Below are 57,671 nucleotides of genomic sequence, written 5' to 3'. Positions count from 1 at the left end.
GCTGATCTGATTGCCATGCACCTGCTCTCCACAGGTCCAATCCGACAGGTCGAAGCCAAGCGCAGCTGCCGTTAATCTCCGATTCTCCACCACATCGACTGGATCGTCGCCAACGTGAAAGGCAGATTTAAACCATGATAAGGTCCCTGGCTGATTCCGCCCTGTCGACCGGTGAATCCGGCAGTAAGCGTTCGGTTATGATGCTGGACTTGCTGCCATGACTCCAACATCAACAAGCTCGGCCCTGGTTGCCGGCGATTAACAAACGGTTCCATGATCGTTCACCTCGCTTACCAGTTTAACAGAAAACCGTCGCTGGAAACATATCAGTCAGAACTACGGACGCAGATCTTCAGTAATTTCGCCGATCCGGACGATCCAAATACGTTGTGGCTTCCTCTTCATCTGGTAGTCTGCGCAGCTCCTCCATCTTAACGAGCACGACATCCGAACCGATCTTCACGATATTTCGCCATGGTATAATTAATTCACTACCTCCGCCGAACAATCCCATAAACTTGCCATAGCTTGGAATGACAATCGCCTCGATTCGGCCTTGACGAAGATCCAGCTCCAGATCACTCACCTGACCAAGCCGCTTGCCGTCGATAATATTAATGACATCCTTAGTTTGAAAATCGGAAATTTTCATCTTTTTCCCCACCATTTGATTATCTGGTATCATTCGCATCACCCTTTGATTCAATATATGATCGGGTGAGGCAAATAAACTCAATTCCATTAAAAAAACGATCCCGTCAGCGGGATCGTTATGTTCGGTTTACTGTCTAAGCAACCTTAAGTCTTGACGTGTTTTTGCATCTGCTTGATCGCCGACTTCTCCAGCCTTGACACTTGCGCTTGAGAAATACCGATTTCATCGGCGACTTCCATCTGCGTCTTGCCCTCATAGAAGCGCATGGACAGAATCATTTTCTCACGTTGCCCAAGCTTGTGCATGGCTTCCCTAAGAGCGATCTCCTCGATCCATGATACATCCTTGTTCTTATCATCGCTGATCTGGTCCATCACATAGATTGGATCTCCACCATCGTGATATATCGGTTCAAACAAAGAAACGGGATCTTGAATAGCATCGAGTGCAAAAACAACGTCTTCCTTGGGCACATTCAGCGCTTCGGAGATTTCAAAAATCGTCGGTTCGCGCGAATTCGCATTCGTTAATTGATCTCTGACCTGCAGTGCTTTATAAGCAATATCGCGCAGTGACCTTGAGACGCGAATCGGGTTATTATCCCTTAAATAACGGCGTATTTCTCCAATAATCATCGGTACGGCATAGGTGGAGAATTTAACATTTTGCGATAGATCAAAATTGTCGATGGCTTTCATCAATCCGATACAACCGACCTGGAACAGATCATCAACAAATTCTCCCCGATTGTTAAACCGTTGAATGACGCTGAGAACGAGCCTCAGGTTTCCATTCACCAATTTTTCACGTGCGGATCGTTCATTGTTCTGCTGCAGATTGTGGAACAATTCCCGCATTTCCACGTTCGTCAGAACCGGTAATTTTGACGTATCCACACCACAAATTTCAACTTTGTTTCGCGTCATGATGACTAACCTCCAAGGAGAAACATTACTGTACATTATCTCCGAGGGGGGTTATTTTATTCCTTGCATTTTCCATTTACACCATCTTGTTGAATTCCTTGCGCAGTCGCTTAATAATTCTTTTTTCCAATCGGGAAATGTAGGATTGCGAAATGCCAAGCAAGTCGGCGACGTCCTTCTGCGTTTTTTCTTCTCCATCCTGAAGTCCGAAGCGAAGCTCCATAATCATCCGCTCCCGATCACTGAGTTTGTCCAACGCTTTTTGCAGCAGCTTGCGGTCTACCTGCTCTTCGATATTGCGGTAAATCGTATCATTCTCCGTGCCAAGCACGTCCGACAACAGCAATTCATTCCCGTCCCAATCGATGTTAAGCGGTTCGTCAAAAGAAACTTCGCTGCGTGTCTTGTTATTACGCCGCAGGTACATCAATATCTCATTCTCGATACAGCGCGAGGCATATGTAGCTAGCTTGATTTTCTTCTCCGGATCAAATGTATTGACAGCCTTAATCAAACCAATCGCACCGATCGATACCAAGTCCTCAATATTAATACCCGTGTTCTCAAATTTGCGGGCAATGTACACAACCAACCGCAGGTTACGTTCAATAAGCATCGCTCGGGTGGCCGCATCACCTGTCGGCAGCTTCTTCAGCAGATACTCTTCTTCCTCTTTCGATAGCGGCGGAGGCAACGCTTCGCTTCCCCCGATATAATAGATTTCCTGACTCTTCAATCCTAGTAAGAAAAGTACGCGATAATACTGCAGCTGCAGCGCTAATTTCCATTTAACGGGCATCTTTTATCCTCCTAAAATGTCATCCCTGTCCTTAAGGTTTCAAAGATTGTTCCTATCTTAATTCCTTCATACTCTCTTAACTAGCTGCGTCCGAACGGTGCAGCGGCATACCTTCACCTTCTGTTAAAGACGGGTGAATAATGGCACGGTACGCCTTGTCACCCGATAACGTCCCTCCGTCCAGGCCGATCAGCACTTTCGTTGATTCATACAGCTTCCCATCAAGCTCAATCTTGACCAGATCAGGCTTCAAGGCAAGCATGAATGCCGCACCGCGGTTCACCCCCCGGTAGGGCACGAGACGCAGCCGGTCCTGCCATAGAAACTCCTCTGGCATCAAATCCATAATCAGTCGATCCGGTTCACCGTCAAGAAGTCGCTGACTCCAGCCTGAGGGCAGATAATCGTCCCATAAAGCCGCTTCCATGACCATCACAGGCGTGCGTGTTAACGGATCGCATAATTGATTGCCGGTATCCAGCAGACCTGTGCAAGTGATGCTGGCATCCCCAATCCATACGGTGACATTACCAAGCAGGGTTTGGCGTTGATCGATTGAACGTTTGCTGGTCTGAACGGCTTTAAAAGCGAATACAACTACAAAAAAGGTAATGCACGCAAACCAAAAACCCACCTTCAACTCAAAAGACAGTCCTCCTGATGTCGTATACCATATCCCGCGAAACACATCTCCCGAGTTTTGGATCAAATAATGCACACCGATAATGCCTCCGGCCGCAGCAAAATTCACCATGTAAAAAGCCGTCAGATTTCGAATGTAGCTCTGCAAGCTCACAAAGCCGAATGCAATCCATAACATGATCAGTGATAATCCAAATTTAATCAGAAAGGTGTACAGAAACGACAACTGCGGGACAAACATCATGACGACATATAGCGCGCCAGTGACCGAAGAGAGTATCAATCGCCACCAAGTTGGCTTGATTCTGCGCATCCAGGCAGTCAATGCCAGTAAAATACCGTCAATCAACAGGTTCGCCAAAAAAATCAGATCAATATAAACAACCAGGCTTCTCACCTGCCTTGTCAAGATCCATTACCGCAACTTTATGTTTATTAGGGCTACGGGAGATGTTACTAGTATAAAAAGAATAGAATTCAAAGTCTGTCTAAACCTGTGGGGTAATCACGGACTTTTTTTGTCGAGGGAGCGAGTTTTTTCGTCGGTTCAGCCAGGAGCGGCTATTTCTCGTCAAGGTCCGATTCTAGCTTGCTAACTAGGAAGGGGTGCCACGCATCAAACCGCAAAAAAAATAAGCCTATCTTCATCATGATGACAAAGACAGGCTTATTTCCATTAATCATTGTTGCGTGAACGGTTTCGTAGGAAGGTAGGAATATCAAGTTGATCATTGCTGTTCTGATTCCCGAACGGTCTCAGATTAACGTCTCTCTTGTCTTCCGACGGCTGCTGCTGTTCGCCTTGCGGCACCGATGGACGACGTCCTGGAGGCGCTGGCGTTGGCATCGGCTTGCTCTCGAAGCCTGTCGCAATCACCGTGACTTTGATCTCATCCTTCATATCCTCTTCGATAATCGCACCGAAGATCATGTTTACTTCCGGATCAGATGCCGAGGTTACGATCTCAGCGGCTTCATTCACCTCGTACAAGGAGAGATTCGTTCCGCCTGTGATATTCATGATAACTCCGCGCGCACCCTCGATGGAAGTTTCGAGCAGCGGCTCATGATCGCCTTGCGAGCAGCCTCGGAGGCACGATTCTCTCCGGTGGCTAGTCCAATCCCCATCAATGCCGAACCGCGCTCGGTCATGATCGTCTTCACGTCCGCAAAGTCAAGGTTGATCAGACCCGGCACTTGGATCAGATCAGAAATGCCCTGAACGGCCTGACGCAATACGTTATCAGCTTCTCGGAACGCTTCCAGCATCGGTGTCTTCTTATCCACGATCTCCAGCAAGCGGTCATTCGGAATGACGATGAGCGTGTCCACTTTCTCTTTCAATGCTTCAATGCCAAGCTCCGCTTGGGAAGCACGCTTGCGGCCTTCGAAGGTAAACGGACGAGTGACAACCCCAACCGTTAACGCCCCGCACTCCTTAGCAATTTCAGCGATGACAGGCGCAGCTCCAGTACCTGTACCGCCACCCATTCCCGCTGTGACGAATACCATATCAGCGCCTTTTAACGTATTCATGATCAAATCGCGGGATTCTTCAGCCGCTTTCTTGCCGACGTCCGGGTTCGCGCCTGCACCTAGACCACGGGTAAGCTTGTCCCCGATTTGCAGTTTATGTTCGGATTTCGCCAGATGAAGCGCCTGGGCGTCCGTATTAACGGTTATAAATTCAACACCTTGCACACCGTTCTCAATCATTCGGTTGACCGCGTTGCTGCCGCCGCCACCTACTCCGATTACTTTAATCTGAGCTAAGCTCTCCATTTCAAAATCAAATTCCAACATCTAACCCATCTCCCCCTCAATGTGCGTGGATGGCACGTCCACAGTCAAATGAACCCGCTATATAAACTCGCTGAACATTTTTTTCAGGCGTTCAATAAATCCCGGCTTCTGGCTGCTTTCCTGAGATGCTGCGACAGGACTTTGTTGTTTCGCGCGGTTCACCGGTTTCTTGCTATTTCCGCTGTTGCTGTTGTTACCTCCTCCTGTATTGCGCACACGTACATTCCGGATTGCATTATGGAGGATGCCGACCCCGCTGCAGTATCCAGGATCACGAACACCGATGAAATCGGGAACCGCAACCCTTACGGAAGTCGCCAGCTCATTCTGTGCCACCTGCAGCACACCAGGCATGGACATAGTGCCCCCAGTAAGTATATAACCACCTGGAAGCTCACTGTAACCCAATCTTTTAATTTCTTGACGTACCAATTGAAAAATCTCTTGTACTCGCGGTTCGATGATCGCCGCCAAATCTTCCTGCGTGAACTCTTTGTCCACATTGCTTCCGATTCGGGTCACTTTGAACGTCACTTCCGGTGCAGCACTCTCAATCAGCGCACAGCCGTATTTGAGCTTCACCTTCTCCGCTTGATCCGTCAGCGTCCGCAATCCATAGGCGATGTCGTTCGTGACAAAGTCCCCGCCGACCGGCAGTGTTGTCGTAGCAGCAATGCTGCCCTCCTCGAACACAGTCAGCGTAGTGGACCCTGCTCCGACATCAACCATTACAGCCCCCATCGTCTTCTCATCCTTGGACAAGGTAAGCTGCCCGGCTCCAAGCGGTATCAATACCAGATCTTTAACTTTCAAACCTGATTTCTCCACACATCTCAATAGATTATGTATCGCTGTTTTGGCGCCGGTAATGATGGTTGCGTCAACTTCCAGTCTTACTCCGATCATCCTCGCGGATCCGATATTTCTTCAAGTCCATCAACTACAAATTGCTTGGCTACTACATCGATAATCTCTCGATCAGGTGGAAGAGCTACGACTTCGGCCGCTTTCAACACACGGTCTATGTCTTCTTCACCAATCTCACGATCCTCGTTCGATACTGCCACAACACCGTGCTGGATTGAAGTCCGATATGATTCCCGGAAATGCCGACATATACTTCGGATATTTGAATACCGACCATACGCTCCGCATGATCAACAGCGCTGCGAATGGATTGCACGGTCTGGTCGATATCTACAATTGCACCTTTGCGAATTCCCTCCGAGTCGGCAGATCCAACTCCAATAATATTAAAGGTTCCATTATTCACTTCACCAATAATAGCACGAACTTTGGATGTACCGATGTCCAAACTAACAATGATGTCATTGTTGCTCAAGCTCTGGCACCTCCTGTTTTTGGCAAATTAATGTCTCTATAAATAATACATCTCTACTTATTCAACATTCACAGTGCTTTCCCTCTTTTTTCAACATTTTTTTTACTGCCAACATTTACTATAACAGGCCGTAAAAGTCATTCAAAAAATGCGAGGGCAAACAAGTTGTCAATACTTTCAATTGTACCATTTATTCCTATTCCTGAGTAGGGGTTTATTCCCCTTCGTTGGCGTCTTCTTCAACTTCTTGTTCAAACGGAACATAAGAGTCGGCTTCCAGCATCGTAATGATGCCTGGACGTTCCATCTCGGTTACCTGATTCAAGTATTCCACCTTATCATGAAGGAGAGAAACCGAAGTAATAACTTCGAATTTCGACCGGGTGTACAACTTGATCCGATCCGGAAAAGAGAGCGTAGGCGATGGCATGATTTCCGAAATATCCGTCGTCATGCTATTCGGTATTTGAGCAAGCACCTCGCTAAGCTTTGCCTTATTCGGATCCTCCGGATCCCACTGGGTAAGAATCGGCTTCTCCACCGCAATTCCACTTGCCGTTACCGGTATGGAAGTGCCGCTAGACAGAATGGCCTGAAGATCACCGTCTGCGGATAATTCATAGGCCACCGTTGGATGCTCGACAACTACGATGCTAACCTCGCCAGGAAAACGCTTGACCACCTCAGCAGATTGAATCGTCCCGAGCTGAGCGAGCTGCTCCTTCACTGCCTCAGGATCTACACCGAAGAACTGATCCCCGATGCGAAGCCCGCTTTGCTCGGTAAGCTGCTTATCAGTATTAAACGTATTGCCTGCGAATTGAATCTCCGTAACTTGGCTGACAGGCGACCGAAAGAAGAGGATCGTCAGCAAAGCCACGAACAACAGCAGCAGAATCCATATGATTTTTTTGGCTGTTCTCGGTTTAGGCTTGTCCTCCTTGAGGACAGGCATAGGTGTCTTTGACATATCCACTCTCTCCAGAAAGACCTGTTATCCCCTCCTGCCGGAGGGGATGCTCAGGGGTTCAATTGGCTAAATCAAGCGGCTTGGGCACGGGCGATTGACGATAGATCCGGGCTCCTAAACCTTGAAACATATTCTCGATTCGGTCATATCCGCGATCAATATGGTGAACCTGTTCCACACGGTTGTTCCTTGTGCAGCCAATCCAGCGATGACCAAGGCCGCGCCAGCCCGCAGATCCGTTGCCTCTACGGTCGCTCCATATATGCGCTGCACACCACGAATAAACGCATAGTTCAGATCCGTAGAGATGTCGGCCCCCATCCGGGACAATTCCTCTACATGTTTGAATCGACCTTCGAACACCGTTTCTTTCATTACACTGAATCCGTCGGCCAGGGACAGCAGAACCATCACCTGCGATTGCAGGTCCGTTGGAAATGAAGGATACGGTGAAGTCACGATTCGTTCCACCGCTTTGGGACGGCTCATACAGCTTATGTTTATTATATCATTGCAGATACTGGTTTGAACACCGGCACGCTTCAGTACATGAATAAGCGAAGTCAAGTGAGATGGGTTCGTTTTGGTAAGGGTTACAGACCCACGTGTCACGGCTGCGGCAATCATGACGGTCCCGGCAACGATCCGATCCGGGATAATCTCATATTCGCAAGGCCGTAGTCGCTCGACGCCTTGAATCGTAATCGTGTCTGTACCTGCACCGATGATGTTGGCTCCCATTTTGTTAAGAAAATGCTGCAGGTCCTGGATTTCCGGCTCTCTGGCGGCATTCGTGATGACGGTCGTGCCGTGTGCCGTTGCCGCCGCCATCATAATGTTCTCCGTTGCGCCGACGCTGGCAAATTCGAGATGAATGTCGCTTCCAATCAGACGGGTTGCCCTGCAATGGATCTTATCGTTGCTCTCTTCGATCTCAGCACCCAATGCCTGCAATCCCTGTAGATGGAGATCGATCTTTCGTTCCCCAATCGCACAGCCCCCTGGCTGATAAATCGTTACTTCACCGAATCGGGCCAGCAGAGGTCCCATCAAAAAGATGGAGGATCGCATCTGCTTCATTAAATCCTCCGGGACATGAAACGAATTGGCAGACGAGGTATCCACGGTGACCGTCTCCAGCTCATGCTTGCATTTGGACCCCAAGCGGCCAAGAATGCTGAGCATCACTTCAATATCCAGCAGATGCGGGACATTGGTTAATCGAACCGTCCCTTCTGCAAGAAGACTTGCTGCCAGAATAGGTAAAGCTGCATTTTTTGCGCCATGGATACGTATGGTTCCTGATAGGGGCCTTCCACCCTCAATCACCAATTTGTCCAATGTATCACCTCCGAGTTTACCGCTCGCCCAGAACGTACACCTCAGGCACCATTTGAATTCCGTTCTTCTCAGATATGGTTTCCTTGATGCGTTCCATCAAAGCGAGCACGTCCTCTGCTGTCGCTTGACCGGTGTTCTCGATGAAATTGGCATGCTGTAACGAAATTTCTGCGCCTCCGATTCGGAACCCCTTAAGACCTGCGGCCTCAATCAACCTCGCGGCATGATCACCGGGCGGGTTGCGGAACACACTGCCTGCGGTTGCGGATTGGAGCGGCTGTGTGCGCCGGCGACGGTCCTTATAGGAAGCCATAACAGCTGAAATTTCTTTGCGGTCTCCATACTGGAGCCCAAATACCGCTTCAGTCACAATCCCTTTTTGTTCGTGCAGAATGGAGTGTCGGTAATCAAACGCCATATCCTTCGCAGCATACGTAACCAATTCCCCTGTTTCCAGTACAATGTCAGCGGACTTAAATATGCGTGACACATCAGACCCATGAGCTCCCGCATTCATGTAGACGGCACCCCCGACCGATCCGGGAATCCCCCCGGCGAACTCAAGCCCGGTTAACCCTTGTTTTCCGGCCAGAACACTAAGTTTGACAAAAGACAAACTGCCGCCTGCAGTGACGGTCTCTCCATCAAACGCTAGTTCCTCGAACCCCTGGCCCAGCTTGATGACCGCTCCCCGGATTCCTTTATCAGCTACCAGCATGTTAGAACCGCGCCCCAGCTGCGTCCAAGAAATGGAGTGGGCATGGAGAAGAGTGACCAGTTCCTGCAACTGTTCCTTATTACCCGGAATAATTAAACAGTCGCTGGTCCGCCTATTTTCCACGTTGTATATTTTGCCAGCGGTTCATTCCATAACACGGCTCCGACATTGGCTTCAGATAGTAGCGATTTCCACTGCTGCATTCAAAAATACCTCCCTTGACTTTCAAAACCAAAAGGCCATTCCCCGGATGAACGAAGAGATGGCCGCTGTCAGTAATGCCGGCCTCATGGGTGTGTCACGATTATAGAGTATCTTATGTCAGGCTCCATAGGTGTGTGACAATCGCCCAGCCGTTTTAGCGTTTGCCGGTTAACCGGCGAATTTCCTCCGTAATCGCGGCAGCAGAATCCGGTTTACCCAACCGACTTGCTGCCGCGGACATCGCCTCTCGCACCGAGGAATCGGTCATGATCTCTTCCAACTTGCTGAATAGAAGCTCTGCCGTCAAATCCTTTTCCAGAATCATTCTCGAAGCGCCCGCATCTTCCAACTGTCTTGCATTAGCCTCCTGATGATTGTTCGTGACGTTCGGAGACGGAATCAGCACCGATGGAATGCCGAGCGATGTGATTTCAGCAAGAAACGATGCGCCCGCACGATTCACGATCAAAGAAGTAGCCGCGAGCACTTCAGGCATGTTGTGAACGTACGGCACGATATGTAGATGATTGTTCATCGCGCCCAGCTTCGCTCGAATTGCTTCCCGCGTCTGCTCAAAGTACGCGTCGCCTGTCACATAAACGAAATGAACACCCGGGAGCTTGCTCGTTAACGGCGCGATGCCGATCATGCATCGTTGATCGCCTTGGCTCCCCGGCTGCCGCCGACGATAAGCACGATCGGAGCTTCCATCGGAATGCCGAGCGAAGCGAATCCGCGTTCGCGATTAGCGGACAGAACCGTTGTCGCACGCGGATTACCGGTATATATTGCTCTTTTTGCCTTGGGAAAAGAACCTTCCGATCCTTCAAAGCTGACGGCTACCGTATCGGCATAACGACTCAGGAATTGATTGGTCAAGCCTGGAATCGCATTCTGTTCATGGATAATCGTAGGGATTCCGAGTTTTGCAGCCGCATAGACAACGGGTCCGCATACATATCCACCCGTTCCGATGACAACATCGGGCTTAAAATCAGCCAGGAGCGTTTTGGATCTCTTCACTCCTCGGAAGAACCGCATGATCGTCTTCACGTTGTCGAGCGATAATTTTCGTCTGAATCCGGTAATATCGATACTTTGAAACGGCAGATTCTCTTGAGGGACAAGTTTGCTCTCAAGACCTCTCTCACCGCCTATATATAAAAATTCCGTTGCAGGATCTTCCACTTCACACTGCCTGGCAATGGCAACGGCGGGATAGATATGCCCCCCCGTACCGCCACCCGTTAATACAACACGCATAATCGCTCACCTCGCATACCGCGAAATATTTAATAGAATTCCAAGAGCAGTCAGCATCAGCGTCAATGAACTGCCGCCGTAACTGATCAATGGCAACGTAATGCCTGTTACAGGCATCATTCCGATTACTACGCCAATGTTAATGACGACTTGAATCGCAACCATGCCAACGATACCGACTGCAAGCAAGCTGCCAAATCCATCGGATATCGTCATAGCTACTCTCATGCCGCGCCATACCAGGGCAGCGAACAAGAGCAGCACGATTAATCCGCCGATAAATCCAAGTTCTTCCGCTAGAATTGAGAAGATAAAGTCCGTCTGCGGTTCAGGCACGTACGCATACTTCTGGCGGCTCATGCCAAGACCAAGTCCGCCAAGACCGCCGGGGCCGATTGCATATAAGGATTGAATGATTTGATAACCGGTACCGAGCGGGTCGGACCATGGATCCAGAAATCCCGTAATTCGTTTCAGGCGGTAAGGTGCTGCGAGGATCAAGCCAACGAAGCCGGCTGCGCCGCCTAATGCAAGGAAACCGAGATGCTTCATCTTCGCACCAGCAGTAAATACGATCATCATCGCCGCCCCGAGCATAACAGCGCCTGTACCAAGATCCGGTTGGAGCATAATTAACCCGAAGGCAAGTCCAATCAGTCCAAGAGGAGGCAGCAGCCCTCTCGTGAACGAAGTAATGTCATAATCCTGCTTGCTCAGCCACCGTGACAGAAACAGAATCATACCCAGCTTCATGAATTCCGATGCTGAATGCCAAAGGAACTAATGCCGAGCCAGCTTCGCGCCCCGCCACGTACGACACCTATGCCAGGAATCAGTACGATTACCAAGAGAAAGAAACAGACCAGAAGCGCAAGCTTGCTGTATTTCTTCCAGACTCTGTAATCAATCTTCGAAGTGAAGTACATGGAGACAAGCCCCAGGCAAGCAAAGAACAGCTGTCGTTTCACGAAATAAAACTTATCGCCATGGTCATGAAACGCCAGCACAGAGCCTGCACTGTATACCATTACGAGACCTAAGGCCAGCAGGGCCATAATACAGATAAGCAGCCACAAATCGGGCGCCTGACGGTTGTTGTTCATGGAAAGGCCACCTCGTACGTCCGTAGTAGGGGCTTTTCCACCCCTCTACTTAAAGGTTATGCACCGCCTCTTTAAAAATGCGTCCTCTCACTTCAAAGGTTGGGAACATGTCCCAGCTGGCACAAGCCGGGGACAAAAGCACAATGTCGCCGGGATTCGCTAGGCGAACTGCTTGTTCAACAGCTGAAGTCAGGGTGGATGCGGCGTCATCTTCATTATCGACGAGGATGATATCCTTTAATCCCGCTTTCGCGGCAGCATTCGCTATTTTCTCCTTCGTTTCGCCAAGCAGTACAGCCGCCTTCACCCGTCCTTGCATCGAGCTGATCAAATCCTCGTAATCAGCACCGCGGTCCAATCCACCTGCGATTAGTACGATCGGTTGCTTGAACGACGTGAGCGCCATAATGGTTGCCTTCGAATTGGTCGCCTTCGAATTGTTGTAATAGGATATGCCGTTATGTTCCTTCACGAATTCCAGTCGGTGCTCCACACCGCGGAAGCTGGCTAGTTCCGCCTCCAGACGTTCTGGGGCAATTCCAGCTGCAATAGCGATAGCGCAAGCAGCCATCGCATTCTGCACATTAAACCGACCTGGGAGACCGATGTTCTCCACACGGATGATCTCATGCGTGAACCCTTGGGCGTCGGTATATATAATGGTGCGATCGTCGTCTTCCCCTTGCTCAGTTGCACCGGATACGTAAGGCGAACTCAAGTAAACTCCTGCACGCAAGCTTTCACTCATCGAGAAGGGCAAGATTTGCGCCTTGATATATGGAACCAGCCTCTGCACACGGGATCATCCCAATTGAGCACAGCGGTATCTTCTGCCGTCTGGTTAGCAAACAACTTGGCTTTGGAGGACACGTAGTCATCCATTCCTCCATGGTAATCAAGATGCGTTTCCGTCAGGTTAAGCAACGCCGCAATGCGGGGACGGAAACGCTGCGTTCCTTTTAATTGAAAGCTGCTCAGTTCTACCACCATCCAATGATCCGCCGTTGCATGCGCTGCCGCCTCCGAAAGAGGCGTGCCGATGTTACCGGCGACGATTGGCGCAAGCCCGGCACTCTCGAACAGCCTGCCGACCCAAGTAGTCGTCGTGGTCTTCCCATTGGAACCTGTTATGCCAATGATAGGTGCTTCGCAAAGATGATAAGCAATCTCGACTTCCGTCACGACAGGAATGCCAAGTTCAAGCGCCTGTTGAATCGGTTGGACTTTATAAGGGATGCCGGGATTCTTGACAAGCAGATTAACCCCTTCATGAATCAAGTCATCCGGATGACCACCGCAAATAACAGAAATACCCAAAGCCTCGAGCTCCGAGGCTTCAGGACATTGCTGGCGTTCCTTCTGATCATTGACGATTACCTTTGCTCCTGCTTGATGCAGCACTTTGGCCACCTGAACTCCACTCCTGGCAAGACCAAGCACAACGATATTTTGATCCCGGTATTCATCTAGCTGCTTCATATGTTACAACCCCTTGTTGATATAAAGTCCAAGTCCGGCAAGAACAAGCCCCACTGCCCAGAAAGTGATGACGACGCGCCACTCCGACCATCCGGATAATTCGTAATGATGATGGATAGGACTCATCTTGAAAATGCGCTTGCCCCTCGTCTTGAAAGAGGCGACTTGCAGCACGACCGACAGCATCTCGATAACAAATACGCCACCAATGATTAAGAACAACAATTCACTCTTCGTGATGATCGCGATAGCACCAATCGCTCCCCCAATCCCTAAGGAGCCTGTATCACCCATAAACACTTTGGCAGGATGCGCATTAAACACCAGAAAGCCGAGCACGGCTCCAATCATCGCGGCTGCGCAGAAAGCAGCGGCAAAGGAAGTCGATTGTATCGCTACGATGGCAAAGGCTCCGAAGGCGATGGCACTGACGCCGGAGAGCAACCCGTCTAATCCGTCCGTGAAATTGACGGCGTTACTGATCGCCAGCATCATGATCACGATGAACGGATAATAGAACCATGGTCCCCAATCGAAAGACCAACTGAAGCCAGGTATGCTTATCGCTGTGCTATGGCCGTTCGCGAGCAGCAGCCAGCACATAATGCCTGAGAAGAGCACTTGCCCGAACAGTTTCTGTCTCGCGGTCAAGCCCAGCGATCTGCGGAATACAATCTTAATATAATCGTCAAGGAATCCGATCAATCCAAAACCGAGCGTTGCCACCATAAGCACGTAAAAGTCCGTATCCACAGGCGAGAATTTAACATAAGTCAAAGTAAAGGCGAGCAGAATGACGACCCCGCCCATCGTAGGTGTCCCCGCTTTTTTCAAGTGGCTCTGGGGACCATCATCCCTTACCTGCTGACCGAATTTCATCCGGCGGAGCAGTGGAATGAGCAGCGGTGCCGCAATCACGGCGAGGATAAATGATACACCGATTGTTAGTAATAGCAATTGATAGTCCATCCGCTCACCCCCTTACTCCGTCGTTGCCGCCTGGCAGTTCTTTCAATGCATCCACTACGTGTTCAAGCTTCATCCCGCGCGAGGCTTTGACCAACACGATATCCTTCTCCGATATATGTTCCAATAGCGCCGCTATCAGCTTGGCCTTGTCTGTGAACGGCTGAACAGCCCCATCGGGAAAAGTGGTCTTGGCTGTCTTGGCTGTATGCAGCGACAACGGTCCATAAGTAAAGACCATGTCCGCATTCTCGGGCGATAGATAGTCGCCAATATGAGCATGAAACTCCTCTTCGCGCTCACCAAGTTCCAGCATGTCCCCGAGGACTGCGATCCGGCGACGATAGCCCTTCATATCGCCAAGAACGTCAATGGCTGCCTTGACCGCTGTGGGACTGGAATTATAGGCATCGTTAAGCACCGTAACCCCATGCTCGGTCTCCACGGCTTCGATCCGCATACTCGTCAGTTTAAGGCTAGCAAAACCTTGAGCAATTGCTTCATCACTAACACCCAGAGATTTCGCTACCGCCATTGCAGCAATCGCATTGACCACATTATGACGCCCAAGCAGAGGCAGGCTGAAGCCTTCGCGGGTGTGCTTGCTCGACGTAAAGATCATGCCTTTGGCATGAAACATAATCCTGTGGGATAATCATCGTTGGTATTGCCCGTACCGAACGTAAACGTGGCCAATCCCTCTGGTTTAACCGTGGTTTCCTCGTCCAGTACCTGTTTAATCAAAGGTTCATCCCCGTGATAAATGAGCAAGCCCCCTGGCTTCATTCCGCTAATAATCTCAAGTTTCGCGCGAGCGATTTCCTCACGCGAACCGAGTTGCAGCAGATGTGCTTCCCCAACGTTCGTAATGACAGCAACATCCGGATGGGCGAGTGAAGAGAGCAGTTCGATTTCATGACGCCGCTCATTCCCATCTCCAGCACGATTACTTCGGTCTCCTCTTTCATTGACAGAACGGTCAGCGGGAGTCCGATATGATTGTTATAATTGCCTTGCGTTTTATGCACTTTATATGTGGTCTCCAGCAGTGCCGACACCATATCCTTGACGGTTGTCTTGCCGTTGCTTCCTGTTATCCCCACAACCTTGGCGCTGTTCTCGGACAAATAAGCCGAGGCTAGCAGTTGCAGCGCTGCCAGGGTATCCTCGACGAGGATAAGCGGCAGGTTCGGTACAGGCTGACGATCGCGCTGCCAGAGCGCAGCACCCGCTCCACTTGCCAGCACTTGCTCGGCGAATTCGTGTCCGTCAAATTTCTCGCCGACAATCGGCACAAATAGATTTCCTGGTTGGATCGTACGGGAGTCTGTCCCGACTCCTTGGATCATTAACGAATGGTCTTGATTACGTAAGAGCTCTCCGCCGCACAAATCGGCTATGCTCTGCAATGATTTATGAATCACAATTGTCTGCCCCTTATCGCGTCTTTGGCTACGATGCGGTCGTCAAAATCAAGCACTTCGCCCGCAATCAGTTGATAGGTCTCATGACCTTTCCCCGCAATCAATACTACATCGCGCGGGCTTGCCATTTCAATAGCCTTTTCAATCGCTTGCTTGCGATCAACAATGAGTTGGTAACTTTCGGGATTCACCTGATGCTCGATCAGCCCCGCTTCGATATCCTTGAGAATCAGATCAGGATCTTCAGTTCGCGGATTATCGGAGGTTACAAGTACGATATCGCTATACTTTGCAGCAATCTGACCCATGATCGGCCGCTTGGTGCGATCACGATCGCCACCGCAACCAAATACCGTCAATACCTTGCCCTTAGCAAATTCGTTGACGGTTCGCAGCACGTTCTCCAAGCCATCCGGCGTATGCGCGTAATCTACGATGACGGCATAAGGCTGACCCTCATTTACAACTTCAACGCGCCCGTCTACACCAGGAACCGATTCCAGACTCTGCTTGATCGACGCGAGTGGTACGCCTTCGAGCAATGCTGCGGCTATAGCGGCCATCGCATTGTATACATTGAATTTGCCCACCATCTTGATTGAGATATCAGCGCTTCCGCGAAAGGTGTCTACATGGAACGATGTACCTTGAGTGTAATCGCTATGCCGCTGGCCCGCACATCCGCGCCTAATTCTACCCCGTAAGTAATAACTTCAGCAGCCGTCAGCTTGGCAAAATAGGCGGAAGCCTCATCATCCGCATTCAACACCGCGTATTTGCGCGAAGCATCGTCCTTGGCAAAAGCGTTGCCTAGTCGGGAGAAAAATAACCCTTTGGCTGCGCGGTAATCTTCCATCGTGTGATGATAGTCCAGGTGATCCTGCGTCAGATTCGTGAAGATCGCTGTCCGAAAATCGGTTCCTTTCACCCGGCCCTGCTCCAGTGCATGTGAGGATACTTCCATAACACAGCACTCGGTGCCCGTTTCCGCCATGTCATTCAAATAACGCTGCAGTTCCAGCGCTTCCGGCGTCGTCCGCGGCATCGGAAAAGATTGATTGTCATATTTCATCTGAATCGTTCCAATCAATCCGGTCTTTTTGCCGTGATCATTCATGATCTTCTCGATCAGATAAGTCGTTGTTGTCTTACCGTTCGTTCCGGTCACACCGATTATGTTCATGCGGGAGCTCGGATAGTTGTAGAAGGCGTTCGCCAGGCCTGCCATGGCAAACCGGCTGTTTTTCACAACGATTTGCGGCAGCTCAATATCAAGCTTACGCTCCACAACGAGTGCCACGGCTCCGTTATTAGCAGCTTGGGCCGCGAATTGATGACCATCGCTCGTATGGCCTGGCAGACAGATAAATAAATCCCCGGTTTTCACTTGTCGTGAATCAGTTTCCATACCGGTAATCTGGGTGCTCTCGTCACCCTCGATCTCTGCAGCAGCCAGCACGGATGATAATTGCTTCAAGTTCATTGATTATCCCTCTCTCTATATATCTCACCATCCGGTCTTCGCCCAATGCCTAAGATGATGACACTAATGTTCGTGTTTCGTTTCTGCCGTCTCTTCCCCCATATAGATGCGATGGTAGAACCTCTCTCCACCCGACTCCCCGGCTTAGGCGCTTGAGAAACCACCGTATTGCCTGTGCCTGATCGCGCGAGCATAAAATTCATGTTCAAGTCTTCGTACAGATCCTGAACAGTTGCCCCCACAAGATTCGGTACGGTAACCGTAGGCGTCTCTCCATATTTATATTCACGTGCCAGCTGATCTTTACGTGGCGGCACCTGCATATAGTGCAGTGCATCTTCCAGAATGTTCTGAACTATCGGCGCGGCTACGACCCCGCCGAACTGAATTCCCTTCGGATTATCGACCGCCGTATAAACCACGATCTCCGGATCGTCCGCTGGCGCGAACCCGATAAAGGATACGATATGTTCTGTCGATGAGTAGCGTCCGTTAATGACCTTCTGCGCGGTTCCCGTCTTGCCGCCGACACGATAGCCGTCGATGAATGCCGGGCGTCCGGTTCCTTTGGCAACCACGCTTTCGAGTGCTTCCCTTACTTGCTTCGACGTTTCTTCAGAAATCACTTGTCTGACAAGCTCAGGCTCGATCTCCTCGACCGTCTCGCCCGTCTCCGGGTTCACCCACGCCTTGGCGACGTAAGGCTTGAATAACTTGCCGCCGTTAATGGCGGCCGATACGGCGGCTACCTGCTGAATCGGCGTAACCGATACCCCTTGCCCAAACGCCGTAGTCGCCAGTTCAACCGGCCCAACCTTATCAAGCTTGAACAAGATCCCGTTCTCTTCCCCATTCAGATCGATGCCGGTCTTGGTGCCGAAGCCAAAATCACGAATATATTGAAACAGACTTTCCTTACCCAATTTCTGACCTAATGCCACAAAGCCAGGGTTGCATGAATTCTGAACCACTTCCATGAAAGTCTGACTGCCATGCCCGCCCTTCTTCCAGCATCGCAGCCGGGCACCACCAACTTCAACCGCGCCGCCGTCAAAGAAGTGATCGTTCTTCAGATCGACCTTGTCCTCTTCCAAGGCAGCGGCGAGCGTAATAATCTTGAATGTCGAACCGGGTTCGTACGTCATCCAGATCGGAAGATTACGGTTATATGTTTCGGCTGCATAATCCTGATAGTTGGCTGGGGAGTAGTCCGGCCGGCTCGCCATCGCCAGTATTTCTCCTGTCTTCGGATTCATCGCAATGGCCCATGCCCCGTTAGCCTGATATTTGACCATCGCCTGGTCGAGCTCGCGCTCCATAATGGACTGTATCGACTTATCGATGGTCAGCTCCAGGTTCAAACCGTCACGCGGCTCCGTGTATTTCTCCGACGAGCCTGGCATCAATCGGCCGCCTGCATCGGAAAGATAAGAGATGTTTCCGTTAAATCCCTTCAACTTATCTTCGTGCTTCACTTCCATGCCGGTGAGTCCCTGATTGTCGATCCCGGTAAATCCCAGGATATGGGCAGCAAGGTTGCCGTATGGATAGTAACGCTTGTTATCCTCAGCAACAACGATACCCGGGAGCTTCAAATCACGAATTTCCTGAGCCAGCTCCATCGTAATTTTACGCCCTCCGGGTCTAATTCGTTCGACCATCGATTTTCTCTTGGTAATATCCATAAATACGTCCTCTTCGCTGACCCCTAGAAGGGCGGATAACGTTTTGGCCGTCTGCTCGGGCTCCTTGACCTGCACAGGAATAGCCCAAATGGTAGGCGTTGTAATATTAGTAACGAGAGCGGTCCCGTTGCGATCCAGTATTTCTCCCCGCTGTGCCGTGTACGGTATGGCTCGACGCCACAGTTCCTCCGCCTTTGCTGACAGCTCGGGCCCTTTGCCAATCTGTACATAGGCTAACCTGACCACAAGAGCTGAGAACAGCAGGAGCAGCAGCAGCAGGCTCCAGAGCAGCCGTTTACGCTGAGATACCTTGGATACTTTCACCTAAGCTTCCCTCCCCGTTTGAACCCGAAAGCTCATGATTATCGTTCTTCACATGAGTATTCGGGACAAATCAGGGTTAGAACAAGCTATTCCCCTTCATCACTGCCATTGCCAGTCTCTTTATCGCTATCTTCCGTATGGTCACCGTCTGTCGAAGTTCCGCCCTCGGAATCCTTCCCGGTTGCCAGCTCCTCTGCCGTTCTTAGCGTCAAATGAACCGTGCGCTGCCCATTCTCCGAGGTCTCCAGTTGCTCAGCTACATAGCCCTCGCCTTGCACGTTGACTTTAACCCGCATCAGCGTCAGCACCTCCATCGCATCGCGGAGCGATTCGCCCTGCAGATGCGGGATCTTCATGGAAGCACCGTCTTCAGTCAGCAGATACAACCTCTGTCCGCCGCTAATCGGCGTACCCGGTGGCGGATACTGCTGCTTCACCGTATTCCCGCTGCCTAACAGCTCGAAGGTAACCCCTTCTTCCAGCAGCTTCGCCTTCACTTCGCTGACTTGTTCGCCGGTCATGTCCGGCGCACGATGCGTGTTCTCCGGAATTGGCGGCTGCTTCTTCTTACCATCGTCTTCGGACAAATGCGATTTCGGAATCCCCCAATAATTCAATGTTTTGGAGACGACATTTTTAAAAATCGGTGCAGCTACGGCTCCGCCGCCCTTATCCGTATTCGGCTCATCGACAATGACCAGCACGGCAATCTTCGGGTCATCCACCGGAGCATATCCAATAAACGAGACGAGCTGCTTGGAGCGATCCGCGTACCCGCCAGTGGAGGATTTTATAGCCGTGCCCGTTTTTCCCGCGACCCGATAACCGTCGATATAGGCATGTCTCCCGGTACCGTTCACTTGGTCGCTGACAACCTGCTCCAGATACATCCCTGTCTCTCTTGCAGCCTCCGGAGATATCACCTGCCGAATCATTTCCGGTTCGATTGTCTGTACGGTGCCTGTATTCGGATCTTCTATTTCCTTCACCATATGTGCTTTCATCAATTTCCCGCCATTAGCTACGGTAGATATAGCCGCTAGTTGCTGAATCGGAGTAACGGATACGGCATAACCATAGGTCATCGTAGAAATATCCGATTCATTTGTCATATTGAGTATACCGAGACTTTCACCCGGAAGATCAATTTGTGTCTTCTCCATAAATCCAAAATCTCGAATATAATTAGTGAAGCGTTCCTTACCCAGGATCTCATATCCAAGTTTAACAAAAGCGACGTTACTTGAACGTTTTACGCCTTCAAGATAAGTGATGGGTCCCCAGGATCCGATATCTCTGTGCGTTCTTCCCCCAGCCCGAATGGAGCCGGATTGATATGCGTCATTGGGATTAAAGAGCTTTTCTTCGATCGCACTGGCAAGAGTAACGATTTTAAAGGTAGAGCCTGGCTCATAAATGGATCTTACTGCATGATTGTTGAAATTCTTCATGTCGTATTCCCAGAACGTATTCGGATCATAGGTCGGCATATTCGCCATCCCCAAGATCTCCATCGTGTTCGGATCGGCGGCGATGACCGTCATGCTGACCGGATTATATTCTTTAACCGCCTCCAGCATGGCTTCTTTGATATAATACTGGATTGTGTCGTCCACCGTCAGCTTTAAATTGTTACCATTTAATGCGGGTTGGTACAGATCATCTTCACTTGGAAGCTTAATGCCCTTCTTGTCACTCTTGTAAGAAGCGAAGCCGTCCGTGCCTTGCAAATACTCATCATAAAAAGATTCGATCCCGCCAACGGCTGTGCCTTCGCGGTTTATGTAGCCTACAACGTGAGCCGCCTCTTCATGCTTGGGATAAAAGCGTTTCTTATCCCGAATGAAGGCAATTCCAGTCTCTGATGACTTGCCTTCACTCTTAAGCTTGTCAACGAGACTCTCATTAAGCTCATCAACTTCGGCTTTCTTCTCCTGATCAATCTTGTACCCTTCGGTACGAACTTCTCGATTGACCAGAAATTCACCTTTATCATCCTTCGCCCGGACCAGTTCACGAAGCTCGTCCTCTTTCTTCCCGAGCACTTCATGAAGTCCCTTCACCACATCGTCTTCCAAGCCGTTAGCCTGAATGACCTTCGGGTTCACGACGACCGTAAAGGCAGGCGCATCCATGGCCAGAATATCGCCATCCCGATCCATGATCGTGCCGCGCGAAGCCGGCAGCGGCTGTGAGCGCGACCATTTACTCAGCGCTTGTGCTTTCCAGAACTCATTATCCATAACCTGCAGGTAGAACACCCGACCAATCAATAAAGCAAAAAAGAGGGTTATACATCCCCCTATCAGCAGCGTACGCAGTTTGATTTTTTTTATCATCGGTCAAAACCTCACACTTCAATCATTTTGTCCCGAGTCTGTTCCAGATGTCCCGGAGTTACCCGAGACCGGAGCTAAATGGATCATGTTTTGATTTTCAATCGGCACGTAACCAAGCTCTTTTGCCTTATCCAGAATCTGTACCTCAAGCGTCTGCTTCTCCACCTGAAGCAAATCGATATTGCGATTCGCTTCCGAGATCTGCCGATCCGTCGCCTGGATTTGACGATTCAAATCATAGGAATGGACGTGACTCATGCCAACGACGCCCGTAACGATTACCATGAATACAACGGACATCAAATACAGCAGTTTTTCTCTTTGAGGTAGCTGAGAGCGGCGTTTAATGACTTTGGTTTTCTCAACATAAGCGGACTGCTTCTCTTCCTGTCTCTCCTGTACGGCAAGATTGCCGCGAGTGTATGCCATGGCTGATTCTCCTTCTTCTGGGATTTATCGCTTCGATTACAGCTTTTCCGCAATCCGCAGTTTAGCCGATCTTGCTCTTGGGTTATGCTCAATCTCTTCCGCTGTCGGTATGAGCGGCTTACGGTTGACCAGTTTCAGTTCACCTTGTCCGCCACCGCATACACACATTGGAAAATCTGGTGGGCATGTGCATTTAGGAATGTAGCTATTGAAAATTTGTTTACAAATCCGATCTTCGAGCGAATGGAACGTAATAACGGATACCCTGCCGCCCGGTGCGAGGCATCTTACGGCTTGATGAAGTGCATCCTTGAACGCGCCGAGTTCATCATTTACCGCGATACGAAATGCTTGGAAACTACGTTTCGCCGGGTGACCGCCCGTTCTGCGAGCCGCGGCCGGAATCCCTTCCTTAATCATTTCGACAAGCTCTCCGGTTGTCTGAATAGGACTCTGTACCCTTCTTTCAACGATCACTTTCGCAATTCGGCGCGAGAACTTCTCCTCGCCGTATTCGTATAAAATACGTGCAATCTCTTGCTCTGGCCATTCATTCACAATCTTGGCGGCCGTAAGTTCCGCGGATTGATCCATCCGCATGTCCAGCGGTGCATCATGATTGTAGCTGAAACCTCTCTCCCCTTCGTCAAACTGCGGAGAAGATACGCCCAAATCGAACAGTATGCCATCAACGCCCGGATGTCCGTTGTCATTCACGCCAACCTCGCTTCGGAGCACCTCCTCCAAATCGCGAAAGTTGGTTTTGACAAGCGTGACGCGGTCTGCATATGCACCCATGGCCTCCCGTGCATTATTCAATGCCCAGTCATCCTGATCCAGTGCAATCAAGCGTCCTTCCGAACTTAGCTGGGAAGCAATAAGCGAACTATGCCCTGCTCCACCGAGCGTACAGTCAACATATATACCGTTTGGTTTGATGCGCAGCCCTTCTGTCGCTTCTTTCTTAAGCACCGTGATGTGATGAAACAAAGCTGCAGCCCTCCATTGTGTCTAGTGTTCATGATTTTCCATACTTGCTTGTGTTGAATTGATTACAGATCGAAATCAAGGTCAACCAATTTCTCAGCGATGTCGTTAAAGGCTTCCTCCGACTGCTGATAGTAACTTTGCCATTGCTCCTTGCTCCAGATCTCCACCCGGCTTGATACGCCGATCACGACGCATTCTTTCTCCAGCTTGGCGAACTCGCGCAAATTGCCCGGCAAATTTACCCTTCCCTGTTTATCCCATTCGCATTCCGTCGCCCCGGAGAAAAAAAACCGGGTAAACGCTCTGGCGTCCGACTTCATCAGCGAGAGGGATTTGAGCTTCTGCTCCATGATGGACCATTCTTCCTTCGGGTAAACAAAGAGGCATTGGTCCAAACCGCGGGTGACAACAAACGAGGTGCCCAGGAGGTCACGAAATTTGGCAGGGATAATGATTCGTCCCTTGTCGTCGATGCTATGCTGAAACTCCCCCATAAACATCAGGCACACCACTCCTTAACCCCGATTCACCACTTTGCACCACTTTCCACCACTTTAGGATAATAGATTCGGCGTCAAGAATCAAATCCCTTCATTCAAACCTCTCTTTTTTTGGATATTTCTTTCATATTGAAACGCGTCAAAAAACCCCCTTCGTTCCACAAGGGAACAAAAGGAGGCTTCGCATAGGCTCGAACTGACTGTGGCTCTAGTGCTGAGCCCAGCTGTCCAGGTAGGATTTCTGTTCTGCACTAAGGCTGTCAATCGAGATGCCTAGACTTTCCAATTTATACTTGGCTACTTGTTCATCCAGATGGTAAGGAACATTGACGACACGATTACCGATACGCTGGTACTCATCATTCACATGCTTGAGTGAAAGGGCCTGGAGCGCAAACGTCATGTCCATGATTTCAGCTGGATGCCCATCTCCTGCTGCGAGATTAACAAGCCGTCCTTCGGCAAGCAAATACACCTTGCGACCATCCTTCAACTGATATTCCTCAATATTGCGACGTACCGTGCGAACGGATTGAGAGCGCTCCATTAGATCCGGTTTGTTCACCTCTACATCGAAATGACCAGCATTGGACAGGATAGCCCCGTCTTTCATCACGTCGAAATCCTCTCCGCTGATCACATCACGGTTCCCGGTAACCGTCACAAAGAAATCTCCCAGCTTCGCGGCTTCACGCATCGGCATGACATGGAATCCGTCCATGTAGGCTTCCACGGCCTTAATCGCATCAATCTCGGTCACAATCACGTTAGCCCCGAGACCTTTGGCGCGCATCGCCACGCCTTTACCGCACCAACCATAGCCTACGACAACGACCGTCTTGCCCGCAACCACCAGGTTGGTTGTCCGGTTAATACCATCCCAGACCGATTGCCCTGTGCCGTAGCGATTATCGAATAAGTATTTGCAATACGCATCATTTACGGCTACCATCGGGAATTTCAAGGCGCCTTCCTTCTCCAGCGATTTCAACCGCAGGATACCGGTCGTAGTCTCCTCAGCTCCACCGCGAACCCCTTCTAGCAGGTCCGGACGCTCAGCATGCAGGATCGTAACAAGATCACCGCCGTCATCGATAATCAAATCCGGTCTCGTCTCCAGCGTTGAGATTAGGTGCTGTTTATACTCCGCCGGATCCGGATTATATTTGGCGAACACGGTGATGCATCCTCTACCAATGCTGCACACACATCGTCCTGCGTGGAGAGTGGGTTGCTGCCGGTTATGGTGACTTCTGCCCCTCCAGCCTGTATAACTTTGGCCAGGTAAGCGGTTTTGGCTTCCAAATGCAAGGAGATAGCTACTTTCAAGCCCTTAAACGGAAGCTCTTGTTCAAACTGCTCGCGCACGCGGTTCAATACCGGCATATGCGCTTTAACCCAATCAATCTTCAAATGACCTTCTGGCGCCAACTTCAAATCCGCTACGCTGCTGTTCTGTACAGATAATGAATTCATGTAACAACCTCCTGTCGGATACAATCTACTTGGAACATTATACGTAAATCACCCGGTGAATGCCCGAACCTTCATATGGAACCTCCATTAAACGATCCACAAGGTCCACCCCGTAACGGTTCATATATTCGAAAATATTATAAACCCGCTCCTGCGGCACACCATTCGGCAGTAGCGTATGCTCAATGCGTTGCCACTGCGCTAGTGCGGCTTCATGCTGTTGTTCGAGCGCATTCCTTGCTTGATTCAGCAAATAATCCATCTGTTCTGAAATTTTATCTTTGTTCTTCATCCCTAATCTTAACAGTCCTTGCTGCATTCTGCCAAGATCTTCAATTAGCGGTTGATATAATTCTTCGAACTGCTCCTTCGTCTGGCGGAATCGTTCATCGAGCCGAAGCTCATCTTGGCTGTCCAGCCATTGCTTGCGCTTCGCAGCGAGTGACGAAATCACATCCTGAAAGGATAGTTCATATTTCTCCATCTGCTTCCGAACGTTATCGTCTATCAACGAGAATGACATGCGCGGGATGATGAGCGGCATCTGCAGTCCCATATCCGCGAATGCATATCGGGTAATGGACCAGTACGCAATCTCCCCTGGCCCCAGAATCGTACCGAGCACGGGCAGCAAGGAATCCTGCATAATCGGACGCGTTAACACATTGTTGCTGAATCGCTCCGGATGCTGGTGAAGCTGCTCCAGCAGTTGCTGCTCCGTGAGTGATACCATTCCCTTACGATCCGAGAAGACGTCGCCGTCACGGTACAACAGCAATCTCCTTCCTTCATGCAGATAGAACAGATTCGCCCCGTTCTCGGCTACGTCCGCTTGAACCTCATATCCAAGACCGGCAATATCTCTGGCAGCTTGTTGGTACGAAAGGCTAGATTCTTACTGCGCTTTATAAGTGATTCGAACACAGGAATCTCGAGTGCACGAAGCCCAGGGTCGGCCGAATCGAGCAGGATCAAGCCATATCGCCCGAACAATGCTCCGAGCAGCTTGGCAAAGGCTTCACTTAATGAGGTTGTATCCTGAACCGACATACGCGCCAACTGGATAAGCTCCTGCTTATTAACGCCATCGGAAAGCTGCTGCTGCAGCTCCTGCAGCATCGCCTCCCAGTCTTCCCCCGTTACATCCGTATAGCTTACAGACGTTCTGAGGCCATCCTTCGGATCGAGCTTGATCTTGTTAATCTGATGCCCCTGTCCCTGGAAATACGCATGGTTCACTTCATCCCAATCATGATCTTCGCCCGCGATCCAGAACACTGGCACTACCGGGCGACGGAGACGTGCTTGCGCCTCGCGTGCCGCTTGAATAACGGATATCGCTTTATATATAACAAGCAGCGGCCCTGAGAACAAACCGCTTTGTTGACCGCCAACCATGGTTAAAGTCCCCTTCTGAGCCAGAAGGTCCAGAGATGTATGTACGGCATGGTGATTATTGAATTTCTTACTATACGTCCGAAGACAGTCTGTCAGCGCTTGCCGCTGAACTCGTGTGTCTTCAGAATGATCCAGCCATTTCATCCGCTCGGCATTTCCACGCTCGCTGCGATAATCTTCACCATAGAATCCTTTGACCTGTTCGAACTGGTGAATATATTGATGAGCAAGACGCGATGAGAGGGACAACGGTTCCGGAACGATATTCATGGGGTCTGCCTCCTATTCTAGCGTCGCAATCAGATTTATTCTATATAAATAAAACCTTTCTTGATTGTACCGAATGTTGGCATTGTGCGTCAAAGGAAAAGAATAGCCGCAGGCGTAATGCCCGCGGCTGTCGTAATTGCATCTATCGTCATGGCTCAAGCCATCAAGCATAAGCCTTTGCCACCCAATGCCCTTTGGACACCTCAACAAGTTCGGTATCGTCCAGATCGAGCTGTACAGTCCCATCCTCACCTTTGGCTGCGGTGATCGGCCCTTGCTGATCGCCTTCCATCTTAAGCCGCTGTTTGTTCGCCTCGATCTCCGGGTCCGGGATCGGGATTGCTGACAACAACGTCTTTGTATAGGGGTGCAGTGGATTCGCATACAACTCTTCACTGTCCGCCAATTCCACCATCTTACCGAGGTACATAACCGCTACGCGGTCACTGATATGCTTCACCATGGACAGATCATGGGCAATGAACAGATACGTCAGACCCAGCCGATCCTGCAAATCCTTGAGCAAATTGACAACTTGAGCTTGAATGGATACGTCAAGCGCAGAGATGGGCTCGTCACAGATAATAAACTTCGGATTCACGGCAAGCGCACGTGCAATGCCAATCCGTTGACGCTGTCCGCCGGAGAACTCATGCGGGTACCGCGTAGCGTGATCGCTGTTCAAACCAACCATATCCAGCAGTTCCTCGATCCGCTTCTTCCGTTCAGCACGGCTGCCGGCCATCCCGTGAATATCCAGCGCCTCGCCGATAATATCCGATACCGTAAATCTCGGGTTGAGCGAAGCATACGGATCCTGGAAGATCATCTGCATATCCCGGCGCATCGCTTCATCTTCTTCGGGGATAGCTTGTAGATATCCGTTCCGTTGAAGTTCACGCTGCCAGCCGTCGGCTCATATAATCTTAGGATCGTCCGGCCAGCCGTCGATTTACCGCAGCCGGATTCGCCCACCATTCCAAGCGTCTCGCCTTCGCGAATATAGAAGTTCAGGTTATCTACAGCCTTCAGAACATTGCCGTTTCCAACATTGAAATACTTCTTGAGGCCCTTCACCTCAATCAAGTGGTTATCCTTCATGAGCCCTGGGCCTCCTTCGCCATCGGATGCAAGTTCCAGCAGCGCGCGATGTGCGTATCACTGAATTCCGTTGCTCCCGGATCGATGCGTTCACAGATCTTCATAGCTTCATCACAGCGAGCCGCAAACGGACAGCCTACAGGCGGCTTGATCAGATCCGGTGGCGTACCGATAATCGGTATCAGAGGTTCGTTTTTCTTCTGATCCAGGCGCGGCATTGAACGAAGTAATCCTTTCGTATACGGGTGCTGTGGGTTTTTGAATATCTCCCACTTGGTTCCCGTCTCCACCACTTCACCAGCGTACATGACAATTACGCGATCACACATGCCGGCTACGACACCAAGATCATGGGTAATCAGAATGATCGACGTTCCTAATCTCTGCTGCATTTCCTTCATAACATCCATAATCTGGGCCTGGATCGTTACATCGAGTGCTGTCGTCGGTTCATCGGCGATCAGCAGACTCGGTCTGCAAGCCAGCGCGATCGCAATCATCGCACGCTGGCGCATACCGCCGGAGAACTCATGCGGATATTGATTAAACCTCGCTTCAGCATTCTTAATGCCGACCAGCTCCAGCATTTCAATCGCATGTTTTCTCGCCTGGGAGTAAGACATTCCTTGGTGCTTGATCAGCACCTCCGTAATCTGTTTCCCAATTCTGATGGTTGGATTGAGCGAGGTCATCGGATCCTGAAAGATCATTCCGATGTCTTTGCCGCGAATCGCTTCCATCTGTCGATTGGTTTTCTTGAGGAGATCTTGTCCTTGAAATATGACCTCCCCTTTCTTAATCTCTGATGGCGGGGACGGAATCAAACGCATAATGGTTTGGGCGGTAACACTTTTACCGCTGCCGGATTCACCGACGATGGCAACCGTTTCCCCCTTGCCGACTTCAAAATTCACGCCGCGAACAGCTTTGACTTCACCGCCACGGACACGAAACGATACGTTGAGGTCTTTCACCTGCAAGATCGGTTCCATACCTTCCCACCTCCCTATTTTTTCAATTTCGGATCAAGTGCATCACGCAAGCCATCACCGAAAATGTTAAATGCTAACATCGTTAAACTGATAAAGAGTGCCGGGAACAACATCCGCCATGGATAGTACATCCAGCCGGAAAGGGCGTCGTTGATCATGGAACCCCATGACGCAACCGGCGCCTGAACACCAAGACCCAGGAAACTTAGGAACGCCTCCGCGAAGATCGCACTTGGCACGGATAACGTCAGGGTAACGATGATCGGACCCATGGCATTCGGAATCAGATGTCGGAACAACAGCCTTGGAGCGCTTGCGCCCATCGAGCGAGAAGCAAGCACGAACTCCCTGCTCTTCAGTTGCATGATTTCGCCCCGCACAATCCAGGACATATTAATCCATCCTGTAATCGTCAGGGCCAGTATAATCGTACCCAGGCTTGGTTCGAAAACCACGAGCAGCAAGATCGTTACGAGCAGGTAAGGGATCGAGTACAGGATTTCAGCAAACTTATTCATGAACTCATCCACTCGACCACCGAAGTAGCCCATCATCCCTCCGTAAATAACACCGATGATCAAGTCGATGGCAGCGGCAGCCAAACCGACGGTAAGCGAGATGCGTGCTCCCATCCATGTACGGACGAAGACGTCGCGACCCAGATCATCCGTTCCGAACCAATGCTCGGCCGAAGGCGGCATGTTCGTATTCATCAAATCATTGGTTTCGTAATCATATACCGAAATGATCGGGCCGATAATCGCCATGAAAATAATCAGTATCATAATGACCAAGCCGGACATGGCCAGCTTGTTCTTACGCAGTCTCTCCCAGGAATCCTTCCACGATGACAAGCTCTCCCGCTGGATTACTTCCGATTGTTTCTCATCTGGACCAATCTTCTGGAAATCCTCCGGTGTTAAATTCTGAGCTGCTGGATGAGTCATTTTGTTCTCTGTCGCCATATCTACCCCTCCTTCCCGCCGGACAATTTAATACGCGGATCAACGAGCACATAGACGATGTCCGTGATAAATCGCGCCAGCATTAACAGGATGCCGTAGAATATGGTAATTCCCATTATGACGGTATAGTCACGGTTTGTAATACTCTCCACAAACTGCTTACCGATACCACCGATACCGAAGATCTGCTCAATAACAACAGAACCGGTAATAATATTCGCCGTCATAGGACCGACATACGTCACGACCGGCAAGATCCCGTTACGAATGACGTGACGGAACATAATAGCGAACCAGTTAAGTCCTTTTGCCTTAGCCGTCTTGATATAATCGGAATGCAGCACTTCCAGCATACTGGACCTTGTCAAGCGAGCGATAAACGCAATCGGTTGAGCGGACAGCGCCATAACTGGCAGCACGTAATCGAGCGGTCCGTCAAAGCCCATGACATTGAATATCCCGGCTTTCTCGGCCAACAGGAACTGCAGCAAAGATGCGAGCACAAAGCTCGGCACCGCGATACCCAGAACGGATACGATCATCGCCACATTGTCGATCAGTTTACGGTGATACAGGGCTGCCAGCATACCAAGAAGTACCCCAACGATGACGGATACAACGATAGCGATCAGACCGAGTCTCAGTGACGGACCGAAAGTATCCAATATGATGTCTGTTACGTATTGTCCCTGATGCTTCATGGACAAGCCCAAATCACCCTGAATAATATTGCCCAGGTATTTCGTGTACTGCTGAAATACCGGTTTATCTAAATCATACTGCTCCATCAGCCTCGCCAAGATTTCAGGCGAAGGCTTTTTCTCTCCCATAAACGGATCGCCCGGTATGGCTTTCATAAGAAAAAAAGTGGCTGAGATCAGTATGAACAACGATACAAGCATGTAAAAAAACTTACTCGCCACATACCTCAGCATGTTGAATGCCTCCTGCTCGTGAATGTTCTAAACCAATACAAGATTTGGAAGTCGTTACGCCATACAAAAAATCGGGATATATATGAGGTTCAGATGAAGCCCCACATATATATCCCGAACAGTAACCTTTTACTTTCAAAGTCTTACAAAAGACTACTCAATATATGCACGTGTGAAATCAATATCGCCTTTATAGTCCAGATGCAGGTTCTTCACCCATGGTTTAACCAGAGACACGCTGGAGTAGTAGTACAGCGGCATAACCACTTGGTTCTCCTCCACGAGGATCTTCTCAGCCTCAGCCATCAGTTCCATACGCTTCGCATTGTCGTCGGTGGCATAAGCTTCCTTGACAAGGTTGTCGTATTGTTCGTTCTTGAAGCCTGTATCGTTGTTACCGCCATTAGACGTCCACATATCGATATAAGTCATCGGGTCGTTATAGTCCGCACCCCAGCCGGAACGCGCAATCTGATAATCCAGGTTGTCACGGTTCTTCAGGAATACGCCCCATTCTTGGTTTTGAACTTTCACGGTCACGCCAAGGTTCTTCTTCCACATGTCGGTGATGGCAAGCGCAATTTTCTTGTGGTTGTCATCCGAGTTGTGAATCAGTGTAACTTCTGGCAGCGTAGTGTAGCCTTTTTCCTGCATACCTTCCTCTAGCAGTTTCTTCGCTTCTTCGAGGTTCTCTTCGAAGTATGCATCCGAAACTTCCTCACGGTATTCTTCATGCTCACCTTTGATACCTGGAGGTACGAATCCGAAGGCAGGGAGTTGTCCGCCTTGTGTAATCTTCTCAACAATTGCATTACGATCTACTGCCATAGAGAACGCTTTACGAATCTTCACATTGTCAAATGGCTCTTCAGTTGTGTTGAAAATATAGAAATAGGTAGAGGAGATACCTTTAATCATCAGTTCGTCACTAAGCTCGTTCTTAACAGCATTCAACTGGTCCGTAGGGATATTGCCCGTTGGATGACCTGCATAATCCAGCTCGTTGTTGCGATAACTTGCCAACTCGGTAGCTGAACTGTTTACGATGCTCATGGATACTTTGTCAAGTTTAATGGATTCAAGATCCCAATATTGATCATTTTTCACGAGTTCAATCTTCTGACCTTTAGTCATTTGTGAAACTTTGAACGGACCATTACCGATTAAGGTATCTGGTTTAGTAGCCCAAGAAGCATTACCTTCTACAGAGCTATGAACTGGGAAGTAAGTTTGGAATGACATCAAGCTCAGGAAGTACGGTGTTGGATTCTCAAGCGTAACTTCAAGCGTATAATCATCCGTTGCCTTTACGCCAACTTCACCGGCATCCGCAACGTCACCGTTGTTGTAAGCTTCAGCATTCTTGATGTAATACAGCTGATAAGCATATGGTGATGCTGGGGCTGCATTCGGATCAAGCACGCGTTTCCATGCGAATTCGAAATCTTTAGCCGTTACTGAATCGCCGTTGCTCCATTTCGCATCTTGGCGAAGGTTGAAAACATATTTCAATCCATCTTCGGACACGTCCCAGTTTTTGGCAACGCCTGGCAGTTCTGTGCCATCTTCACCTTTAATGACCAAGCCTTCAAACACAGCACTGATTACCGTGTTCGATGTATTATCCTGAGCTAATCCCGGATCCAATGTTGGAGGATCAGAAGCAAGGTTCATACGGAAGATCTGCTCTTTCGGTTTCTCTCCGTTTTCCCCGTTGTTAGCACCTTGATCATTGTTGTTTGCTCCGCATGCGGCCAACACTGAACTAAATGCAAGAATCAGTGTCATGAGTAGCAACATTTTCTTGTGTTTCTTCATCTTGCCTTATCCCCCTCATTGATTATTATGCTTAACGATTATACAACCAGTGGTCAAAAAAATCCATCTATCAATAAATTGAAAAATCTGCCTGATCGTAATGACCAAGCAGATTTTACTATAGATTGTAGATATTATGTTGTGCTTAAGTAACCTTAATTATGTATGTTAGGAGGCCAAAAAATGTAAAAATTACGTATCCAACGCTCATGCTGATAAAGCCAAGTCGCCAAACGGCTCGAAACAGCCTTTTCCCGTTAACCCTTCCCTTCCAACGGTTCTGGGCACTTCCAATTAATCCCGCTCCGATCAATAGTAGCAAAAGTATCAGATAAAAACCTGATTTTGACTGGAAAGTATTGTTAAACAATGCCGATACCGAAAAGATCAGAAAGAACGTTGTGACATCCATCGCCAGCTCCAATGCTTGCTTGCGATTTTTATTTCTTCTGACGACGATATAATAGACAAGTAAAAAAGGAATAAATGGAACCAAGCTCAAAAAGTTAAATAGATCTTGCAAGAATCCCATGCTCAGACCTCCTATATATTCATCCCCTCAATGAGCTGCAATACGAGTTGGTGGTTCGGTGCAGCTTGTCCGAACTTATCGCCAATTCGAACGATACTCCCGTTAATCCAGGCGATTTCCGTCACTCTTCCTTCCAGAACATCTTTCAGCATCGAGGACGTATTGCCTGAAGTCGCCTTGCAGACGCTCAAGAGCTGCTCCCACATATCCTGGCCGTATGACAGACCAGCCGCTCGGTACACCGCCACTGCCTCATCATATAACAGCTTCATTACCGCGATTCGCTCCGCCGAGGATAACAGTTCACCATTGGGAATGCGCCATAGCGCCGTCAACGGATTAATTACGGCATTGATCAGCAATTTCCGGTAAATGATCTCTTCCATTTCATTCGACAAAAAAGCCTCAAATCCTGCTCCTTGAAGCCGCTTTACCAGCTCAATTTCGAGTGGATTGTCGCTTTCCGTGTTTACTTGATCACTCTTCTGCCCCATTGTGCCAATCGTTGTCGTTCCTTGACCCGCATGTAGAACAGAGATGGCATCGGTGCGCTTCGCTCCCTCTGTCGTGATGGCTTGGTGAAGCGTCCATTCTGGCAACCATTCTTGCAACTGCTCCATATGGCCTACCCCGTTCTGAAAACAAAACAGTTGTCGGTTTCCATGGACCACTTTGGCGAGGAGAGATTTGGCAATCGCTTCAATTCCATGCTGCTTCAACATCAAGAGCACCGCATCCGCCTTAGCGATCGCATAAGGAGGACCGGATATTGCCTGTGCTTGGAATAACCCATGCTGAACCACGAACTTCTTACCACTGGAATCGAATACGGTGATACCGGATGCATTCAATTGATCTGCTTGTTCCTCACGACGGCACCATAAGGTAACCTCATTCCCAGCGGCGGCAAGCTTACCTCCATATAAAAGTCCAAGTGAGCCAGATCCCACAATATGTATATTCATTCTATCCTCCATATACGGTAATAGATCCATTGTACTAGCTATAGTATATATCAGAATCCTCCATTTACACACAAATAACCCGCCAAAGCACATGAACATGCACTTATGCGGGTTACGTCCGGTACACCAAGCTTATTTATTCAATTCGTTCTAAGTTACCGTTAGCATCCATTTTGAAGCGAGTCTTCAGTTCCTCGTCTTCTTCATTCAGAAAGGCCAATCTTCGTGCCCGGTCCATAATCTGAATCAATGCCTTATAATCATCATTCACGACGTGATAGTCGGTTTTGACTTCGCTCACTTCCTTCAATAAGCGCTGGTTCTCGCTCCGAAGCCTTGTCAGTTCCTCATCCTTCTCCCGCAGATGCCGCTCAAGCAATTTATGCTGACGAGAACTTTCCTGTACGCCGCCTTTCCACTGACGCAGGAATCGAATCACTGCATCAATCGACAATGCTTCTTCGCTGACGCCTTCTGCCTTATAAACATCCTGTTCCAGATCGGAAACGGGCAGCCCTGCAACTTGTGCTCCACTCGCTGAAGGTTGTTTTTTATAATAACTTCTCTTCTGACGCTGAGATTTCGCCAAGCTAATGGCGTCCTCATATTTCTTGCGCACACAGCTATTCCAACGAAATCCACATGCTGCCGATGTCCGGCCGATTCTCTCTCCCACTTCCTCAAAAGCAGCCAATTGGGTACTGCCCTCACGAATATGACGCAGGGTTACCTCAGCTAATATTAGGTCGTCCTCTGCACTCCATGCATCCTGTCTCACTGCTGACATACCATAAAACCCTCCTAACGACATCCTAAAATAACCGTCTTCAATACCGTAACCGGCCTCTGAATAGGGTATAAAAACTGCTTAATTCATTTCTATGCCTCTCATAGAGTTCATAGAATCTATTTGATACTAAAATGTATTTCCATTTTGAATACAGATCATACTCTAACTGTAGGGAAAAGCGTGGATTCGAATAATTTGTTACAAATTTATTGCTTGATTGATGGACAAGATAAAAAATGACGGCTTTTATTGAGTTAGACGTTTACACGATTTTGCCATAACGCTATAATGTTCATAGCGGCATTATGTGCGTACATACGAGAGGAGGATATAATCGTGGCACGGATGTTTCGAGTTCTTGGCTTTTTTACCCTAACCATCGGGTTAATGGCCTTTGCGGGAGATCATATCGAGATGGCACTGCTCTTCTTCATGCAGACCGCTTTCTTCGTGATCCTGGGATATTTGAAATTCACGGAGAGAACCTATATTCTTCTCTTCTGGGCTTATATGATCGTGACCTTCACGGGCTTTAGCTATTGGACGGTCTTCATAATGGGCAAACCACTCTAATACGTAAACCATGCAAGGAACCATATTTCCACCGGTACTTACACCTTGGACAAGCCTGATGCTGAATACCGGTGGATTTTCCTTGCAATTAGAGTAACGACATCAGAAATAAGGCGATCAGGCGCTACGGCGCCTTGGTCGCTTTTTTCATTCCATGGTTGATAAATGAGTCGGACACGTCATATATTGGTTAAAATGAAGGGACAGTGAGTGGATCCTTTCGAATAACAACCATTCAAGGAGGACTAACGTTTGATTGTACGCAAGAAATATCCAATCCTCCCGTTCACGTTCTGCTTGATCCTTCTGATCTGCTCTTTCACGGCGCCCCTGGCCGTATATTCACAACAAGACACGAATCCAGTCCTGCCAGATACGGAAGAGGCGCGCCAACTTCTTGAAGACAGTCTGTCCATCGTGGAGATCGATCACGAAATTGATCGCATTACTGTGCGGCTGGATGAGCTTCAGAAGATGCAAGATCAACTTCAGGTTCAAATCGAGGACATGGGTCTACGAATCGAGGATCGGCGAGAACGTGCAGGGGCTGTACTTCGGTCTTATTACATGGGTGAACGAAATCAATTATATTTAATGCTAATATCAGCTAAGGATTTGGCAGGTTTTTTCCGGATTCTTGATTATTACGACATCATTATGCAGAATGACCGCGATACACTGCAAGCCTACAATCATCGGTATCGCTCACTCGCTTCGGCTCAGGCAGAAGCGGCCCGGAACGAAACACAGCTACAAGAGGTGAAGGAAAGTCTGCTTCAGCAGCGTAAACGGGTACTAGCCTTGGAACAGCAAGTGGATGGGGCGTTATCAGCTAGCAGCAATCCGGAAGCGATGAAGAAACTGATTCAAGAATTCACCTTGTATTGGGAAAATGTAGGTCTTTATGAAGTAAAACGCCATTTCCAGGCACTAGCAGGAGCAATGGACAATCTGCCGCAATTCATTCAGGGCAGCAAGAACATGCTGCGAACGAATGGCAAAGTGTATACCATCGATATTCATCAAGATGATCTCAACGGATTTCTACGATCACAGGATACGATTTTCGAAACATTTGCCTTTCGCTTTGAGGACGGAAAAGTCATAGCCTCTGGCGAGAGTGGGAATCTGTCACTGCTCATTGAGGGGAAATATACCATTATCAATGAACCCGAGAATGCAATCATGTTCCAGGTTGATAAACTAGTATTCAATCGCCTGGAACTACCGGATACGACGCGTAGAGCGCTGCAGGAGGAGTTCGACATGAATTTCTATCCGAAAGCGCTGGTGTCCTTCCTCAAAGCCACAGAGGTCACAAGTACGGATCAAAGGCTAATTGTTAAACTTGAACTGGATTTGTAAAATTTGCGAGATACCCTTTTTGCTGTTCGAACCGCTCCGTGGACGAATCGATTCGTCCCTACCGCTACGTTGAGCAGATCCTCTAAATGTTAGACACAAAGAAACCGTTCTTAGGTAAGTGGAAGCGTGTGGCTACCATTTATCTAAGAACGGTTCTTTCTACATGAAGTCAGTTTCTGGACCAGGGATTTGGATGGCATTTAGCCTCTTGCCGCTTCATTTCGCTTCTTCTATGCGATATAACTCCATATATTCTTCCTTCGTGATCCGTCCTTCAAGCAGCCGCGTCGCGAAATTCTTATACGTAGTCAATCCTTCCGTATTGCCGAATTCCAGCACAGCCGCTTCGTTTCTTGTCAGCAGCAACTGAATCGGTAAGGCCGCCGCTTGCCATAATCCCGTATCGCCTATCATACTGCTGTTAACGAACAATTCGGAAATGACCGGCAACGTTCCGACCGACTGACTCCACTGCTGTTCGATCTCCTTACTTGTCATATAAGCGATCCATTTCATAGCAAGGGCTGACGATTCGGTGTGTGCGGATACAGCCAGACTTCTCGTACGAACGACGGGCGTATTGAGATGAGCCTGCCCCGTGGCCAACCCATAGGAAGAATCAGAAAGATCCTTGGCCTCAATACGGGAATAGGGTCCGATCACGATCGGTGACTTACCTGGGTTCACATCCTTTGATTGTTGCTCCGCATCGTCGGTTTCAGGAGCACTGACTTCAGCGTTACGTAACAGCAGGTCAAGCACTTCTTCTTCCGGAAGGGATGGATTCCCTTCTAACAGATGCACCGCTGCACCAAAGGCATACGGGTCGTGTAGATCAAATGAAATCAGCGGCGTCTGAGCCTCGTCCTCATACGCTTCGAAGAGATCCAGCCATGACGCATGATCTATCGGCATTTCAAATGCACTTCCGTCTTTATGTTTCTGCTCCCTTACCATCACGTAAGGATCCATATCAAACGGCACACCCCATTGGTAACCGTTCCATTGAAGGGGTGATAGTAATCCGTTGATAATCTCGCCGCCGGTAACTACGGATTGAGAAGAATCTACGGGCATAAGATATCCATTCATTGCAAGCGCTTTAATGTAGTGGGAATCGGTAAGCAATATATCCGGACCATCCCCCAAAGTCATATGAAGCAAGAAAGAATCCTTATCTTGCGTTTCTGATGCGAACGGGATGATCTCCACCCTTGCCCCAGTCTCGTCCATGAAATGTTCATTCAGCTTGCTCAGCGCAACAATCTGATCAGGTTCTAACTGGACGCCGACCTTAATCGGCCCCAGATCGCTTTCTGGAATTTCTGGTCTTTGCTGTGGCGGAACAGGGTCATCTCCCGGTGGTTCCCGCCTTGTGTTATGAGTGAAGTCAAAGCTGGGAGATAAGCTGGACAAAGATAACAGTAAGATTGCGAACAGAAACCAATATTTTTTCCGCTTCATTCCCGTCTTCACTCCTTTTGCTATGTGTCCTTATTTTACCAAACTTCTAGTACTCTTGTCCTATCTTTTTTTACGAATTCCATAGTCCATATATTACTAATTGATTACAGTGCAAAAAGAGCTGCTCCTGTAGATCAATCTACGCGGAACAGCCCGGGTGGTTTGCTTCATTTCTCGGGAAATAAATGGTTATAGCAAATCCGCTGCCAATTGGGCAAGTTTGGATCGTTCGCCCTTCGTTAAAGTAATATGCCCGCTGAGGCTCTCTTGCTTAAATCTTTCCACAACATAAGTTAAACCGTTACTAACCGCATCCAGATAAGGATGATCAATCTGCTCCGGATCTCCCATTAGAATAACCTTACTTCCTTCCCCTGCACGAGAAACAATGGTTTTAACCTCATGTCTGGACAAATTCTGCGCTTCATCAACGATGATGAACTGTCCTGGAATGGAGCGACCGCGGATGTAGGTTAACGCCTCAACCTGAATGCTCCCTAATCCCATTAATATTTTGTCGATATCGCCAGATTTCTTTGTATCAAACAAGTATTCCAAATTATCATAAATCGGCTGCATCCATGGTCGCAATTTCTCGTCCTTCTCGCCTGGTAAATAACCGATGTCTTTCCCCATGGGAACGACCGGACGAGCAATGAGCAGTTTTTTGTATTTATGCTCATCCTCCACTTTGGATAGGCCAGCCGCAAGCGCCAGCAAAGTTTTGCCCGTACCTGCTTTGCCCGTAATCGTAACCAACGGAATATCATCGTTAAGCAGCAATTCGATTGCCATTCGCTGCTGAGCATTGCGAGCACTGATTCCCCACACAGGATCATTGCTCAAGTGCAGCGGCTCTAATCTCGATGCATCCTCATTGACTCTCAGAAGTGCGGATTTGCCGGTTCCCATCTCATCTTTCAGAATGACGAATTCATGCGGGTACAGCGGATATGAGAGTTGCAGTGGCTTGATCGGCAAATAACGGTAACTATAAAATTCATCGATAACCGATGGGTGAACCTTTAATGTGGAGTGCCCAGGAAATAATTCGCTCGGCTCGGCGGTCCGATCCGATAAATAATCCTGGGCCGTTAAACCCAGTACATCCGCTTTGACCCGAACCAATACATCTTTGCTGACAATCACGACAGGTCTTCCGTCCTGCTTCGGATCCTCCTCCAATTTATAATTCAACGCAACCGCCAATATTCGATTGTCGTTGGAAGCCTCACTAAATAATTCCTGTACCTTGACGAAGCTGCGATGATTCAATTCGACCTTCAACGTACCGCCATTCTCTAGCAATATTCCGTCATGCAGATGACCTCGTTCGCGGAAGCCGTCTAAAATGCGGGAAACGGTACGTGCATTACGGCCAATCTCATCGGCATTTCGCTTCTTGGAGTCAATCTCTTCAAGAACCACCGCAGGAATGATGACTTCATGCTCCTCAAACGCATAAATCGATTGAGGATCATGCAGAAGTACGTTGGTATCCAGCACAAATATTTTTTTCATCTTATCCCTCCACTGCTTCTTCATCAGGTACACACATAAACGAAAATCGTCCCGGACATAATAGGTTTAGCGACTGGAGTCATTTAACGAACTCTACTATGAAAGGACAGATCACCATGAAAATCGCGCTCTCCCTTATGTTAACTGTACTGCTGCTGGCTGGCTGCGGGAACATGAATAACAATGCATCACCCTCTCCTCGTAATCAACATAACGGGACAACTGCTCATAACGCGCAGGACATGAACGGGACTAGAAATCACGTCAACCATTGGAAGGGTAACGTCTCTGACACGAACAACGGTCAAATTATTGACGAGAATGATGAAAACGTTAAGGTCGATCCGACAACCGCAAATCATTTGAAATCACTGGCGGAGCACGTTCCTGGCGTGGAAAATGCCAATTGTGTCGTCATGGGTAACACGGCTGTCGTTGGACTGAATGTGGATGGAAATCTAGATCGTGCACAAGTTGGAAGCATTAAATATACAGTCGCTGAAGCACTCCAATCCGATCCGGCAGGCGCTAATGCCTTAGTGACGGCCGATATGGATATCACGAACCGAATCACCGAGCTTGGCCGCCATATCCAGGAAGGTCATCCCGTCTCCGGCATTGCTACAGAGCTTGCCGATATTGTCGGACGCATCATTCCGCAATTGCCTGAAGATGTAACACCTAGAGATGGAGAAGCCGATGACGAAGAACAGACCGTAACACCGAGCAGTCGCGAGAAAGTGAAAGCCAAGAAAATCAAACCTCATCGCAATCGATAGACACTACCTGACAAAAAGTCCGGTATTGCATTACCATTGGCTGCCATTACCTGAGGTTGTACGGCATGTCTCCCCAAATTTCATACAAAAAAGCCCAGTGAAAATTCACTGGGCTTTACTTATGGTCATAACGACGCCTTTAATCAGCATGTCAGCTGCGTCAGCGGTCAGACCTTCTATATGAGATTTGGCATCGTGTTTCATGCTGTGATTAACAAATATCGAATGCTGTGAAAGGTAGGACATGCTTCGGCCCCCTGTACAATGATCTCCATCTGATATATTGTATTATATCACAAGCTAAAACTTGCCTTCAATATCACGGAGCAGGCACAGAATCCGCTTCTGTCCCAGCCGCAGCAGCTTGATGTTTACCGGAAAGCTCGTCTTGCAGCGCTTGTCTCGCCGCATTAAGTTCTTTCTCACCCACATATACGAAAGGACTTCTCCATTCGCCAACAACCGGCATGAACTTGACGTCTTCTTTACCGATGTCATAGTAAGTCTGAAGTACGTTGCGGATTTGCTGCCGTTCGAAGTCGGTAACCATATTATCGCTCACAGCATCGAGTGCATTTCCGACTTTTGTCACGCCGCCGAAACTTTTCATCTGGTCCAGCAACGAATGCAATACCTCACTCTGACGGGCGTTACGGTCGAAGTCGTTCGACTCCTTCGTTCTTGGCGTACAATTGCTCGACGATTTACGGTACCTTACATAATCCAGTGCCTGGGTGCCGTCCAGCTTCTGAGGCCCCGCCTTTAGATTGATGTCGGTGCCGTCAGCCGTGTCACGGTAACACATGTTGTACTGTACATTGGCCTGAACGCCGCCGAACGTATCGACAACTTCGCGAAAACCTTGAAAGTCGATGACGGTCACGTAATCGATATTGATGCCCAAGTATTTGCTCATCATCGTCTTCATTTCATCCTCGGCAGGAATGCCGCTGCCTGATTCTTTTTTCTCGGCCCTATTGTATGCCGCCTTGAAATTAGGATAGAAACCATTCAGTTTACCCACTTTATAGCCTTCCAGTTCGATCCTTGTATCCCTGGGCAGGGATACCAGCGTCGCCGAATTCGTATCCGGATTTAACGTGGCGACCATCGTGACATCCGTCAGGTATGTCCCGGTTTCCGGGCGATGATCAGTCCCGAGAAGCAGAACGGTCAGCGGTTTCTCTTTAGCGGATTGACCCGGAGGTACCGGCTTGTCGATTCCTGTCTGGTCAATAACCTCATTGCCCTTCATAACTAAATACACGGCATATCCTGCAACCGTAAGCACGGCTAGCAGCAGTACAATCAGAATGAATTTAAAAAAGGACTTCCATGGACTTTTCTTTTTCTTTTTCGTCGTCTGCTGATTCTTGCCCTTCCCCCCGCTTCTAGCTCTTGGAGGGAGATTGGTATGAGTAGGATTCATAACATTACACCTTATTTCATTCAAATTAGATGAATGTCCGGTATACACTTCGTATAACGAAGCATTTACCGGACTCTGGTTGACTTCACTCTCATAATAAACGCGGGAAACAGACAAAAAGTTGCCGTTACGGTGTGAATGACATTAACTTCTAGGACTTCGGCTCGGTCTGGGATTTCTTTTTCTGACGTTCTTCCACAAAATAGCGAATCCGGACCATCAGCATCAACGCCACTGCCACCAGCAAACATTGGATAATCGGCAGCTTGTCGATTTGAAACACAAGCAGAATGGCTGATCCAAGTGCCATCAGGATATACAGCAGAATCTCCTTTAGCAACGGAAGCTTCTGCCTGACCCGGAATACCTTGTTATACACATAGGTAATCAACACAAAGATCAATATATACGAGATGAGGGGATGCGCGGCGAACCATTCCTGCATGATCGTTTCACTCCTTTAGGACAAGACATTCTCTATCATTATAGATTGGCTTGGGCCATTTTACGATGTTTTTCGGCACGCTCGCGCTCACTCTTGTTCAAAATCTTCTTGCGCAGACGTACGGATTTCGGCGTGATTTCACAATACTCGTCATCGTTCAGATATTCAAGTGCTTGCTCAAGCGAGAAGATCACGGGAGTTTTCAATTTTACCGTGTCGTCCTTGGTTGCCGAGCGCACATTCGTCAATTGCTTTTCCTTGCAAATATTTACGACGATATCGTTGTCTCGGGTATGTTCTCCGACGATCATACCTTCATAAATTTCGGTACCAGGTTCGAGGAACAAAGTTCCGCGATCTTCAACACCCAACATGCCATAGAAAGTTGAAGATCCATTCTCCGTAGAAACTAGCACTCCTTGGTGACGTCCACCAACTTGACCACCAATAAGCGGCCCATAGCTATCGAATGCGTGGTTCATTATGCCGTAGCCCCGTGTCAGAGTCAAGAAGTGTGTACGGTAACCGATAAGACCACGAGCCGGAATCAGGAATTCCAGACGCACTTGACCGTTGCCGTTGTTAACCATATTCACCATTTCGGCTTTGCGTGTTCCCAAGCTCTCCATGACTGCACCCATGCTCTCTTCCGGCACATCGATCATCAGACGCTCGATTGGCTCCATCTTAGATCCATCAATCTCTCTTACGATAACTTCTGGTTTCGATACTTGAAGCTCGTAACCTTCACGGCGCATATTCTCGATCAAGATGCCAAGATGAAGCTCACCACGTCCTGATACGATGTAGGCATCCGGGCTGTCGGTCTCATCCACTCGTAAACTTACATCGGTCTCAAGCTCTTTGAAGAGACGGTCGCGCAGTTTACGAGAAGTCACCCATTTTCCTTCGCGTCCGGCAAACGGACTGTTGTTCACCAGGAACGTCATCTGCAAGGTAGGCTCGTCAATCTTAAGAACCGGAAGTGCTTCAGGATGTTGTGGATCCGCGATGGTCTCGCCGATGTTAATATCTTTGATTCCTGCGATGGCAACAATGTCACCCGCACCCGCTTCTGCAACTTCGATCCGCTTCAATCCCTGGAAGCCGAACAGTTTCTCAATACGAGCATTCTTGGTGGAACCGTTGCGGAGCATAACCGTAACCGGTTGTCCTTGCTTAATGATACCGCGATTTACACGGCCCACAGCGATACGACCCAAATACTCATTGTAATCCATCAGCGTCACGAGGAATTGCAACGGCTCGTCTATTTTCTCCGTTGGTGCAGGAATATGGTCAGTAATGGTCTCATACAGAGCAAGCATGTTATCATCTTGCTGCTCTGGATTCATGCTGGAAGTACCATTCAAGGCAGATGCATACACGACAGGGAAGTCCAATTGATCGTCATTCGCTCCAAGCTCAATGAACAGATCCAGCACTTCATCAATCACTTCACTCGGACGAGCCGCCGGGCGGTCGATTTTGTTTACGACCACGATCGGCGTCAAGTTATGAGCAAGCGCCTTACCTAATACAAACTTGGTCTGCGGCATGCAGCCCTCATAAGCATCAACAACGAGCAGAACGCCGTCAACCATCTTCATAATACGCTCTACTTCTCCACCGAAGTCAGCATGCCCTGGTGTATCTACGATGTTAATCAAGAAATCTTTATACGTAATAGCCGTATTCTTGGCTAGGATGGTAATTCCGCGTTCGCGCTCCAAATCGTTGGAGTCCATCGCCCGTTCCTGCAGCGTTTCATGTTCCCGAAAAATACCGGACTGCTGCAGCAGTTGGTCAACAAGTGTAGTTTTGCCATGGTCAACGTGAGCAATAATGGCAATGTTGCGAATCTGATCTCTTGATTGCATAAATATATCTCAAATCCCTTCTGTTCGAATGAGCCACAAAGAAAGCGCCGGACGACATGCCGACGCTTCAACATACTTCCTATAATATAGGCAAATGAACGAAGAAATCAAGTCTTTTCAGAAAACTTCCAGCAATACTTACCAGCCTCTGCTCCATTTATTCTGGCGTTTTGACCGATTGCGGCCAAAGATTATCCAAATTCCCGCGGCAATCAAGATCAACGCAATAATATAGAACGCTCCCGTTGACAGCCAGCTGAAGATGAAGATCGGAACGGACAGAAGCGTAAGTCCGAGTGCAATGGGCAGAGCGGCCGCAGGTCGCGGCGTTTCGAATACATAATACTCGTACATGCCTACAGCTATACCGAGCATCAGAACTGGCCACAAAACAGCCATGAGCCCCCAACCTGCAAAGTTGCAGATGAAGAACAACAGTCCGTAAACGGTAAGAATGCCTGCCGGAATCAAGATTGCAGCCGATGCGCGGCGTGCAAAGAACAGCAGATGCAGCAAAATACCGGGCAGGAGCAGCACGAGCGGCCATAACGTACGGCCAAGAAAACCAAATACACCGAGCTTACCGAGGAATATTACAACTCCAGCAACAACGATGAAAATACCGAGCGCCAAATCTTTTCTGGAGGACATCCGATCACCCTCTCTTCATTATATGTATGGTCTTGTCTGGAAGATAAGTTGGAATTCATTACATTAATTTTAGCCTATAACGACAATAAAAACCATATCTTGCGCTTGTACATCCTTATATAACATTACCTGATATTTCAAAGCGACGCAAACGCAAACAGGCGACTGCACAAATGCAGCCACCTGCTTGGTTACAAACTCAAATCCTGGGACGTCGAATCGTCTGCAAGCCTCCGATTAGCATCACCGCGATCGCAATTAGCAATGGCAGCAATTGATGAGATTGCGGCATCCAGTAAACAAGCAGCAGACCGACTCTGGAATCCGAAACGAGCATCTCACCGGCAGTTAACGCTAATATACCTGCCCCTATATACAGCAATACAGGGAATTTCCGCAGAAGTTTGGATATTAATCCGCTGCCCCATACCACGATCGGAATGCTTAGAAGAATGCCAATTACAATTAGGGCGAGATCCCCTTGAGCTAATCCGGCAATCGCAAGTACATTGTCCAGACTCATCACAAAATCGGCAATAAGAATCGTATTCACGGCAGCCCATATTGTTAATGAGCGATTTAGCGCAACATTCTCATGCTCGTTTTGCATCATCAGCTTGATGGCAATCCACATAAGCAGAAGGGCTCCGCATGCTTGCAAGAACGGAATCTTAAGCAGCAGCACAGCCGCAAAAGTCAATATACAGCGAAGAAGCACGGCTCCCACCGTTCCGATCCACACGGCGCGTTTGCGGTGCACGTCAGGAAGGTCTCTACTGGCCATGGCGATAACCAGCGCGTTATCGCCGCTCAGCACAAGATTAATCAAGAGAATTTGTCCCAATAATAATATCGTCTCCACCAGAACACCTCCACTTTACTCTTATGTTGAAGGTGGCCAGGCTATGCTTGCACATCAGGAAAAATAGGCCTATAATATATCCACTTTGTCATATGCTGGAATCGCATTAGAGAGGAGTGACATTCATGGAGACCACAGCCGAATTTTTCCTTGCCCTGATTAATATTGTCTTCCTGGATTTGATCCTCGCAGGCGATAATGCCATCGTCATCGGACTTGCCGCGCGCAATCTTCCGCAAGCTACCCAGAAAAAAGCCATTATCTACGGCACCGTCGGCGCTGTCGTTCTGCGTATTATAGCAACGATACTCGTCGTCTGGCTGCTGAACATTCCTTGGCTATTGCTCGTTGGCGGCATCTTGTTGGTTGCCATCGCGTACAAGCTGTTAACGGATGACAATGACAATCACGACAACATCAAGGCAGGCCGCAATCTTGGCGCAGCCATTCGCACGATTATCGTGCTGATGCGGCGATGGGGCTTGACAATGTCATAGCCGTGGCTGGGGCAGCCAAACATAATATTCTGCTCGTAACGCTTGGGCTTCTGATCAGCGTACCGATTGTTGTATGGGGAAGCACGCTGTTTATTAAGCTGATCAATCGTTTTCCATGGATTATTTACGTGGGTTCTGCCGTTCTTGCGTATACGGCTTCCTCCATGATCACGGAGGAGAAGCACTTTGCCGGATATTTCGAAGGACATTTAATTATTAAATACTTGTTCATCGCAGCAGTTATCGTTGGCGTCCTCTCAGCAGGACATCTAAAGAAACGTTGGAACATAACAAGAAACGCGCCGGACGGATCCTTATAAGATCATCCTGCGCGTCTTTAGTTTATTTAGAACCAATCCTCATTAACGACGTTCTGAGCATCGCCCCGACCAAGATCGCTCAGTTGCATATCCGGCTTGATGATGATCGACTCCGTCTGTTCCACTGCTGCTTGTATGAGCGCAGGCAGTTGGATCAGGGAAGCCTCCGTCCGTTCCACGATATTGAGGTTTGGATTCGTTGTCGGTGACTTCGGTACGAATAAAGTGCAGCAATCCTCATACGGCAAGATCGAGGTCTCGAATGTTCCAATATCCTGGGCGAGCTGAATGATATCATTCTTGTCCATCGTTACAAGCGGGCGGAGTATCGGCAGTTCCGTAGCTCGCCCGATTACATTCATGCTGGGCAGCGTTTGGCTGGCCACCTGTCCTAAACTATCGCCAGTTACAATAGCCAGCGCACCTTCACGCTCGGCAAGCAGCGAAGCAATTCTCAGCATGGCTCTGCGCATAAAAGTAATGATCAAATTCTCCTGACCAATACCTACAAATGATGTCTGAACGTCCGTGAACGGAACGAGATGCAGCTTGATTTGACCCGAATACCCGGACAGTAATCTCGCCAGTTCCATCACCTTCTCCTTCGCAAGCTGGCTTGTATAAGGAAAGCTGTAGAAATGCACACACTCAATCTCAAGGCCTCGTCGCATAGCCGACCAACCTGCCACAGGACTATCGATTCCACCTGATAGCAACAGCATCGCCCGTCCATTCGTGCCGAGCGGGTAACCTCCACTTGCAGGTATGACTTCATAATACAGATACGTTTCCTTCTCTCGGATCTCCACGCGCAGCTCAATGTCAGGCTGCTTCACCTTCACTTTAAGCTCGGGATAAGTACGGAGCAGCGGTGAGCCGACTAGATGATTCATCTCCTGAGATGAATGCGGGAACGCCTTCCATACCCGCCTTGCATTCACCTTAAATGTTGTATTATCGGTTATCGCCTGTTGTCCCATCATGGTGACGGCTGTTGAGATGATAGGATCAAGCTCCGATGGACACACACGTACCGGACTAATGGACACTAATCCAAATACCTTACGCAGCACGCCGATTAATTCCACAGGAGATTCCCCGTTCAATTCGACCAGCGACCGTCCGTACTCTCTGATAATTCTCACTCGTGGATACGGTTTGAGTACCGAACGGATATGTTGCAGTACGGATTTCTCGAATCGATTACGGTTCTTACCCTTGAGGGTAAATTCACCAAAGCGAAGCAGCAGCATATCATAATTCATTTCTGGTTCCCCTCTCTGTTGGTTAACGGCTGGAATCGTTGACATACCGAAGATATAGCTTCTACCAGCAGCCGCACATCCTCACGCGTATGTTCCCTGCCCAAGCTTATGCGAATCCCGGACGAAGCGATGTCCTCCGACTTGCCCATAGCCAGCAATACCCTGCTCGGTTCACTTAACTTCGAGGAGCAGGCCGATTTGGTTGACAGAAGCATACCGTTCTCCTCTAAAGCATGAACCAGAACCTCTGGCTTCAGACCCGGGTATGAACAATGGATAATATGAGGCGCTCCCGTATCATAGCTATTCGCCACCCATCCGGGTATCTCGCTAATGCCTTGCAGCAATAACTGCTTTAACTCAGCCGCCTGCTTGTAGAAATCCGGCTGCCCTTCGCGGGAAAGCCGCAGCGCCTTGGACATAGCCGCAGCGCCTGCGACATTCTCCGTGCCTGCTCGATAACCGAACTCTTGCGATCCTCCGGATAGGAGCGGAAACAGCTCAACCCCTTGCCGCACATATAATAGGCCCATGCCACGCGGGCCATTGAACTTATGCGCCGACAGGCTATATAAATCGGCCTGCCATGCCGAAAGATCGACGGGTAGTTTGCCATACCCCTGAACACCGTCAACGTGAAATAGCGTACGGGCATTCCGCTCCTTGATCGCCTGTCCAATCTCAGCCAGCGGCTGGGTTGCCCCGGTCTCATTATTCACGTGCATCACGCTAACTAACACCGTATCCTTACGGATTACGTCTGCCAAGACGTTAACATCAATAACGCCGTCTGCGTTAACCGGCAGGAATGTGACCTCCCACCCCAACGATTCCAGTTGCTTACAGCATTCATAGACAGAAGGATGTTCTGTCATCGTGGTAACGATATGTTTCCCTCTGCTTCTATATTGCATAGCGGCACCTTTGATCGCCATGTTATTACCTTCCGTAGCACCCGAGGTAAATACGACTTCGCCGGGCAACGCGTTTAACTGTGTCGCGCATACTTCCCGAGCGCGCTTCAATACTTTTTGAGCCGCCTCGCCATATTGATGAAGCGCAGACGGATTCCCGTAATGCAGCTTCATAATCTCCGACATCGTATTGATCACGTCTTCGTAAGGCGGGGTCGTTGCAGCATGGTCCCAATATATCAAGGTAATTTCCCCTCTCATTCGCATTCATCAATACCCATCATCATAACACGATTCGCCCAACTGCAATAATACATGCACAAAAAAACCAAATGGTTAGTGCCTATCAACCTCTCGGATGAAGGGAACTGTTACCATTTGGTCAAAACCTGCGCGTGGGTCAGTTATTATATTTCATCTCTGCGTTCAGCACTTTGCCGATATAGGCCTGTGTTTCGCTTGGAAGCCCATCTAGGACCGACATCAGTTCTTGATCATTCGAAACACCGAGCTGCGCGACACGCGTTGGTCCTGCATTGTATGCAGCAAGCACCATTGCCATTTCTCCGCCAAATCGCTGCATGAGGCTGGACAGATATTTGGTTCCGCCGTCAATGTTCTGTGCAGGATCAAAGGAGTTACTAACTCCAAGGCCTCGTGCCGTACCATCCATTAACTGCATCAGTCCCTTAGCACCTGCGCTCGATACCGCGTTCGAATTAAATGATGATTCGGTATCAATCACAGCCTTGATCAAGGAAATTGGCACCCCGTATTGTTCCCCTGCCGTCCGTATCAATTCTTCGATGGACAAGGGGACTGTGGAAACCGACGCCTCGGTAGGTTGCTGCTGGTCCAAGACCGATAAGCTCTGTTGACCCTGCCCGAGATGCTGCCATAACAGCCCATCTTCCCATGTTACTCCCGGGGCAAGCCCCCCCAATGATCGACTGGCTGTTGGGGAAGAATCTTCGGAAACCAGATTGTTCAGTACATGATAGAATTCGGTTCCTGATTCAGCAGACTTCGTATTTGATTGAGGAGCGGACAACGTTTTCCAAGACATTGTAGGATCAATTTGCATAGAGAAGCTCACTTTCTGATAAATGAATTAAGCCTGTTCTTTTATTTTACCATGAACCACGAGCATTCTTCTATACTCAATTGGAACTAAAAAAGGCGAATCCCTGCTTGACGCGGGACTCACCGTATAAAAACAGTTTGTATTACATATTATCGGCTGAACGGGATCAGAACAAAATAACTGAGAGTGGCCAAGATACCCAAACCAATGGACCATGCACCGGTCGTTTTACTGCCCTTGTTATAAGCGTAGTAGCCAACCACAGCAGCAATTGGACCGAGAATAACCGACCACATGAATAAGGAGGCAATGCCTAGAACCAATCCCACATATCCAACGGTGCGAGCCGTAGATGCATCCTCTACATCTTCATCAGCATTTCGAATCGTGGATTCCATCGGTGGAGCAACTTCCGCTGCATATTCCTCCCGGTGATCCCTGCGTGGAAAATCAACTCGATTTCGTTGTTCTTCGGTCCATTTTACTTTGTCGTTATCACGATGTTTATCCAAGAGACTTTCCTCCTTCTGTTTAAGCCTTCGGTTTAAATGTCAGACAGCACGTCTCAGAAGATTTGTCGGCCGAATCCTGATGGTTATCGGTATAAGCCTCTGCTCCATACTCTTCATTAAGCTTCATATCCGCATGACGATCAATTTCAATCATGATCATGTCAGCATGACAGAAATTCTGTTCTCCCCAGTAATGACAATTGCTTACGCTGCATTTCACAAGTGGTCTGGCTTCGTTGGCCATTTTATCATCACCTCTTCAATATTTTTTCCTTCCTTCACGGACGGTATTCACAGAAAAGCTCTTTTTGCCCTGTTAAGAATAGACAGCACAACAAAAAAGTCGAAGAACGGTAAACTCTCCCGAGTTCCTGTCTTCGACCAATGATTAGCTATAACAAAAAGAAGCTGTTCCCGTAGAAAATTCACATGAGGACAGCTTCCGGTTTCAATTCAATTCGTATTATGCGTGACTACGCTCAGAATGCATGCGACGCTCGGTCAGATAGTCACTCTCGTAATAAGCGAGATCATCCCGCAGTTCTTCATAAATTTTAGTAATATTCATAATGACGTCGCGTGCTGGACGCACAGGCTTCTTACGGAAACGAATCGCGTCTTGTCCTGTATAGCGTAACGGCCATCTTCGGAATAGCTTTCATTCTTCGGATAGAAGAAGTTGTTCACGCTACGGTGATACAGATTATACAAAGCCTTCTCGGCAAAATCGACATCAAAATTAGGGCGACGCTGCACAACACCTAGCTTCTCGTAGGACACCTCAGAAAATACGAGTAAAGTTCGAACATCGGACAGAAACCCTTTGTAGAAGTGCAGGTTCTCTTCATCCTGATCTGGTACCAATTGAGACAAAGCTTGTTCATTCAAAAACGTTTCCATGATTGAAATAGCAGATTTCAACTTTTCTCTGGATTCTGAGCATAATTTCTGAAGATTGTCTGCTGGCATTACGATAAATCCCCCTTAAATGGTCATGACCCTACAGGTTATTAACCTGGAGGTCGGTCTGATTATTACTATCCTATCACAAATAATGGGATAACGAAATCCCTATCATGAATACACTTACAAGGTAATTAGTAGTACATGTCAATTGTGTCATATAGAAGTTCTCTCCAGTTCATTAGAGCGCATAAAAACCAACCTCACTCCCCACGCTAAGACTATTCAAAAAGTTAAGCGCCTGAGGAGGAGAACTTGTGAAATCACGTACACTGTGGAGTATCATTGCCGCCGCTTCCGTTCTTAGCGTGCTCTTGATCTTCATGTTTATCCCTGGATCGAAGCATTCATCCCCCTCTGCGGGACCGTCAAAAGCGATGCCGCCGGAGGCAGAGGATATAGCCAAACAGTATACGATGTCTGGTGATATTCAATTCACCGATAAACTAAATCGTATGGATGCCAAAGATCACCTGGGTCGAATGCTGAATAATGACGCCCTAAGGAATCAGAAACAAATCAAGATGTATGCCGCGAAAGAACAGAAATCACATCATCACTTCGAGCAAGTCCGCTGGTTCAACCTTAAACAGAATAAGATGGTTGACATTCGCGGTCCACTACCGCGGATGGGTAAGGATGACAAGAAGCTGATACAGCAGCATTTTCAAACCGCTCAGCAGCAATTGCGCCGAGGCAAAACGTATGACTCGCCTAAATTCGATGCCGCCGGACAGCCATATTTTGTAGTCTCGGCGATTTCAGATGATGGGCAATACGGTGCGGCTGCGCTAGTCAACCAAGCTGTATTGCAGAAGGTCAGTCAGCACCAGAAACGTAATTTGCGTCTTATCCCTTATCCGAAAGAGGGGAAATTCCGTGTTGAATCGATTCATGCTGATACGCTGAAAGACATTACTGTCAAGACTGGACATGATAATGAAAAAGCGAGTCATTTCTACGAAAATGAGATCGTGGTATCTTTTCAAAAAGAGCCGACAGAGCAACAGCTCCTGCAAATCACGCGTGATGTTGCGGCAAGCACCCCGCGCAAGCTCGGTTATGCTTACGTATTTCACTCCAAGAGCATGGATTACAAGCAGTTGCAGGCTTACTTTGCACAACAATGGACAACGAAATATGCTGAACCCCACTATATTTATTTAACCAATGACCGTATGAATCAATCCTCCAAATCGTCTGGCACGGTATCTAACGGGGCTGATGCCCAAGTCAATATTCCCAATGACCTGCTGTTCACGGAATATCAGTGGAACCTGCCGATTACCGAGACGAACAGGGGCTGGGACCTTTCCAAGGGCAGTGAGGATGTTGTTGTAGCCGTTATTGATACCGGTGTCGATCTTGAACATACAGACCTTGCAGGTCAATTCGTCGAGGGCTACAACGTCGTTGACAAAGAAAAACAACCTTTGGACGACGTTGGCCACGGGACGCATGTTGCTGGCATTATTGCCGCACTTGTGAATAATGGAGAAGGCGTAGCCGGTGTCAGTTGGTATAATAAAATCATGCCAATCAAAGCGTTGGACGGAACCGGTTCAGGAACGACTTACGCCGTTGCGGAAGGTATCATATGGGCCGCCGATCATGGAGCCAAAGTAATCAATATGAGCCTTGGCAATTATGCGGACTCACAGTTTTTGCATGATGCCGTACGATATGCTTATGATCGTGACGTCGTCCTTGTTGCCGCATCGGGTAATGACAATACCGAGCGACCGGGCTATCCTGCCGCCTATCCTGAAGTGCTGGCTGTTGCAGCAACGGATTCGGATCTCAAGCGAGCGGAATATTCCAACTTCGGAGATTATATTGATATAGCTGCACCCGGCACGAACATTGCCAGCACCTTCCCAGGGAATCAATATGCTGCTCTGTCAGGCACTTCGATGGCCAGCCCCCATGCAGCCGCCATGGCCGGGCTAATCCGCTCTCTGAATCCTGAACTAAGCAATGAAGAGGTTATGGACGCCATGATTAATCAGGCCGTGGATCTTGGCGCCAAAGGGAAAGATAAATATTATGGACATGGGCAAATCGATATTTACCAGTCGTTGAACGAAGTCAACAACCGGCAAGTTCCACTGCAATTATGGCCCGGGCATGTACTGCGCCGTCTGGAGAATGAGCTTCGCAAAGCAAATTCAAACCAGTAGGACTAGGGCGTAACCCAGATAAGTGAGGTAGCAAAAACAAGCAGCGTCCACCAATCGGTGGAGGCTGCTTTTCTATTGGGCCGTTGAACAAGATGTTTGTTCGTCAGCTTATTTGCGGCGAGAACGTGTTGTACGTGACGCACGCTTCTTTGATGATTTGCCAGATACCAACACGCCGCCAGGTCCCCCAACACCGCCGATAACTTCTTCTTCACTGTACGTGTAAATGTGCTGTTCAACAGGTACACAGTGTACTTTATCCACTACTTTGATCGGATGAATAACAGGTACGATTTGCGGAACGAAATGGTCTCTTATAACAACGATGGGATCACATACAATAGGCGAAACGTGAGGACACGGATTTTGATTGCAACCGCAGGACATATTAACATCTCCTTTCTGTGATGATTATAGCTTATTATCGGGAAGGGCAAATGGTATGGACGATTGTCCGTAAGAAAAATATCTATTCGCGAATCAATGCCCTAAATAAAATGAACGCGTATTCTTATCCTTCCGATAACGAAAGAATAAAAATACGCGTTCATATGCGTTGCGATTGTTGTACAGTTGGGAAAGCCTTACGTAAGCCGGGTTCTGTGCTCTTCGTGGTCATAACGGGAACTACCCTGCCACCATAAGCGACAATCATCTATCTAGGCCAATCATTGCTGATCGGCTCAAGCGACCAACCCAGACGCGCCTCGGGCAAAGGCTGTCTCTTCTAGAGAGACTGCGTCCCATTAGGTCTTGCTCCAAGTGGGGTTTACCAGGAACGAAGTCACCAGCGTTCCTCGGGGTCTCTTACACCTCGGTTCCATCCTTGCCTGTGCCGCTATGAGGCGGCCATCGGCGGTCCATTTCTGTGGCACTATCCTTCAACTCGCGCTGACTGGACGTTATCCAGCACCCTGCCCTACGGAGCCCGGACTTTCCTCTCGCGGCTTTGACACCGCCAGCGATTGTCTGTCAAACTTTCCGGACAACACTATATATTATAGCTTGATTTTCGCTTCCGTACAAGCGATTTACCTAAACGTAAACGGCTCGGTATTGATCTGTGACGGCACTACCTTGGTGGCATACTTGTGTTCCTCAAGTTTTTGCTGCATCCATTCAGCGACTTTCACCTTCATAATTTTCTCGGCATTATGTCCAGGATCAATGATCGTGAGCCCTGCGGCCAAAGCGTCCTGTGCTGTATGATAATCTACGTCTCCTGTAATCAGTACATCGGCTCCGCGGAAGATCGCCTTGTTCATGTAGCGTCCACCAGAACCGCCGATGACAGCTGCTTTACGGATCGTACGGTCCAGGTCACCCACGACTCGGACGGATGGTACATCCAGCTTGTCCTTAACCACATTCACCAGTTCTCCCAGCGACATCGACTGCTTTAGCACACCCACTCGTCCGAGTCCAAGCGATCTCCCCTTCAAATCCATAGCGTACAGATCATAAGCGACTTCTTCATACGGATGCGCCTTAAGCATAGCCTGAACCACTTTATTCCGGACCGTATGTGGTACAATGGTCTCGATTCGAACCTCGTTAGCACGCTCCATACGGCCTTCCTTGCCTTGATACGGGCTGCTGCCCTCTCTAGGCACATAAGTCCCGAAACCCTCAATATTAAAGCTGCAGTGGCTGTAATTGCCGATCCAGCCCGCCCCGGCATTCAGTACCGCATCCAGTACCTCTTGATGGTGACTCTTCGGTACGAACACCACCAACTTCGATAACTGTTCATTATGCATATCATGAATCGGAATCGTCTGCTCAATTTCAAGCGCCTCAGCCATCCAATCATTCATGCCGCCTTCCGTAACATCGAGATTCGTATGACTCACATATACCGCGATATCGTGTTTTATAAGCTTTTCATATACTTTTCCCATCGGCGTATCAGTCTGGAGCTGCTTCAGCGGTCGATAAATGATGGCATGATGGGCGATGATTAGATCTGCTCCGAGCTGTATCGCTTCATCTACAACCTCCTCATTCACATCCAATGCAACGAGTACCGTCTGAATCTCCTTCTGAAGCGTCCCGAGCTGCAGACCGATCCGGTCATCGGGCTCGGCTACATGCTTCGGTGCCAGTTGCTCCATGTACTGAATTACGGTTTGTCCTTTGGCAAGCATGCCAACACCTCCTGTATAAATTGTATATCTGCTTGTATCTCCTTTGCCTTACCAGCGGCCGAAGATAGTTCTGACCGTGACAAAGATTGAAGAATAACGTTCAGTTTCTCAATTTCCGATTTCCACTTCTCGTGGAATACATTGCTTGGATGCTGTGTCAGCCAGGGACCAAGACGCAGCTGCCATTCTGTGGACAATTCAATGTCGCCAGCAATGACACGCGGGGCATACACTTGTTCGCTCGTCATCACTGCCTGGTTCGAAGGTTCTGCGACCAATATCTCGTAAATCTTCCCATCCTCCTTAAGAATGAGCTCGCTTAACAGCACCCAGCCATTCGCCAAGAGCCATCTTCGCAAAATATCCTCACCGACGTTCGGCTGTAACACAAGCCTGCACACGCCCGCTAATTTGTCACGCCCCCGCTCCAGAATCGCTGCGATCAGGCTTCCGCCCATGCCGGCTATCGTAATCACATTCGCATCGCCTGGTTCTAGTACATCCAGACCGTCCCCTTTACGGACATCGATCACCTCGGTCATGCCCGACTCCTGCACCTGCTTGAGGGCCGCATCATAAGGACCTGCATTTACCTCGCCGGCTATGGCGCTTACAGCTGCTCCTGACTCTACGGCGGCTACCGGCAGCAACGCATGGTCGGAGCCAATATCCGCCAACCGGCTGCCTTGTGGAATTTGCTCTAATATTCGGGTCAATCTGCTTGATAATTTCACATTCGACACACCTTACCATTCGATATTTTCACCAATGGAACAACCTATCCATTACCCTAACAAACCCTTATTCAAACTGCAAATATCATCTCAGTTCCTTCATTGTTTGGACTCATCGATTTGCATTGGATTTGGAAAAGAGCTAAAATAAAGACCAATACAACAAATGCAGGTAATTATGTAAGAATCAAGAAGCTTGGTCCATTCGCCGCCATAATGAAAAAAGGACCTTGCTGCCATAAACAGCAGAAGGCCCGCCAATCACACTATTCGAGAAAATCCTTTAACCGCTTGCTGCGGCTAGGATGGCGAAGTTTGCGGAGTGCTTTCGCTTCAATCTGGCGAATACGTTCGCGGGTTACGCCGAACACTTTACCTACTTCTTCAAGCGTTCTTGTTCTGCCGTCATCCAGGCCAAATCGCAACCTAAGCACATTCTCTTCACGCTCTGTCAGCGTATCGAGTACGTCTTCCAACTGTTCCTTCAGAAGTTCATAAGCGGCTGCATCTGCTGGAGCAAGTGCTTCTTGATCTTCGATGAAATCGCCAAGGTGAGAGTCATCTTCCTCGCCGATCGGGGTTTCAAGCGAGACCGGTTCTTGAGCAATCTTCATAATCTCCCGGACCTTCTCAACGCTCAGTTCCATCTCGGCTGCAATTTCTTCTGGCGAAGGTTCACGTCCTAGCTCCTGCAGCAACTGTCTGGATACACGAATCAATTTATTGATTGTCTCCACCATATGCACCGGAATCCGAATGGTACGCGCTTGGTCTGCAATGGCACGTGTAATGGCCTGACGAATCCACCAGGTCGCGTACGTACTGAATTTGAAGCCTTTTTTGTAATCAAATTTCTCTACGGCCTTAATCAATCCCATATTACCTTCTTGAATCAAGTCCAGGAACAGCATGCCACGACCGACATAACGCTTGGCGATACTCACAACGAGACGCAGGTTCGCTTCAGCCAAACGACGCTTCGCTTCCTCATCTCCCTGCTCAATCCGATTCGCCAATTCAATCTCGTCATCTGCCGATAACAATGGAACACGGCCAATCTCCTTCAGATACATCCGGACAGGATCATTGATCTTGATTCCCGGCGGCAACGACAAGTCATCGTCAAAGCCAAAATCCTCATTCTCATGATTCTCCCCATGTTCTCCTGCTTGCCGATGGGTGCCCTCATCGTCATTCTCGTTTACGACATCGATCCCATGGTCAGCAAGCTGCTCATAGAATTCATCCATCTGCTCCGTATCCTGATCGAAAGGCGATAACTTCTCCATGATATCTTTATAGCTCAATACGGATCTCTTTTTACCCTGTTCAATCAATTGATCCTTGACTTGATCCAGCGTAAATTCCGTTTCTATTTCAGTATGCTGATCATTCGCCATCTTTCGACTCCCTCCTCCCTAGAACACAACAATGTGCGGAATCATTGTCGTTCTAGGGC

At 48.8% G+C, this 57,671-nt stretch carries 41 protein-coding genes, 1 other RNA gene and 15 pseudogenes (2 of these 57 cut by a window edge); 5 read left to right on the top strand and 52 right to left on the bottom strand.

Annotation, left to right across the window (positions count from 1 at the left end; genetic code table 11):
* The 32 genes and pseudogenes from pgeF to JCM10914_RS01170 all read right to left on the bottom strand — a co-directional run.
* Window positions 1-275: pseudogene (pgeF, locus tag JCM10914_RS01320) on the bottom strand (peptidoglycan editing factor PgeF); it reaches 588 nt to the left of the window's first position.
* A 77-nt stretch (window positions 276-352) separates the two neighbouring features.
* Window positions 353-685, bottom strand: a complete 333-nt coding sequence (locus tag JCM10914_RS01315) for a YlmC/YmxH family sporulation protein (RefSeq protein WP_036716737.1) — start codon at window positions 683-685, stop codon at window positions 353-355.
* A gap of 113 nt (window positions 686-798) precedes the next feature.
* Window positions 799-1,581, bottom strand: a complete 783-nt coding sequence (gene sigG / locus JCM10914_RS01310) for an RNA polymerase sporulation sigma factor SigG (RefSeq protein WP_006209087.1) — start codon at window positions 1,579-1,581, stop codon at window positions 799-801.
* 76 nt (window positions 1,582-1,657) lie between these two features.
* On the bottom strand, window positions 1,658-2,380 hold the full coding sequence (gene sigE / locus JCM10914_RS01305) for an RNA polymerase sporulation sigma factor SigE (protein ID WP_023956489.1): 723 nt from the start codon (window positions 2,378-2,380) through the stop codon (window positions 1,658-1,660).
* 76 nt (window positions 2,381-2,456) lie between these two features.
* Window positions 2,457-3,410: a sigma-E processing peptidase SpoIIGA gene (spoIIGA, locus tag JCM10914_RS01300; RefSeq protein WP_081739729.1), complete on the bottom strand. Its 954-nt coding sequence runs from the start codon at window positions 3,408-3,410 to the stop codon at window positions 2,457-2,459.
* Between the two features lie 288 nt (window positions 3,411-3,698).
* Window positions 3,699-4,825: pseudogene (ftsZ, locus tag JCM10914_RS01295) on the bottom strand (cell division protein FtsZ).
* Window positions 4,826-4,882: 57 nt separating this feature from the next.
* Window positions 4,883-6,167, bottom strand: a pseudogene (gene ftsA / locus JCM10914_RS01290) (cell division protein FtsA).
* Window positions 6,168-6,381: 214 nt separating this feature from the next.
* A complete protein-coding gene (locus JCM10914_RS01285) occupies window positions 6,382-7,137 on the bottom strand; it encodes a cell division protein FtsQ/DivIB (RefSeq protein WP_023956475.1) in 756 nt (251 codons plus the stop codon).
* Window positions 7,138-7,195: 58 nt separating this feature from the next.
* Window positions 7,196-8,478: pseudogene (gene murA, locus JCM10914_RS01280) on the bottom strand (UDP-N-acetylglucosamine 1-carboxyvinyltransferase).
* Between the two features lie 16 nt (window positions 8,479-8,494).
* A pseudogene (gene murB, locus JCM10914_RS01275) lies at window positions 8,495-9,399 on the bottom strand (UDP-N-acetylmuramate dehydrogenase).
* 155 nt (window positions 9,400-9,554) lie between these two features.
* A pseudogene (gene murG / locus JCM10914_RS01270) lies at window positions 9,555-10,663 on the bottom strand (undecaprenyldiphospho-muramoylpentapeptide beta-N-acetylglucosaminyltransferase).
* Window positions 10,664-10,669: 6 nt separating this feature from the next.
* A pseudogene (gene spoVE / locus JCM10914_RS01265) lies at window positions 10,670-11,766 on the bottom strand (stage V sporulation protein E).
* Between the two features lie 49 nt (window positions 11,767-11,815).
* Window positions 11,816-13,245, bottom strand: a pseudogene (gene murD, locus JCM10914_RS01260) (UDP-N-acetylmuramoyl-L-alanine--D-glutamate ligase).
* A gap of 3 nt (window positions 13,246-13,248) precedes the next feature.
* Window positions 13,249-14,214 carry a phospho-N-acetylmuramoyl-pentapeptide-transferase gene (mraY, locus tag JCM10914_RS01255; protein ID WP_023956456.1) on the bottom strand — a complete coding sequence of 322 codons (966 nt, stop codon included), beginning with the start codon at window positions 14,212-14,214 and terminating at the stop codon, window positions 13,249-13,251.
* 4 nt (window positions 14,215-14,218) lie between these two features.
* Window positions 14,219-15,635: pseudogene (murF, locus tag JCM10914_RS01250) on the bottom strand (UDP-N-acetylmuramoyl-tripeptide--D-alanyl-D-alanine ligase).
* Window positions 15,632-17,118, bottom strand: a pseudogene (locus tag JCM10914_RS01245) (UDP-N-acetylmuramoyl-L-alanyl-D-glutamate--2,6-diaminopimelate ligase). Before JCM10914_RS01245 ends, murF begins: the two co-directional pseudogenes overlap by 4 nt.
* 63 nt (window positions 17,119-17,181) lie before the next feature.
* Window positions 17,182-19,127, bottom strand: a pseudogene (locus JCM10914_RS01240) (stage V sporulation protein D).
* A gap of 86 nt (window positions 19,128-19,213) precedes the next feature.
* A complete protein-coding gene (locus tag JCM10914_RS01235; RefSeq protein ID WP_023956439.1) occupies window positions 19,214-21,466 on the bottom strand; it encodes a penicillin-binding transpeptidase domain-containing protein in 2,253 nt (750 codons plus the stop codon).
* An 18-nt stretch (window positions 21,467-21,484) separates the two neighbouring features.
* Complete coding sequence (locus JCM10914_RS01230; protein WP_023956437.1) at window positions 21,485-21,895, bottom strand: cell division protein FtsL; 411 nt, start codon at window positions 21,893-21,895, stop codon at window positions 21,485-21,487.
* Between the two features lie 36 nt (window positions 21,896-21,931).
* On the bottom strand, window positions 21,932-22,885 hold the full coding sequence (gene rsmH, locus JCM10914_RS01225) for a 16S rRNA (cytosine(1402)-N(4))-methyltransferase RsmH (protein WP_023956436.1): 954 nt from the start codon (window positions 22,883-22,885) through the stop codon (window positions 21,932-21,934).
* A gap of 62 nt (window positions 22,886-22,947) precedes the next feature.
* Window positions 22,948-23,385: a division/cell wall cluster transcriptional repressor MraZ gene (gene mraZ, locus JCM10914_RS01220; protein ID WP_023956433.1), complete on the bottom strand. Its 438-nt coding sequence runs from the start codon at window positions 23,383-23,385 to the stop codon at window positions 22,948-22,950.
* A 208-nt stretch (window positions 23,386-23,593) separates the two neighbouring features.
* Window positions 23,594-24,861: pseudogene (locus tag JCM10914_RS01215) on the bottom strand (adenosylhomocysteinase).
* A gap of 37 nt (window positions 24,862-24,898) precedes the next feature.
* Window positions 24,899-25,720 carry a bacillithiol biosynthesis cysteine-adding enzyme BshC gene (gene bshC / locus JCM10914_RS31205; RefSeq protein WP_269433828.1) on the bottom strand — a complete coding sequence of 274 codons (822 nt, stop codon included), beginning with the start codon at window positions 25,718-25,720 and terminating at the stop codon, window positions 24,899-24,901.
* Window positions 25,684-26,529, bottom strand: coding sequence for a bacillithiol biosynthesis BshC (bshC, locus tag JCM10914_RS31200; protein WP_023956427.1), 846 nt, complete (start codon window positions 26,527-26,529; stop codon window positions 25,684-25,686). Before bshC (JCM10914_RS31200) ends, bshC (JCM10914_RS31205) begins: the two co-directional genes overlap by 37 nt.
* Window positions 26,530-26,692: 163 nt before the next feature.
* Window positions 26,693-27,630: pseudogene (locus tag JCM10914_RS01205) on the bottom strand (ABC transporter ATP-binding protein).
* A complete protein-coding gene (locus JCM10914_RS01200) occupies window positions 27,627-28,622 on the bottom strand; it encodes an ABC transporter ATP-binding protein (RefSeq protein ID WP_023956420.1) in 996 nt (331 codons plus the stop codon). The pseudogene JCM10914_RS01205 and the gene JCM10914_RS01200 overlap by 4 nt, the downstream one beginning before the upstream one ends.
* 14 nt (window positions 28,623-28,636) lie before the next feature.
* The gene (locus JCM10914_RS01195; protein ID WP_023956419.1) at window positions 28,637-29,587 is read right to left on the bottom strand and encodes an ABC transporter permease; all 951 of its coding nucleotides are present in this window, start codon (window positions 29,585-29,587) and stop codon (window positions 28,637-28,639) included.
* Window positions 29,588-29,589: 2 nt separating this feature from the next.
* Window positions 29,590-30,522, bottom strand: a complete 933-nt coding sequence (locus tag JCM10914_RS01190) for an ABC transporter permease (RefSeq protein WP_023956417.1) — start codon at window positions 30,520-30,522, stop codon at window positions 29,590-29,592.
* Window positions 30,523-30,675: 153 nt separating this feature from the next.
* Complete coding sequence (locus tag JCM10914_RS01185; protein WP_023956414.1) at window positions 30,676-32,340, bottom strand: ABC transporter substrate-binding protein; 1,665 nt, start codon at window positions 32,338-32,340, stop codon at window positions 30,676-30,678.
* A gap of 145 nt (window positions 32,341-32,485) precedes the next feature.
* Window positions 32,486-32,872, bottom strand: coding sequence for a DUF3397 domain-containing protein (locus JCM10914_RS01180; RefSeq protein ID WP_023956412.1), 387 nt, complete (start codon window positions 32,870-32,872; stop codon window positions 32,486-32,488).
* Between the two features lie 11 nt (window positions 32,873-32,883).
* On the bottom strand, window positions 32,884-33,837 hold the full coding sequence (locus tag JCM10914_RS01175) for a ketopantoate reductase family protein (protein ID WP_023956410.1): 954 nt from the start codon (window positions 33,835-33,837) through the stop codon (window positions 32,884-32,886).
* Between the two features lie 136 nt (window positions 33,838-33,973).
* The gene (locus JCM10914_RS01170) at window positions 33,974-34,624 is read right to left on the bottom strand and encodes an RsfA family transcriptional regulator (RefSeq protein ID WP_023956408.1); all 651 of its coding nucleotides are present in this window, start codon (window positions 34,622-34,624) and stop codon (window positions 33,974-33,976) included.
* A 339-nt stretch (window positions 34,625-34,963) separates the two neighbouring features.
* Here JCM10914_RS01170 and JCM10914_RS01165 point away from each other — a divergent pair, with 339 nt between their 5' ends.
* Window positions 34,964-35,200, top strand: a complete 237-nt coding sequence (locus JCM10914_RS01165; protein WP_023956407.1) for a DUF2626 domain-containing protein — start codon at window positions 34,964-34,966, stop codon at window positions 35,198-35,200.
* A 252-nt stretch (window positions 35,201-35,452) separates the two neighbouring features.
* On the top strand, window positions 35,453-36,565 hold the full coding sequence (locus JCM10914_RS01160; RefSeq protein WP_023956405.1) for a hypothetical protein: 1,113 nt from the start codon (window positions 35,453-35,455) through the stop codon (window positions 36,563-36,565).
* 216 nt (window positions 36,566-36,781) lie between these two features.
* Here the strand turns inward: JCM10914_RS01160 and JCM10914_RS01155 are convergent, their stop codons facing one another.
* A complete protein-coding gene (locus tag JCM10914_RS01155; protein WP_023956404.1) occupies window positions 36,782-38,029 on the bottom strand; it encodes an extracellular solute-binding protein in 1,248 nt (415 codons plus the stop codon).
* A gap of 189 nt (window positions 38,030-38,218) precedes the next feature.
* A complete protein-coding gene (locus JCM10914_RS01150) occupies window positions 38,219-39,550 on the bottom strand; it encodes a PhoH family protein (RefSeq protein ID WP_023956402.1) in 1,332 nt (443 codons plus the stop codon).
* Between the two features lie 116 nt (window positions 39,551-39,666).
* Between JCM10914_RS01150 and JCM10914_RS01145 the strand changes: the two genes are divergently transcribed.
* Window positions 39,667-40,329, top strand: a complete 663-nt coding sequence (locus JCM10914_RS01145) for a YhcN/YlaJ family sporulation lipoprotein (protein WP_023956400.1) — start codon at window positions 39,667-39,669, stop codon at window positions 40,327-40,329.
* Between the two features lie 105 nt (window positions 40,330-40,434).
* Here JCM10914_RS01145 and JCM10914_RS28715 read toward each other — a convergent pair whose 3' ends face one another.
* From JCM10914_RS28715 to JCM10914_RS01120, 6 genes are all read right to left on the bottom strand, one after another.
* A complete protein-coding gene (locus JCM10914_RS28715) occupies window positions 40,435-40,575 on the bottom strand; it encodes a hypothetical protein (protein ID WP_156332295.1) in 141 nt (46 codons plus the stop codon).
* A gap of 73 nt (window positions 40,576-40,648) precedes the next feature.
* Window positions 40,649-41,758 carry an LCP family protein gene (locus tag JCM10914_RS01140; protein WP_023956398.1) on the bottom strand — a complete coding sequence of 370 codons (1,110 nt, stop codon included), beginning with the start codon at window positions 41,756-41,758 and terminating at the stop codon, window positions 40,649-40,651.
* Window positions 41,759-41,909: 151 nt separating this feature from the next.
* Window positions 41,910-42,203, bottom strand: coding sequence for a YlaH-like family protein (locus JCM10914_RS01135; protein WP_023956395.1), 294 nt, complete (start codon window positions 42,201-42,203; stop codon window positions 41,910-41,912).
* A 38-nt stretch (window positions 42,204-42,241) separates the two neighbouring features.
* Window positions 42,242-44,083 carry a translational GTPase TypA gene (gene typA, locus JCM10914_RS01130; protein ID WP_023956393.1) on the bottom strand — a complete coding sequence of 614 codons (1,842 nt, stop codon included), beginning with the start codon at window positions 44,081-44,083 and terminating at the stop codon, window positions 42,242-42,244.
* Window positions 44,084-44,221: 138 nt separating this feature from the next.
* Window positions 44,222-44,734 (bottom strand): hypothetical protein, encoded by a 513-nt coding sequence (locus JCM10914_RS01125; protein ID WP_023956392.1) that lies wholly within the window; start codon window positions 44,732-44,734, stop codon window positions 44,222-44,224.
* Window positions 44,735-44,933: 199 nt separating this feature from the next.
* Window positions 44,934-45,596, bottom strand: a complete 663-nt coding sequence (locus JCM10914_RS01120) for a TerC family protein (RefSeq protein ID WP_023956390.1) — start codon at window positions 45,594-45,596, stop codon at window positions 44,934-44,936.
* Window positions 45,597-45,721: 125 nt separating this feature from the next.
* Here JCM10914_RS01120 and JCM10914_RS01115 point away from each other — a divergent pair.
* Window positions 45,722-46,413, top strand: a pseudogene (locus JCM10914_RS01115) (TerC family protein).
* 26 nt (window positions 46,414-46,439) lie between these two features.
* Here JCM10914_RS01115 and thiI read toward each other — a convergent pair.
* From thiI to JCM10914_RS01085, 6 genes and pseudogenes are all read right to left on the bottom strand, one after another.
* Window positions 46,440-47,678: a tRNA uracil 4-sulfurtransferase ThiI gene (gene thiI, locus JCM10914_RS01110; protein WP_023956384.1), complete on the bottom strand. Its 1,239-nt coding sequence runs from the start codon at window positions 47,676-47,678 to the stop codon at window positions 46,440-46,442.
* Window positions 47,675-48,835, bottom strand: coding sequence for a cysteine desulfurase family protein (locus JCM10914_RS01105; protein ID WP_036716734.1), 1,161 nt, complete (start codon window positions 48,833-48,835; stop codon window positions 47,675-47,677). The genes thiI and JCM10914_RS01105 overlap by 4 nt, the downstream gene beginning before the upstream one ends.
* 157 nt (window positions 48,836-48,992) lie before the next feature.
* Window positions 48,993-49,676, bottom strand: a complete 684-nt coding sequence (locus tag JCM10914_RS01100) for a lytic transglycosylase domain-containing protein (protein ID WP_023956380.1) — start codon at window positions 49,674-49,676, stop codon at window positions 48,993-48,995.
* 149 nt (window positions 49,677-49,825) lie between these two features.
* Window positions 49,826-50,188: a hypothetical protein gene (locus JCM10914_RS01095; RefSeq protein ID WP_023956378.1), complete on the bottom strand. Its 363-nt coding sequence runs from the start codon at window positions 50,186-50,188 to the stop codon at window positions 49,826-49,828.
* Window positions 50,189-50,207: 19 nt separating this feature from the next.
* Window positions 50,208-50,432: a DUF1540 domain-containing protein gene (locus JCM10914_RS01090; RefSeq protein WP_023956376.1), complete on the bottom strand. Its 225-nt coding sequence runs from the start codon at window positions 50,430-50,432 to the stop codon at window positions 50,208-50,210.
* Window positions 50,433-50,651: 219 nt separating this feature from the next.
* Window positions 50,652-51,157 (bottom strand): annotated as a pseudogene (locus JCM10914_RS01085) (YpuI family protein).
* A gap of 251 nt (window positions 51,158-51,408) precedes the next feature.
* On the opposite strand from JCM10914_RS01085, the gene JCM10914_RS01080 reads away from it, so the two are divergent.
* The gene (locus JCM10914_RS01080) at window positions 51,409-53,331 is read left to right on the top strand and encodes a S8 family peptidase (protein WP_023956372.1); all 1,923 of its coding nucleotides are present in this window, start codon (window positions 51,409-51,411) and stop codon (window positions 53,329-53,331) included.
* 108 nt (window positions 53,332-53,439) lie between these two features.
* On the opposite strand, the gene JCM10914_RS29140 is transcribed toward JCM10914_RS01080, so the two are convergent.
* The 6 genes from JCM10914_RS29140 to dnaG all read right to left on the bottom strand — a co-directional run.
* A complete protein-coding gene (locus JCM10914_RS29140) occupies window positions 53,440-53,718 on the bottom strand; it encodes a hypothetical protein (RefSeq protein WP_081739723.1) in 279 nt (92 codons plus the stop codon).
* A 187-nt stretch (window positions 53,719-53,905) separates the two neighbouring features.
* Window positions 53,906-54,312: RNase P RNA component class A (rnpB, locus tag JCM10914_RS03355), an RNA gene on the bottom strand.
* 50 nt (window positions 54,313-54,362) lie between these two features.
* Entirely contained in the window at window positions 54,363-55,478 is a 1,116-nt protein-coding gene (locus tag JCM10914_RS01075) for a Nif3-like dinuclear metal center hexameric protein (protein ID WP_023956370.1), read from the bottom strand.
* Window positions 55,454-56,212: a tRNA (adenine(22)-N(1))-methyltransferase TrmK gene (locus JCM10914_RS01070; protein WP_023956368.1), complete on the bottom strand. Its 759-nt coding sequence runs from the start codon at window positions 56,210-56,212 to the stop codon at window positions 55,454-55,456. The genes JCM10914_RS01075 and JCM10914_RS01070 overlap by 25 nt, the downstream gene beginning before the upstream one ends.
* Before the next feature lie 266 nt (window positions 56,213-56,478).
* On the bottom strand, window positions 56,479-57,612 hold the full coding sequence (gene rpoD, locus JCM10914_RS01065; protein WP_023956366.1) for an RNA polymerase sigma factor RpoD: 1,134 nt from the start codon (window positions 57,610-57,612) through the stop codon (window positions 56,479-56,481).
* A gap of 41 nt (window positions 57,613-57,653) precedes the next feature.
* A protein-coding gene (dnaG, locus tag JCM10914_RS01060) for a DNA primase (protein WP_023956364.1) crosses the window boundary here: on the bottom strand, window positions 57,654-57,671 show its final stretch. It continues 1,800 nt past the right edge of the window; the window shows 18 of its 1,818 coding nt (coding positions 1,801-1,818); the start codon falls outside the window, past its right edge; it ends in the stop codon at window positions 57,654-57,656.

Source organism: Paenibacillus sp. JCM 10914 (assembly GCF_001315105.1).
Lineage (GTDB): Bacteria > Bacillota > Bacilli > Paenibacillales > Paenibacillaceae > Paenibacillus_AQ.
Note: the sequence above shows the minus strand (reverse complement) of the source record. Positions and strands in the feature narration are given on the sequence as shown.

What these genes read in the sequence shown, in the direction of transcription:
- bshC (WP_023956427.1), bottom strand. Translation starts at nt 26,529, where the DNA reads ATGAATATCGTTCCGGAACCGTTGTCCCTCTCATCGCGTCTTGCTCAT.
- sigE (WP_023956489.1), bottom strand. Translation starts at nt 2,380, where the DNA reads ATGCCCGTTAAATGGAAATTAGCGCTGCAGCTGCAGTATTATCGCGTA.
- JCM10914_RS29140 (WP_081739723.1), bottom strand. Translation starts at nt 53,718, where the DNA reads ATGTCCTGCGGTTGCAATCAAAATCCGTGTCCTCACGTTTCGCCTATT.
- JCM10914_RS01285 (WP_023956475.1), bottom strand. Translation starts at nt 7,137, where the DNA reads ATGTCAAAGACACCTATGCCTGTCCTCAAGGAGGACAAGCCTAAACCG.
- JCM10914_RS01195 (WP_023956419.1), bottom strand. Translation starts at nt 29,587, where the DNA reads ATGGCGACAGAGAACAAAATGACTCATCCAGCAGCTCAGAATTTAACA.
- rpoD (WP_023956366.1), bottom strand. Translation starts at nt 57,612, where the DNA reads ATGGCGAATGATCAGCATACTGAAATAGAAACGGAATTTACGCTGGAT.
- JCM10914_RS01315 (WP_036716737.1), bottom strand. Translation starts at nt 685, where the DNA reads ATGATACCAGATAATCAAATGGTGGGGAAAAAGATGAAAATTTCCGAT.
- JCM10914_RS01090 (WP_023956376.1), bottom strand. Translation starts at nt 50,432, where the DNA reads ATGGCCAACGAAGCCAGACCACTTGTGAAATGCAGCGTAAGCAATTGT.
- JCM10914_RS28715 (WP_156332295.1), bottom strand. Translation starts at nt 40,575, where the DNA reads ATGTCCTACCTTTCACAGCATTCGATATTTGTTAATCACAGCATGAAA.
- mraY (WP_023956456.1), bottom strand. Translation starts at nt 14,214, where the DNA reads ATGGACTATCAATTGCTATTACTAACAATCGGTGTATCATTTATCCTC.
- typA (WP_023956393.1), bottom strand. Translation starts at nt 44,083, where the DNA reads ATGCAATCAAGAGATCAGATTCGCAACATTGCCATTATTGCTCACGTT.
- JCM10914_RS01200 (WP_023956420.1), bottom strand. Translation starts at nt 28,622, where the DNA reads ATGGAACCGATCTTGCAGGTGAAAGACCTCAACGTATCGTTTCGTGTC.
- thiI (WP_023956384.1), bottom strand. Translation starts at nt 47,678, where the DNA reads ATGAATTATGATATGCTGCTGCTTCGCTTTGGTGAATTTACCCTCAAG.
- JCM10914_RS01170 (WP_023956408.1), bottom strand. Translation starts at nt 34,624, where the DNA reads ATGTCAGCAGTGAGACAGGATGCATGGAGTGCAGAGGACGACCTAATA.
- JCM10914_RS01190 (WP_023956417.1), bottom strand. Translation starts at nt 30,522, where the DNA reads ATGCTGAGGTATGTGGCGAGTAAGTTTTTTTACATGCTTGTATCGTTG.
- JCM10914_RS01125 (WP_023956392.1), bottom strand. Translation starts at nt 44,734, where the DNA reads ATGTCCTCCAGAAAAGATTTGGCGCTCGGTATTTTCATCGTTGTTGCT.
- JCM10914_RS01185 (WP_023956414.1), bottom strand. Translation starts at nt 32,340, where the DNA reads ATGAAGAAACACAAGAAAATGTTGCTACTCATGACACTGATTCTTGCA.
- JCM10914_RS01235 (WP_023956439.1), bottom strand. Translation starts at nt 21,466, where the DNA reads ATGATAAAAAAAATCAAACTGCGTACGCTGCTGATAGGGGGATGTATA.
- JCM10914_RS01075 (WP_023956370.1), bottom strand. Translation starts at nt 55,478, where the DNA reads ATGCTTGCCAAAGGACAAACCGTAATTCAGTACATGGAGCAACTGGCA.
- JCM10914_RS01175 (WP_023956410.1), bottom strand. Translation starts at nt 33,837, where the DNA reads ATGAATATACATATTGTGGGATCTGGCTCACTTGGACTTTTATATGGA.
- JCM10914_RS01145 (WP_023956400.1), top strand. Translation starts at nt 39,667, where the DNA reads ATGAAAATCGCGCTCTCCCTTATGTTAACTGTACTGCTGCTGGCTGGC.
- sigG (WP_006209087.1), bottom strand. Translation starts at nt 1,581, where the DNA reads ATGACGCGAAACAAAGTTGAAATTTGTGGTGTGGATACGTCAAAATTA.
- JCM10914_RS01135 (WP_023956395.1), bottom strand. Translation starts at nt 42,203, where the DNA reads ATGCAGGAATGGTTCGCCGCGCATCCCCTCATCTCGTATATATTGATC.
- JCM10914_RS01230 (WP_023956437.1), bottom strand. Translation starts at nt 21,895, where the DNA reads ATGGCATACACTCGCGGCAATCTTGCCGTACAGGAGAGACAGGAAGAG.
- JCM10914_RS01150 (WP_023956402.1), bottom strand. Translation starts at nt 39,550, where the DNA reads ATGAAAAAAATATTTGTGCTGGATACCAACGTACTTCTGCATGATCCT.
- JCM10914_RS01140 (WP_023956398.1), bottom strand. Translation starts at nt 41,758, where the DNA reads ATGAATCCTACTCATACCAATCTCCCTCCAAGAGCTAGAAGCGGGGGG.
- JCM10914_RS01155 (WP_023956404.1), bottom strand. Translation starts at nt 38,029, where the DNA reads ATGAAGCGGAAAAAATATTGGTTTCTGTTCGCAATCTTACTGTTATCT.
- JCM10914_RS01100 (WP_023956380.1), bottom strand. Translation starts at nt 49,676, where the DNA reads ATGCAAATTGATCCTACAATGTCTTGGAAAACGTTGTCCGCTCCTCAA.
- JCM10914_RS01180 (WP_023956412.1), bottom strand. Translation starts at nt 32,872, where the DNA reads ATGGGATTCTTGCAAGATCTATTTAACTTTTTGAGCTTGGTTCCATTT.
- mraZ (WP_023956433.1), bottom strand. Translation starts at nt 23,385, where the DNA reads ATGTTTATGGGGGAGTTTCAGCATAGCATCGACGACAAGGGACGAATC.